This is a genomic window from Pseudomonas sp. GW460-12-10-14-TSB1 (genome assembly GCF_017349775.1).
In the GTDB taxonomy this organism is placed as follows: Bacteria; Pseudomonadota; Gammaproteobacteria; order Pseudomonadales; family Pseudomonadaceae; genus Aquipseudomonas; species Aquipseudomonas piscium.
The window spans coordinates 1-56684 of sequence record NZ_JACNAC010000041.1 but is presented as its reverse complement, the minus strand read 5'-3'; the positions used below and the strand labels follow the sequence as shown (position 1 = coordinate 56684).

The 56684-nt window shown below is 63.7% G+C and carries 52 protein-coding genes (1 of these 52 running past the window's edge); 20 read left to right on the top strand and 32 right to left on the bottom strand.

Going from position 1 to position 56684, the window contains the following annotated elements:
* Window positions 1–721 carry the end of a DNA polymerase II gene (locus J4D52_RS21570; RefSeq protein ID WP_173678556.1) on the top strand. 1640 nt of this gene lie to the left of the window's left edge, so only the last 721 of its 2361 coding nucleotides appear in the window; its start codon lies beyond the left edge, outside the window; the stop codon is at window positions 719–721.
* A gap of 53 nt (window positions 722–774) precedes the next feature.
* Here J4D52_RS21570 and J4D52_RS21565 read toward each other — a convergent pair whose 3' ends face one another.
* A complete protein-coding gene (locus J4D52_RS21565; protein ID WP_025809566.1) occupies window positions 775–1104 on the bottom strand; it encodes a DHCW motif cupin fold protein in 330 nt (109 codons plus the stop codon).
* 30 nt (window positions 1105–1134) lie between these two features.
* Entirely contained in the window at window positions 1135–1431 is a 297-nt protein-coding gene (locus tag J4D52_RS21560; protein ID WP_102677390.1) for a hypothetical protein, read from the bottom strand.
* Window positions 1432–1709: 278 nt separating this feature from the next.
* Here J4D52_RS21560 and J4D52_RS21555 point away from each other — a divergent pair, with 278 nt between their 5' ends.
* The 3 genes from J4D52_RS21555 (at window position 1710) to J4D52_RS21545 (ending at window position 6377) form a co-directional block, all read left to right on the top strand.
* Window positions 1710–3143: a serralysin family metalloprotease gene (locus J4D52_RS21555; RefSeq protein WP_102677391.1), complete on the top strand. Its 1434-nt coding sequence runs from the start codon at window positions 1710–1712 to the stop codon at window positions 3141–3143.
* Window positions 3144–3337: 194 nt separating this feature from the next.
* Window positions 3338–5032, top strand: coding sequence for a DUF2599 domain-containing protein (locus J4D52_RS21550; protein WP_102677392.1), 1695 nt, complete (start codon window positions 3338–3340; stop codon window positions 5030–5032).
* A 106-nt stretch (window positions 5033–5138) separates the two neighbouring features.
* On the top strand, window positions 5139–6377 hold the full coding sequence (locus J4D52_RS21545; protein WP_102677393.1) for a DUF2599 domain-containing protein: 1239 nt from the start codon (window positions 5139–5141) through the stop codon (window positions 6375–6377).
* 181 nt (window positions 6378–6558) lie between these two features.
* Here J4D52_RS21545 and J4D52_RS21540 read toward each other — a convergent pair whose 3' ends face one another.
* Both J4D52_RS21540 and J4D52_RS21535 read right to left on the bottom strand, forming a co-directional pair.
* Window positions 6559–8181: an MFS transporter gene (locus J4D52_RS21540; protein ID WP_102677394.1), complete on the bottom strand. Its 1623-nt coding sequence runs from the start codon at window positions 8179–8181 to the stop codon at window positions 6559–6561.
* Window positions 8182–8381: 200 nt separating this feature from the next.
* A complete protein-coding gene (locus J4D52_RS21535; RefSeq protein ID WP_102677395.1) occupies window positions 8382–10028 on the bottom strand; it encodes a GMC family oxidoreductase in 1647 nt (548 codons plus the stop codon).
* Between the two features lie 131 nt (window positions 10029–10159).
* On the opposite strand from J4D52_RS21535, the gene J4D52_RS21530 reads away from it, so the two are divergent.
* Window positions 10160–11059, top strand: coding sequence for a LysR family transcriptional regulator (locus J4D52_RS21530; RefSeq protein WP_102677396.1), 900 nt, complete (start codon window positions 10160–10162; stop codon window positions 11057–11059).
* A 120-nt stretch (window positions 11060–11179) separates the two neighbouring features.
* Here the strand turns inward: J4D52_RS21530 and J4D52_RS21525 are convergent, their stop codons facing one another.
* The 6 genes from J4D52_RS21525 to J4D52_RS21500 all read right to left on the bottom strand — a co-directional run bounded on the left by J4D52_RS21525 (window position 11180) and on the right by J4D52_RS21500 (window position 19692).
* Window positions 11180–13060 (bottom strand): DUF3857 domain-containing transglutaminase family protein, encoded by a 1881-nt coding sequence (locus tag J4D52_RS21525; protein WP_102677397.1) that lies wholly within the window; start codon window positions 13058–13060, stop codon window positions 11180–11182.
* Between the two features lie 374 nt (window positions 13061–13434).
* The gene (locus J4D52_RS21520; protein ID WP_102677398.1) at window positions 13435–13830 is read right to left on the bottom strand and encodes an SgcJ/EcaC family oxidoreductase; all 396 of its coding nucleotides are present in this window, start codon (window positions 13828–13830) and stop codon (window positions 13435–13437) included.
* A gap of 17 nt (window positions 13831–13847) precedes the next feature.
* A complete protein-coding gene (locus J4D52_RS21515) occupies window positions 13848–14951 on the bottom strand; it encodes a DNA alkylation repair protein (protein WP_102677399.1) in 1104 nt (367 codons plus the stop codon).
* A gap of 193 nt (window positions 14952–15144) precedes the next feature.
* A complete protein-coding gene (locus J4D52_RS21510; protein ID WP_102677400.1) occupies window positions 15145–16968 on the bottom strand; it encodes a monovalent cation:proton antiporter-2 (CPA2) family protein in 1824 nt (607 codons plus the stop codon).
* Window positions 16969–17118: 150 nt separating this feature from the next.
* Entirely contained in the window at window positions 17119–19071 is a 1953-nt protein-coding gene (locus J4D52_RS21505; protein ID WP_102677401.1) for a M48 family metallopeptidase, read from the bottom strand.
* A gap of 24 nt (window positions 19072–19095) precedes the next feature.
* Window positions 19096–19692, bottom strand: a complete 597-nt coding sequence (locus tag J4D52_RS21500) for a LemA family protein (RefSeq protein ID WP_102677402.1) — start codon at window positions 19690–19692, stop codon at window positions 19096–19098.
* A 279-nt stretch (window positions 19693–19971) separates the two neighbouring features.
* On the opposite strand from J4D52_RS21500, the gene J4D52_RS21495 reads away from it, so the two are divergent.
* The gene (locus tag J4D52_RS21495) at window positions 19972–21615 is read left to right on the top strand and encodes an AarF/ABC1/UbiB kinase family protein (protein WP_102677403.1); all 1644 of its coding nucleotides are present in this window, start codon (window positions 19972–19974) and stop codon (window positions 21613–21615) included.
* A 128-nt stretch (window positions 21616–21743) separates the two neighbouring features.
* Here the strand turns inward: J4D52_RS21495 and J4D52_RS21490 are convergent, their stop codons facing one another.
* Both J4D52_RS21490 and J4D52_RS21485 read right to left on the bottom strand, forming a co-directional pair.
* On the bottom strand, window positions 21744–22130 hold the full coding sequence (locus tag J4D52_RS21490) for a hypothetical protein (RefSeq protein ID WP_063429797.1): 387 nt from the start codon (window positions 22128–22130) through the stop codon (window positions 21744–21746).
* A complete protein-coding gene (locus tag J4D52_RS21485) occupies window positions 22114–23241 on the bottom strand; it encodes a polymorphic toxin type 44 domain-containing protein (RefSeq protein WP_063429799.1) in 1128 nt (375 codons plus the stop codon). The genes J4D52_RS21490 and J4D52_RS21485 overlap by 17 nt, the downstream gene beginning before the upstream one ends.
* A 247-nt stretch (window positions 23242–23488) precedes the next feature.
* Between J4D52_RS21485 and J4D52_RS21480 the strand changes: the two genes are divergently transcribed.
* Window positions 23489–23827: an FKBP-type peptidyl-prolyl cis-trans isomerase gene (locus tag J4D52_RS21480; RefSeq protein ID WP_025809541.1), complete on the top strand. Its 339-nt coding sequence runs from the start codon at window positions 23489–23491 to the stop codon at window positions 23825–23827.
* 142 nt (window positions 23828–23969) lie between these two features.
* Here J4D52_RS21480 and J4D52_RS21475 read toward each other — a convergent pair whose 3' ends face one another.
* The 3 genes from J4D52_RS21475 to J4D52_RS21465 all read right to left on the bottom strand — a co-directional run bounded on the left by J4D52_RS21475 (window position 23970) and on the right by J4D52_RS21465 (window position 26025).
* A complete protein-coding gene (locus J4D52_RS21475; RefSeq protein WP_081251623.1) occupies window positions 23970–24209 on the bottom strand; it encodes a pyocin S6 family toxin immunity protein in 240 nt (79 codons plus the stop codon).
* Window positions 24210–24519: 310 nt separating this feature from the next.
* Window positions 24520–24774, bottom strand: coding sequence for a bacteriocin immunity protein (locus J4D52_RS21470; RefSeq protein WP_025809537.1), 255 nt, complete (start codon window positions 24772–24774; stop codon window positions 24520–24522).
* Entirely contained in the window at window positions 24775–26025 is a 1251-nt protein-coding gene (locus J4D52_RS21465) for an S-type pyocin domain-containing protein (RefSeq protein ID WP_081251624.1), read from the bottom strand.
* Window positions 26026–26027: 2 nt separating this feature from the next.
* Between J4D52_RS21465 and J4D52_RS21460 the strand changes: the two genes are divergently transcribed.
* From J4D52_RS21460 to dmeF, 3 genes are all read left to right on the top strand, one after another.
* On the top strand, window positions 26028–26315 hold the full coding sequence (locus J4D52_RS21460) for an FKBP-type peptidyl-prolyl cis-trans isomerase (protein ID WP_081251625.1): 288 nt from the start codon (window positions 26028–26030) through the stop codon (window positions 26313–26315).
* 219 nt (window positions 26316–26534) lie between these two features.
* Window positions 26535–26807, top strand: coding sequence for a metal/formaldehyde-sensitive transcriptional repressor (locus J4D52_RS21455; RefSeq protein WP_102677404.1), 273 nt, complete (start codon window positions 26535–26537; stop codon window positions 26805–26807).
* A 14-nt stretch (window positions 26808–26821) separates the two neighbouring features.
* Entirely contained in the window at window positions 26822–27778 is a 957-nt protein-coding gene (dmeF, locus tag J4D52_RS21450) for a CDF family Co(II)/Ni(II) efflux transporter DmeF (protein WP_102677405.1), read from the top strand.
* 2 nt (window positions 27779–27780) lie between these two features.
* Here dmeF and J4D52_RS21445 read toward each other — a convergent pair whose 3' ends face one another.
* The 3 genes from J4D52_RS21445 to J4D52_RS21435 all read right to left on the bottom strand — a co-directional run bounded on the left by J4D52_RS21445 (window position 27781) and on the right by J4D52_RS21435 (window position 30336).
* The gene (locus J4D52_RS21445; protein ID WP_102677406.1) at window positions 27781–28755 is read right to left on the bottom strand and encodes an alpha/beta fold hydrolase; all 975 of its coding nucleotides are present in this window, start codon (window positions 28753–28755) and stop codon (window positions 27781–27783) included.
* Between the two features lie 91 nt (window positions 28756–28846).
* Entirely contained in the window at window positions 28847–29194 is a 348-nt protein-coding gene (locus tag J4D52_RS21440; protein ID WP_025809524.1) for an antibiotic biosynthesis monooxygenase, read from the bottom strand.
* The gene (locus tag J4D52_RS21435; RefSeq protein WP_102677407.1) at window positions 29194–30336 is read right to left on the bottom strand and encodes a cytochrome P450; all 1143 of its coding nucleotides are present in this window, start codon (window positions 30334–30336) and stop codon (window positions 29194–29196) included. Before J4D52_RS21435 ends, J4D52_RS21440 begins: the two co-directional genes overlap by 1 nt.
* A gap of 81 nt (window positions 30337–30417) precedes the next feature.
* Here J4D52_RS21435 and J4D52_RS21430 point away from each other — a divergent pair, with 81 nt between their 5' ends.
* Window positions 30418–31191, top strand: a complete 774-nt coding sequence (locus J4D52_RS21430) for a helix-turn-helix transcriptional regulator (protein WP_102677408.1) — start codon at window positions 30418–30420, stop codon at window positions 31189–31191.
* Between the two features lie 70 nt (window positions 31192–31261).
* On the top strand, window positions 31262–31759 hold the full coding sequence (locus J4D52_RS21425) for an AAA family ATPase (protein WP_102677409.1): 498 nt from the start codon (window positions 31262–31264) through the stop codon (window positions 31757–31759).
* A 312-nt stretch (window positions 31760–32071) separates the two neighbouring features.
* Here the strand turns inward: J4D52_RS21425 and J4D52_RS21420 are convergent, their stop codons facing one another.
* On the bottom strand, window positions 32072–32728 hold the full coding sequence (locus tag J4D52_RS21420; protein ID WP_146018006.1) for a hypothetical protein: 657 nt from the start codon (window positions 32726–32728) through the stop codon (window positions 32072–32074).
* 93 nt (window positions 32729–32821) lie between these two features.
* Between J4D52_RS21420 and J4D52_RS21415 the strand changes: the two genes are divergently transcribed.
* From J4D52_RS21415 to J4D52_RS21400, 4 genes are all read left to right on the top strand, one after another.
* Window positions 32822–34231 carry a circularly permuted type 2 ATP-grasp protein gene (locus J4D52_RS21415; RefSeq protein ID WP_009043313.1) on the top strand — a complete coding sequence of 470 codons (1410 nt, stop codon included), beginning with the start codon at window positions 32822–32824 and terminating at the stop codon, window positions 34229–34231.
* 3 nt (window positions 34232–34234) lie between these two features.
* Entirely contained in the window at window positions 34235–35185 is a 951-nt protein-coding gene (locus J4D52_RS21410; RefSeq protein WP_025809515.1) for an alpha-E domain-containing protein, read from the top strand.
* Window positions 35182–35979, top strand: a complete 798-nt coding sequence (locus J4D52_RS21405) for a transglutaminase family protein (RefSeq protein WP_102677410.1) — start codon at window positions 35182–35184, stop codon at window positions 35977–35979. Before J4D52_RS21410 ends, J4D52_RS21405 begins: the two co-directional genes overlap by 4 nt.
* A gap of 204 nt (window positions 35980–36183) precedes the next feature.
* A complete protein-coding gene (locus J4D52_RS21400; RefSeq protein WP_102677411.1) occupies window positions 36184–37068 on the top strand; it encodes an N-acetylmuramoyl-L-alanine amidase in 885 nt (294 codons plus the stop codon).
* 93 nt (window positions 37069–37161) lie between these two features.
* Here J4D52_RS21400 and J4D52_RS21395 read toward each other — a convergent pair whose 3' ends face one another.
* From J4D52_RS21395 to J4D52_RS21375, 5 genes are all read right to left on the bottom strand, one after another.
* Window positions 37162–38181, bottom strand: coding sequence for a branched-chain amino acid aminotransferase (locus J4D52_RS21395; protein ID WP_102677412.1), 1020 nt, complete (start codon window positions 38179–38181; stop codon window positions 37162–37164).
* Window positions 38182–38482: 301 nt separating this feature from the next.
* A complete protein-coding gene (lpdA, locus tag J4D52_RS21390; RefSeq protein ID WP_102677413.1) occupies window positions 38483–39874 on the bottom strand; it encodes a dihydrolipoyl dehydrogenase in 1392 nt (463 codons plus the stop codon).
* A 3-nt stretch (window positions 39875–39877) separates the two neighbouring features.
* Window positions 39878–41167 (bottom strand): dihydrolipoamide acetyltransferase family protein, encoded by a 1290-nt coding sequence (locus tag J4D52_RS21385; RefSeq protein ID WP_102677414.1) that lies wholly within the window; start codon window positions 41165–41167, stop codon window positions 39878–39880.
* Window positions 41168–42226, bottom strand: a complete 1059-nt coding sequence (locus tag J4D52_RS21380; protein ID WP_025809506.1) for an alpha-ketoacid dehydrogenase subunit beta — start codon at window positions 42224–42226, stop codon at window positions 41168–41170.
* A 1-nt stretch (window position 42227) separates the two neighbouring features.
* A complete protein-coding gene (locus tag J4D52_RS21375) occupies window positions 42228–43463 on the bottom strand; it encodes a 3-methyl-2-oxobutanoate dehydrogenase (2-methylpropanoyl-transferring) subunit alpha (RefSeq protein ID WP_009048409.1) in 1236 nt (411 codons plus the stop codon).
* Window positions 43464–43660: 197 nt separating this feature from the next.
* Here J4D52_RS21375 and bkdR point away from each other — a divergent pair, with 197 nt between their 5' ends.
* Entirely contained in the window at window positions 43661–44149 is a 489-nt protein-coding gene (bkdR, locus tag J4D52_RS21370; RefSeq protein ID WP_009048410.1) for a Bkd operon transcriptional regulator BkdR, read from the top strand.
* A gap of 181 nt (window positions 44150–44330) precedes the next feature.
* Here the strand turns inward: bkdR and J4D52_RS21365 are convergent, their stop codons facing one another.
* A complete protein-coding gene (locus J4D52_RS21365) occupies window positions 44331–45272 on the bottom strand; it encodes a polysaccharide deacetylase family protein (protein WP_025809504.1) in 942 nt (313 codons plus the stop codon).
* A 231-nt stretch (window positions 45273–45503) separates the two neighbouring features.
* A complete protein-coding gene (gene dapF, locus J4D52_RS21360; protein WP_025809503.1) occupies window positions 45504–46298 on the bottom strand; it encodes a diaminopimelate epimerase in 795 nt (264 codons plus the stop codon).
* Window positions 46299–46598: 300 nt separating this feature from the next.
* On the opposite strand from dapF, the gene J4D52_RS21355 reads away from it, so the two are divergent.
* Both J4D52_RS21355 and J4D52_RS21350 read left to right on the top strand, forming a co-directional pair.
* Entirely contained in the window at window positions 46599–48272 is a 1674-nt protein-coding gene (locus J4D52_RS21355; protein WP_102677415.1) for an MFS transporter, read from the top strand.
* Entirely contained in the window at window positions 48269–49414 is a 1146-nt protein-coding gene (locus tag J4D52_RS21350; protein ID WP_102677416.1) for an HlyD family secretion protein, read from the top strand. Before J4D52_RS21355 ends, J4D52_RS21350 begins: the two co-directional genes overlap by 4 nt.
* A gap of 120 nt (window positions 49415–49534) precedes the next feature.
* Here J4D52_RS21350 and copD read toward each other — a convergent pair whose 3' ends face one another.
* The 3 genes from copD to J4D52_RS21335 form a co-directional block, all read right to left on the bottom strand.
* On the bottom strand, window positions 49535–50398 hold the full coding sequence (gene copD, locus J4D52_RS21345) for a copper homeostasis membrane protein CopD (RefSeq protein ID WP_102677417.1): 864 nt from the start codon (window positions 50396–50398) through the stop codon (window positions 49535–49537).
* 3 nt (window positions 50399–50401) lie between these two features.
* A complete protein-coding gene (gene copC, locus J4D52_RS21340) occupies window positions 50402–50764 on the bottom strand; it encodes a copper homeostasis periplasmic binding protein CopC (protein ID WP_025809496.1) in 363 nt (120 codons plus the stop codon).
* Between the two features lie 93 nt (window positions 50765–50857).
* Window positions 50858–51298 (bottom strand): acetyltransferase, encoded by a 441-nt coding sequence (locus J4D52_RS21335; protein ID WP_102677418.1) that lies wholly within the window; start codon window positions 51296–51298, stop codon window positions 50858–50860.
* 239 nt (window positions 51299–51537) lie between these two features.
* Here J4D52_RS21335 and J4D52_RS21330 point away from each other — a divergent pair, with 239 nt between their 5' ends.
* Window positions 51538–52158: a TetR/AcrR family transcriptional regulator gene (locus J4D52_RS21330; RefSeq protein WP_007922198.1), complete on the top strand. Its 621-nt coding sequence runs from the start codon at window positions 51538–51540 to the stop codon at window positions 52156–52158.
* A gap of 137 nt (window positions 52159–52295) precedes the next feature.
* Here the strand turns inward: J4D52_RS21330 and preA are convergent, their stop codons facing one another.
* The 3 genes from preA to hydA all read right to left on the bottom strand — a co-directional run bounded on the left by preA (window position 52296) and on the right by hydA (window position 56589).
* Window positions 52296–53570, bottom strand: coding sequence for an NAD-dependent dihydropyrimidine dehydrogenase subunit PreA (gene preA / locus J4D52_RS21325; RefSeq protein ID WP_102677419.1), 1275 nt, complete (start codon window positions 53568–53570; stop codon window positions 52296–52298).
* Entirely contained in the window at window positions 53571–54938 is a 1368-nt protein-coding gene (locus tag J4D52_RS21320; protein ID WP_102677420.1) for an NAD(P)-dependent oxidoreductase, read from the bottom strand.
* 199 nt (window positions 54939–55137) lie between these two features.
* Complete coding sequence (gene hydA, locus J4D52_RS21315) at window positions 55138–56589, bottom strand: dihydropyrimidinase (protein ID WP_102677421.1); 1452 nt, start codon at window positions 56587–56589, stop codon at window positions 55138–55140.
* Between the last annotated feature and the right edge of the window lie 95 nt (window positions 56590–56684).

Sequence of the window (56684 nt, the reverse complement as noted above, 5' to 3'; positions counted from 1 at the left end):
CGACTCGACCTTCGTCTGGCTCGGCAGCGCCCACGCCGAGGCGGATGCCACGCGCATCGGCCGCGCCCTGGTGCAGCACGTCAACCAGTGGTGGCGCGATCACCTGCGCGATGAGTACGGCCTGGAAAGTGCCCTGGAGCTGCAGTTCGAAACCCACTTCAGCCGCTTCCTGATGCCGACCATCCGTGGCGCGGAGGAGGGCAGCAAGAAACGCTACGCCGGCCTGGTGACCCGCGCCGACGGCACCCAGGAGATGGTCTACAAGGGCCTGGAAGCGGTGCGCACCGACTGGTCGCCGCTGGCCCAGCAGTTCCAGCAGGAGCTGTACCAGCGGATCTTCCACCGCCAGCCGTACCAGGACTATGTGCGCGACTACGTGCGGCGTACCCTGGCCGGCGAGCTGGACGAGCAACTGGTGTACCGCAAGCGCCTGCGCCGCCAGTTGGACGATTACGAACGCAACGTGCCGCCCCATGTGCGCGCCGCGCGCCTGGCCGACGAATACAACCAGCAGCAGGGTCGGCCCCAGCGCTATCAGAACGGCGGCTGGATCAGCTACGTGATCACCCTGGCCGGCCCCGAACCCCTGGAAAACCGCACCGCGGCCATCGATTACGATCACTACGTGACCCGGCAATTGCAGCCGGTAGCGGATGCCATCCTGCCGTTCGTGCAGGATGATTTCAGCACCCTGGTGGGTGGGCAGATGGGGCTGTTCTGAAACAGCTGCCCTGAAGCGGCGGACGGGGGGCGCAACCCCGTCCGCCCAGTGGCTCAGTCAACCACGAACAACTTGGCGCCGACCGCGGTGAACGAGCGATGGGGTTCGGCGTTGTCCGCCACCTGGTAGCTCATGCCGGGCGTCAGCACGAACCGGCGGCCGTCTTCGAGTTCGGTGTGCAGCTCGCCTTCCAGGCAAAACAGGATATGCCCCTTGGAGCACCAGTGATCGGCCAGGTAGCCGGGGCTGTATTCGACCATCCGCGCGCGGATGGCGCCGAACTGCCGGGTGCGCCAGTAGGCGCTACCGGTTTCGCCGCGATGCTCGGTGGCTTCGATCTGTGACCAGTCGGTGGTGCCGAAGGGAATGCCTGCAATGTCCATTGAATGCCTGTCTGTCCGGGTTGAAGTGGCTCAGTCGTCGACCGAGGTGCAAATACCGCTGGCGCCTTGCTTGCCGGTATAGGTCACGACCACCGAATCGTCGTCCTCCACGCTGATGGTCACCGTGACGCCCGCGCCCGTGGCCTCGAAAAAACGTTCGTTGACCGTCTTGGTCTGGGCTTGCTTGCCGTTGATGAACACCGGCCCGCCCTGGTCCGCGCTGACCGGGATATTGCCCGGACAGTCGACGTTGAACGATGGGATGCCTTCGGCGTGGGCCGCACTGGCAACGATCGACAGGGCGCAGCTCAGGAGGATTTTTTTCATTGTGGACTCCTTCAGGAAGCAGACAGAAGCTCGGGTGTGGCAATGGTTCCGTTAGCGCTGAAGCTTAGCGTATGGCACGCCGAGGCAGGGGGTTGGCAGCGATTTTAATGAGGCGCGAAGTCGTCTGGGCATATTGTAGGACAATAAAAATCGTGGACGAGGCGCCGGCCTCTGTGTCAGTTTTTCCCCGCCTTGAATAGGGCGAGTGATAGGACGATCTCGCTAACAGGTCGCCGTGGTCTATCGGAAACTTTCAGCGTTGAACAAGGATGTAAATGATGTCAAAAGCCAAAGAAAATGCCGGTTTTTCGGCAGCTCCAGGCAGCGATGCCTACCAACTGATCACTGCCTTCAGCCACGCTTATGATCGTGGCGGCGCGGAGTTGGTGAACGGCAAGCCGTCGTACACCGCAGACCAGGCCGCCGACCAGATCCTGCGCAAGAACCTGTCCTGGCACGACCAGAACGGCGACGGCAAGGTCGAACTCAGCTACAGCTTCCTCACCCGCGAACCGGCCAACTACAACCCCAAGCTGGGTACCTTCAGCGAGTTCAGCGCGTTGCAGAAAGCCCAGGCGTTCCTGGCCCTGCAATCCTGGTCGGACGTGGCCAATGTGAGCTTCAACGAAGCGGCGAGCGGCGGTGACGGGCACCTGAGTTTCGGCAACTACAACGTCAGCACCGGCGGTGCGGCCTTCGCCTACCTGCCTTCGGGCAGCAGCTATGACGGCCAGTCCTGGTACCTGATCAACGATCAGTACCGGGTCAACGAGACCCCGGGCAACGGCAACTACGGCCGCCAGACCCTGACCCATGAAATCGGCCACAGCCTGGGCTTGTCCCATCCGGGCACCTACAACGCCGGCAACGGCAACCCGACCTACAACGATGCCACCTACGCCCAGGACACTCGCGGCTACAGCCTGATGAGCTACTGGAGCGAGAGCAACACCGGGCAGAACTTCAGTAAGGACGGCGGTGGCGCCTACGCTTCGGCGCCGTTGATGGACGACATCGTGGCGGTGCAGAAACTCTACGGCGCCAACCACGAGACCCGCGCCGACGACACCGTGTACGGTTTCAACTCCAACACCGGGCGTGACTTCTACAGCGCCAGCTCGGCAGCCTCCAAGCTGGTGTTCTCGGTGTGGGACGGCGGCGGCAACGACACCCTGGACTTCTCCGGCTTCACCCAGAACCAGAAGATCAACCTCAACGAAGGCTCGTTCTCCGACGTCGGCGGCCTGGTGGGCAACGTGTCCGTGGCCCATGGCGTGACCCTGGAAAACGCCATCGGCGGTTCGGGCAACGACCTGTTGATCGGCAACGCCGCGGCCAACCTCCTCGAAGGCGGTGCCGGCAACGACATCCTATATGGCGGCGGTGGTCGCGACACGCTGTGGGGCGGGGCAGGGGCGGACACCTTCGTGTTCGGCGAGGCTTCGGATTCGACCCTGACCGAACCCGACTGGATCATGGATTTCACCAGTGGCCAGGACAAGATCGACCTCAGCGGCCTGGCGCAGTTCGCCTCGGGGCAGGCGACCCTGAACTTCGTCAGCGGCTTCACCGGCCACGCCGGCGACGCGATCCTGACCTACTACGCCGAGACCGACCAGACCAGCCTGATGGTCGACCTCACCGGCCTGGGCGCGGTGGACTTCGCCGTGGGCACCATCGGCCAGGCGGCGACCACCGATATAGTGGCCTGATCGACAGCAACGGAAGCGGCGCGCAATGCGCCGCTTTTTTTTCAGAAGCACCGCCTCTCTCTCCAGCCTGTTGCCCAATCCCAAGTTGTGGTTTTTCTCCCAGGCCTTCGCGCGACATTTCTGGCAACATTTTTTCATCCTTGGTCTAGGCTGACTCCGAAAGCTCTCACCCGCACTGCGACAAGGAGGTCGCCATGCACCCAGCCGTTCGTTCGTCTTTTCTCCTGGCCTGGACCCTGCCCCTGGCATTTTGCGCGGTGGCCGCCCAGCCGCCGCTCGATCCGCTCGAGACCCTGAACCGCATCAACCGTAACTACAACACCCTCAAGGACGCCTGCCGGGAGCCCGACACCGGCGCCGCGCGCGGTCATTACTACTGCAGCGGCGTGACCTTGCGCATGGTCAACGACGGGCCGTTCAACCCCTGGGACTACAGCCCTTACGCGATCAAGATCGGTGCGACCTCCTACTCCTGGATCCGCAAGGACCTGAGCACCAAGATCCTCATCCACCCGGCCGGTTTCATCCTGCGCACGCCCACCGATGCGGCGGCCTTGAAGCTGCCGGTCAAGGAGCAGGGCTGGACCTGTATCTACGCCTTCGACGGCGGCACCGGGCCGGAACGCAAGTGGTACGGCTGCGGCTTCTTCGACAGCCGCGAACCGCCGCGCTCCGCCCAGAGCACCATGACCAACCGCAATGCCGCGCTGGCCTATGGCACCTGTTCGGAAGTCGGGGTCAGCACCGCCGAGCAGTGGACGCAGAAATACACCGGCTTGATGAAGGGGCCGATCCAGTACAGCCAGTGTTCCTGGAACGCGGAAAAACCCAGCGACTGGAACGCCATGATCCGGGTCCACGAATCGCGGGTGAACACCACCAACAAGGACCCCTTCGCCTACAGCGCCCAGGTCAACGAATTCATGCTCAAGAATGCCTCGGCGACCAACGATGGCAGCGAGAACATGAAGTACATCGACGCCTTCATCTACAACGTCAACAGCACGCAGAACTTCGCCACCCGCGGTGACCAGGCGCCGCCGAAACCGGAGAACGGCCTGAACAGCGCGCGCAACTTCCAGAAGAAACTCCAGGCCCAGGGCTACAGCGTGCCGATCCTGCGGCTGGACTTCACCAAGCCGGCGGAGCAGCGCTTCAGTTATGTCGCCGCCGACCAGGCGATCGACCTGACGGCCGCCGGTGGCGGGCAGCCCGCGCCGGTGACACCGGCGCCGCGCTATATCGCTGCGGCCACTTGGGTCGAGCGCTACGACCCCGGCAGCAAGAAAAACGAATGGACCCTCAACGTCACGCCCACCGCCCAGGGCAAGGCGATCCAGGCCAGCGACCAGGAGGCGTTGTACAAGGAGCTGTTCGAGCTGCGCGGCGCCGACAGCCAATGGCGCGACAATGAAAAGTCCCCGGGCAGCATGCGTCAGCAACTGAGCTGCCTGGTGCAGAACTACCCGGCCAAGACCGAGTGGAACCTGGAACCGTTCCGCCCCAACGTCACGCCCCAGGAAGCGGCCAAGGCCGGTTGCAATCCCGTGCCGGTGCAGGCGCCGCAGTACATCGCTTCCGCCGACTGGGTCAAGCGCTACGACCCCGGTACCCGCCAGGATGAATGGACCTTGAGCGTGGTGCCCACGGCGGCCGGGCGCGCCTTGCCCAACGAGCAGGCCGGGATGCTGTACGAACAGTTGTTTGCCCTCAAGGGGGCCGACAGCAACTGGCGCGACAATGAGAAATCCGCCGGCAGCATGCGCCAGCAATTGAGCTGCGTGCTGGTCAACTACCGCGGCAAGACGCCGTGGAATCTCGAGCCTTTCCGGCCGGCGCTGTCGGACAGCGAGACCCGCGCCGCGGGGTGCAATCCGGTCCCGCGTTGAGTGGCCGGCCGCTTGATTTTTTCGCCAGGCAGAAGGGAGGTGCAGTGACGCTCGGATGGATCGAAGAGTGCAGGTTGTGTTTTGGCTAATCAGGGAGATGCATGCCATGAAAAAAACTTTGAACAGGATTGTCCCGATACTCGTATTACCGTTGTTCTTGCACATGACATCGGCCAATGCCGAGTCCTGCGAGGAGACGCTGAAACAGGTCGAAAGCCTCTACAACAAAACTGTCGACAGTTGCGGGAAAGATCCGGCGTCGGACTGTTCGGGCCTGCTGATCAGGGGCACGCACCGCGCCGACCCGGCGAAGGGGCAGCAATGGGATGTCTGGAACCCCAGCCCGAAGGCCAGGGAACTGGGGACCTTTGCCGCGTCCTGGATGCGCGCCGACGGCATCAGCTATGAAGACCCGGGCATGAGCACCCAGAACGGCTACATCATCAAGCCGATCGACCTGGTGCGCGACCCTGAGACCCCGGTGCACGTCTACTGCGCGTTTCCCAACGACGCCTGGACCGACTTCCGGGATGACCGGGGCTGCGGCAACAACCGCAACACCAGCCAGACAGAGGCGGTATGCCAGGCCATGGCCCCGCCTATCAACAGCTCCAATGCCTGGGTCGCGCACTTCACCCGGTTCAACAACGACCGCAAGCAGGACCAGCTGCAATGTGGCTTCAACATGCGCAATCCCATGAGCAGCCAGGATCGGGTCAGCGCGTTTCAAAACTTCATGGGGGCCCGGCGAGTCATCAATCCCCGTGAGTTCCAGACCCAGACCGAGTTGCGCCTGGGTAATCCGAAAGATAACGAACTGCCGATCCTGGCGTTTTTCTACAGCGATCAACGGGGCTTGAGCGATGCGCTGGCCAATCAGCGCGACTACAAGAACAAGACCGGCAAGGACCGCAACATCGTCAAGATCGACTTTCCGCGGACGCCGGCCGGCAAGGCCAGCTTCTCGTGCATCCAGACCGCTCCTGCGCCCACGCAACAATTTTGCGACAAGTACATCGAGTCAAGTTCCTGGGTCCAACGCGACGATCCGAAGCTCGGGCCCAAGGCCTGGTCGCTCCAGGTAGTGCCCACCGCTTGCGGCCGGGCGATCAAGGACGACCAGACCGACAGGATGTTTGCCGAGTTGTACAACCAGCACAAAGACGATGAGCAATGGCGGCAATACAGCGTCAATGGTGGCTCGCTCCGCCGGCAATTGGTGTGTCACCTGGCGGCCAGCTATGACGGCAGGCCCGTCCGGAACAAGCCCGAGTGGAACCTTGAGCCGGCGCGGCCTTACGTCGACCAGGCCACGGCTGTAGCCCAGCGCTGCAATCCTTACTGAGGCTTTTTCGTTCGCAACGCAAACGGCCCGGATCTTCTGATCCGGGCCGTTCTCGTTTCCGGGCCCAGTGGACGGGGGCTGGAGGCCTGCGGTGGTCCTGGGATTGATCGCGAGCAAGCTCGCTCCTACAGGAAAATGTACAGGCCTTGCAGGAGCGAGCTTGCTCGCGAAATGCTCGACATCAGTTGTTGTCGATATCGACGTTGCGGGTTTCCCGCAGGCAGATCAGGCCGACAAGCAGGCTGACCCCGGTGATCACCACCGGGTACCACAGGCCGTAGAAGATATCGCCGGTGTACACCACCAGGGCGAAGGACACGGTGGGCAGGAAGCCACCGAACCAGCCGTTGCCGATGTGGTAGGGCAGGGACATGGAGGTGTAGCGGATGCGGGTCGGGAACAGCTCGACCATCAGCGCCGCCAGCGGGCCGTAGCACATGGCGGCGATCAGGATCAGGGCGACGATCAGCACCACCACCATGGTTTTGTTGACGTTCTGGGTGTCGGCCGATTGCGGGTAGCCGGCCAGGGTCACAGCGCCGCGCAGGGCCGCTTCGTCGAAGCCGTCGAGCTGCACTTCGCCGACGCTGACCTGCACCGGGCTGCCGGTTGGCGCGGCGACGCTGGTGTAGGGCAGGCCCTGCTTGACCAGGAAGGTCTTGACCTTGTCGCACGGGCTGTCGAAACGCGCCTTGCCCACCGGGTCGAACTGGAAGGTGCAGGTGGCGGGGTCGGCCAGCACGCTGATCGGCGCCTGGCGGCTGGCCTGGTCGATGGCCGGGTTGGCGTAGTGGGCCAGGGACTTGAAGATCGGGAAGTACAGCGCGGTGGCCAGCAACAGGCCGACCATCAGCACCGGCTTGCGGCCGATCTTGTCCGACAGCCAGCCGAAGAAGATGAAGAACGGCGCGCCGATCACCACGCTGATGATCAGCAGCATATTGGCCAGGGCCGGGTCCATCTTGAGGAACTGGGTGAGGAAGAACAGCACGTAGAACTGCGCGGCATAGAAGGTCACCGCTTGCCCGGCGTTGATGCTGAACAGGGCGATCAGCACCACCTTGAGGTTTTCCCATTTGCCGAAGGATTCGCGAATCGGCGCCTTGCTGGCCTTGCCTTCTTCTTTCATTTTCAGGAAGGCCGGCGACTCATGCAGGCTCAGGCGGATCCAGGTGGAAATGCCCAGCAGCACGATCGACAGCAGGAACGGCAGGCGCCAGCCCCAGACCTCGAACTGATCGCCGGTGAAGTAGCGGCAGCCCAGCACCACCAGCAGCGACAGCAGCAGGCCGAGGGTCGCGGTGGACTGGATCCAGCTGGTGTGGAAGCCGCGCTTGCCCTGGGGCGCGTGCTCGGCGACGTAGGTCGCGGCGCCACCGTATTCGCCGCCCAGGGCCAGGCCCTGGAGCATGCGCAGGGCGACCAGGATGATCGGCGCGGCGATGCCAATGCTCGAATAGGTCGGCAGCAGGCCCACGGCGAAGGTCGCCAGGCCCATGAGCACGATGGTGGCGAGGAAGGTGTACTTGCGCCCGATCATGTCCCCCAGGCGACCGAACACCAGGGCGCCGAACGGCCGCACCACGAACCCGGCGGCGAATGCCATCAGGGCGAAGATGAAAGCGGTGGTGTCGTTGACCCCGGCGAAGAACTGCTTGCTGATGACCGCCGCGAGGGCGCCGTAGAGGAAAAAGTCATACCACTCGAACACCGTCCCCAGGGACGAGGCGAAGATGACTTTCTGGCTTTCCTGGCTGGTGGGCGCGGCGACGGCCGCGTCCATCGATTGAGCATGTTCCGACATATCGATATCCCTCACAGTGATTGTTTTTGTTGTTCCACTGTCGGCGCCAGCGTGGCGTCGCTATCTGCATCTTGTCGCTGTCTTCTGCATCTGCCTTTTGTAGGAGCGAAGCTTGCTCGCGATAGGCCCTTGAGCTTTGCATCGCCCTGCAGGACGCCATCGCGAGCAAGAACTAGGCGTCCCCCTTGCTCCTACACGGATCAGGCGGGGGTGACGGTTTGTTTTTCGGCGGCAGCGCTCCTGGTCGAGGTGGCGAGAATCAGCTCGGCGGCTTTCTCGGCGATCATCAGCGTCGGCGAACAGGTATTGCCGGAGGTGATGTACGGCATGATCGAGGCATCGGCGATGCGCAGGCCGGGGATGCCATGCACCCGCAGTTCGGCATCGACCACTGCATCCGTGCCCTGGCCCATGCGGCAGGTGCCCACCGGATGGAAGATGGTGGTGCCGATGCGCGCGGCGGCTTCGTGCAGTTGTTCTTCGCTGCGCAACTCGGCCCCCGGCAAGTACTCCGTGGGCTTGAAGGCTTGCAGGGCCGGCGCGGCGACGATGCGCCGGGTCAGGCGAATGGCGTCGGCGGCGACCCGCAGGTCTTCCGGATGGCTCAGGTAGTTGGGCTGGATCAGCGGCGCCGCCTGCGGGTCGGCGGAACGGATTTCCACCCGGCCCCGGCTTTGCGGGCGCAGGTCGCAGACCGACGCGGTAAAGGCCGGGAAGGCGTGCAGCGGTTCGCCGAAACGTTCCAGCGACAGTGGCTGCACGTGGTATTCGAGATTGGCCGAAGTCTGTTCCGGCCCGGAACGGGCAAAGGCTCCCAGCTGGCTCGGGGCCATGGACAGCGGGCCGCTGCGGTCGTACAGGTAGCGCAGGCCCATGCCCAGCTTGCCCCATACACTGCCGGCGATCTGGTTCAGGGTACGGGCGTTTTCCAGCTTGTAGATCAGCCGCAGTTGCAGGTGGTCCTGCAGGTTGCCGCCGACCCCCGGCAGCTCGTGGGTGATGCCTATGCCTAAGCGTTGCAACAGGGCGGCGGGGCCGACTCCCGAACGTTGCAGGATACTCGGCGAGCCGATGGAGCCGGCGCTGAGGATGATTTCGCGACGGGCCTTGAAGGTCTGCGGCTGGCCCTGGTGCCGGGCGCTGACCGCGGCCGCGCGGCCGTTTTCCAGGAGCACGCGATCGACCTCCACACCTGTCAGCACGGTGAGGTTGGGCCGCTGGCGGATCGGCTTTAGAAAGGCCTTGGCGGCGTTCCAGCGCACCCCGGCTTTCTGGTTGACCTGGAAGTAGCCGCAGCCTTCGTTGTCGCCGCCGTTGAAGTCGTCGATGCTGGCGATGCCGCTCTGTTCGGCGGCGCTGCGGAAGGCATCGAGGATCGGCCATGACAGACGCTGGCGCTCGACCCGCCATTCGCCGGCGGCGCCGTGAAATTCCGAGTCGCCGGCAAAGTGGTTTTCGCTTTTGCGGAACAGCGGCAGCACGTCCTGCCAGTTCCAGCCGGGGTTGCCGTCGGCGGCCCAGCGCTGATAGTCGCCGGCCTGGCCGCGCATGTAGATCATGCCGTTGATCGACGAGCAGCCGCCCAGCACCTTGCCGCGCGGGTAGCTCAGGCTGCGGCCTTGCAGGCCGGGTTCGGCTTCGGTCTTGAAGCACCAGTCGGTGCGCGGGTTGCCGATGCAGAACAGGTAGCCGACGGGAATGTGAATCCAGGGGTAGTTGTCGCGGCCACCGGCTTCCAGCAGCAGGACGCGGTGGGCCGGGTTGGCGGACAACCGATTGGCCAGCAGGCAACCGGCGGGGCCGGCGCCGACCACTATGTAGTCGTATGGATCGAAGGCAGGCAGCATCCATGACCTCGCTTTATCGTTCTTGTTGGGCTCATCCTAGTTGTTAGCTTTCGTTAAAAGAATGTTAGTTTTTGCTCAGCCGCTGTGCGTTTTTAAACAGCGGCTTCCCCCGGCATCTGCAAGGAAGAGTCATGTTCGACTGGAACGACCTGCGGTTTTTTCTCGAGTTGCAACGCAGCGGTCGCTTGCTGACCGCGGCCCAGCGGCTGAAGACCACCCACGCCACGGTGGCCCGGCATATCGAGGCGATCGAGAAAAGCCTGGGCACCGCGCTGTTCGTCCAGCACGCCCAGGGCTATGAACTGACGCCGGCCGGGGAGGCCTTGCTCAAGCACGCCGAGGCCATGGAGAACGTGGCCTTGCTGGCCCAGGAGGAAATCACCCAGTCCACCGCGCCCCTGGGCAAGATCCGGGTGGGTGTCACCGAGGGCCTGGGCATCATGTTTCTCGCCAGCCGCCTGCGCGGCCTGTTCGAGCGCTACCCGGGGCTGGAAGTGGAGCTGGTGGCGGTTCCGCGTTTTGTCAGCATCCTCAACCGCGAGGCGGAAATCAGCATCCACCTGGAGCGGCCCAACGCCGACATGCTGGTGACCCGCAAGCTCACCGACTACCGCCTGGCCCTGTACGCCAGCCAGGCGTACCTGGACCGCGCGCCGCCGCTGCGCAGCCGCGAGGACCTGGGGCGGCATGCCTGGATCGACTATGTCGACGACCTGCTGTTCAGCCAGGAACTGAAGTTCCTCAACAGTTTCTGCCGCAACCCCAAGGTGGTGTTCCACAGCACCAGTGTGCTCGCCCAGCAACAGGCCGCGCGTTCCGGCCTGGGGATCGCCGTGCTGCCGTGCTACATGGCCGCCGGCGACCCGCAGCTGGTGCCCTTGCTGCCCGGCGAGAGCATCCAGCGCGCCTACTGGATCAGCACCCGGCGCGACCTGCACAAGTCAGTGCGCCTGCGGGTGGTGTGGGATTACCTGGTCGAATTGTGCGCGGCCGAGCAGGGCTTGTTGCTCGCGGAGACTCGTTTTTTGTAGGAGCGGCCGGTCGACGCTCGATTGCCCGCGATGAGCGCAAGAACAACGCGTTCATCCAGGTGATACGCGTCATCGTTGACGTTCATCGCGGGCAAGCCTCGCTCCTACAGGGGGCGCGGATCAGGTCTTTTTCGCTGCACCCTTGAGCTGGACCAACTGCCGCGCTTGCTCGGAGCAGTCCTTGGCCTGGCTGACCATGGCCTCGAACGGCGCGCTGATGATGTCCTCATGGCTCAGCCAGCGTTTTTTCTGGCTCAGGCGGTAGTGATAGCGGTACTCGCCCTTGACCCGTTCGCTGCGCAGGTCCATGTCGAACCAGGGCGAGCGCACGTTGCAGGCCTTGACGTCCTTGTCCAGCTGGGCGCCGGAGAGGGTGATGGTGTAGCGCAGGGTATTGGCGTCGCCGATGTACAGGTCTGCCAACTGGCCGTTGCGGCGGTAGTTGACCAGGAAGTCCCAGTCGCCCTCCAGGGCCGGACTCTTGTAGAAGTAGCTGCCGGAGATGTTTTCCAATGGCTTGAGGTCGGTCAGGGAAGCCTTGACCCGGTAGGTCCTGGGCGCGACGAAGGCGGTCGGCTCGCGGTCGATCTGGCAGTCGCGCAGTTCCCGGGTGAAACGTTCGCACAGGCTCTGGTCGTTGCTGGCGATGCCGCTCTGGTTGTCGGACACCATCAGCCGCATCAGCTCCATATGGCTGAATTCGATACGGGCGTTGACCCTGGCCTGGCCGGTGCGGTCGAAGTGTTCCTGCTTGTCCAGCACGATGCTGGTGTCCGGCGCTTCGAGGGGAATGTAGTCCTCGCGCACCTGGCCGTTGGCGTCGCTGACAAAGGCCCAGCGCTCCTGGATGTCCGGCATGCTGCGGCCCGGGTCGAATACCGGGTTGGTCGGGTCCAGCCACCACACTTTGCCGTCGACCTCGGCCCGCACTATGGCGTGGTTCGGTGCGTGGGTGCCGGGGATCAACAGCGGCGCGACGACGTTCTCGCGGCTGACCCAGGCCGTCTCGGCCTTGATCCCGCTGGCCTTGAGCATGGCGGCCAGGAGCACCGCCAGGTCCTTGCAGTCGCCATAGCCGCGCTGTTCGATCTGCTCCAGCTCGAAGGGCACGTAACCCCGTTCGGTGGCGCGCCAGTCGCCCAGGTAGCGGTAGTTGTCGTTGATGTGCTGCATCAACCCGGCGACTTTCGCGGCGGGCGAGAGCTCGCGCAAGGCGGCCACGGCCTTGGCGCTGGCCGCTGGCAGCGGCGTGGCGAGGATCTCTTGGTAACGCTGGGCCAGTGGGCCGAAATAGTCCTGTACCTCGGTGCTGCTGCCCAGCTCGACCCGCGGCACCCGCTGGATAAAGCCGATCGCGGGTTCATTGATGTAGTTGAGAAAGACCGGGGCCTTCTGCTCGATGGTGAGTTTTTTCCGGTCGCTGGAGGCGCTAAAGCGGTAGTCGTCCATCTGCTCGCTGCGCCAGATGATCGGGCGCGTGGCGCGGTAGGTGATCTTGAAGCTGTCCTGGCGCACCGGCTTGGGGCCGAACTGCAGCACCGAGTGGAACTGCCCCAGCAGCGGTTTGGCCGCGTAATGCTGCTGCACGGTGTAGCTGAGCCGGGTGCCGACCCGCAGGTTGGGGAAGGCCAGGGACGTCTGTTTTTCGCGCAGGAAACCCTGTTCCGGATTGGGCGCGGTGCGCGTATCGATCTGCGCCGGCGCCAGCGCCACGGGCTTGCCGCCCGGCTGGGTGAATTCGGCCTTGCGCAGTTCGAAGCCATCGGTCTCGGCGTAGCTGAAGTCGATGCGCGAAAGCATTTCCCGACCCGCCGGGGTGAGGATGGTGTAGTGCTGGGTGGTGGTGCAGTCGCTGCTGTGGTCTGCGTTGAACTGGCATTCCATCTCGGCGTCGGCGGCCAGGGCGGCTTCCGATTGCGGTTGATAGGCAGCCAGAGCTTGCCAGGAGAGCAGTCCGAGACCGGCGCAGATCAGGGGACGGTAAAGCGGAAAACGGTACATGAGCGCCTCGGGTGAATCATTGGAATCAGCCACCTCGCACAGGGTAAATCAGACGTGACAGGCGGGTGGCTAGCGGGGGAGGCGCCAAATGATAATTTATCGCAATACGGATTTACAGCATTGTCTGACAATTCGTGTTGGCTGAAAGGCTTGAGATAGAGCGGTTTCTTTGAATGGGGCGAGATTGTTGGACGGCTGGAGAGGGCGTCCGCGGCGCTGGGATTCTTCCGCGAAACAGGGTTTTCGTCCCCGCAGATATGGCTCAAAGCCATATCTGCAAGCTGAACGATTCCAGGCGGTTTTCCGTTGTTTTCGCAAGAAGTCGCTCGGCTGATTTTGCGAAACAATTTGTTACGAGATCGCCGCCCGCTGGCTCAGCCGTCGAGCAGGTCGGTGCCGTAGGAGTTGTCGATCACACAGCGCCAGGCGCCCGACGGCTCATGGCGAAAGACATAGGTGGCGCGCCGTTCCAGGGTGCTGGCGACCCCGTCCCGGTCCAGGGTGTCGAGCAGGGTGTGCATGATCACCAGCGCGGTGCCGGCGCCTTCGATGACCTGCATTGCGCCCTGCCTGACCAGCATGCTGTGGTTGAAGTGCTCGGCGATGGCCACGAACGCCCGGCGGATCTGTTCCTTGCCCCGGGCTTCCAGGCCCGGCTTGACCACCAGGGTGGCGTCCTCGGCGTAGAAATCCATCAGGCTGTCGAAGTCTTCGGCGGTGATGGCGCGGTCGGCGGCTTCGATCAGGGTTTTCAGCGGGTGGGCCTGCATGTTCGCTCCTTGCGGCTTCAGTTGTGGATATCGAACGCCGTGCTGCCCAGGCGCTCGCCGTTGACCAGGATATGCAGCACATGGCGCCCGGGATAGTGGCGGCGGGTGGTCAGTTCGCGGATGTGCTGGGCGCGGTCGAGCTGTTCCCGGGCCTTGGCGGCCAGGGTGAAGGCCTTGAGCTTGAACACCTTGGCGCTGGTGCCGCCCGAGGCCTTGACGTAGTCGATGGCGTAATCCACCACCAGGCGCTGGCTGGTGTCGGCGGTGGATTCCAGGGCAAAGGACAGGTTGATCCGCTCCCCCAGGCGAATCACCGCCGGCTCGACCCGCAGGCCATGCAGCGTCACCTGCGGCGCATGCCCGGCGCCGACGATCGCCAGCGCCCGGCGGTTGCCCTGCTTGATCAGGCTGCGCAGGGCGTGGCGGGCGATCCAGGCGGTGTGCGGGTTGTCCAGGGACCAGCCTTCGATCAATGCCAGCACCCAGTCGGGATGGTCCTTGGTGATGTCGTTGAGGTGATTGGCCACCGACTTGCGCACGTACAGGCTGGGGTCGGCCTTGAGGCGTTCGAGGATAGGCGCCGCCAGGGTCGGGTCGGCCTGGATCCGCTCCAGGCGGAACGACCAGGGCAGGCGCGGGCGGCTGCCTTCGCTGGCCAGGCGGCGCACATGCTCGTTGTCGTCCCGGGCCCAGTCCCGCATCACCGCCAGGGTGCGTGGCAGGTCGCTGGCGAGGAACGGGCGGATGGCGAACTCCGAGGAGCCGAAGGCGGTGAAATGCTTGAGCGCTTGCATCGAACGCTCGAAGGCGTGCCCGCCGTAGCTGGCCACATAGTGCGGCAGGAACATGCAGACGAAGCGGCTGTTCAGGCGCGGGGCGAGCTCGTACAGCCGGGCGAGGTTGGCGTCGTAATCCGCCGGCAGCACCGCCTGCAGGCTTTCGCTGACCCGCGCCAGGCGTTGCATCACCGACAGCTCGGCGAGGCCCTGTTTCGCGTGGGCGAGAAACCCTCGGTGGTCGAAGGCCGGGTACACCGCGAGCATTTCCCGGGCGATGTGTTCCAGGCGTTCGGTGTTGAAGATTTCCTTGAGGGCGGGGGCGCTGGGGCTGGCTGCGGTCATCGGCGTATCCATTCGGGACGGGGCGCCGAGCACTGTAGCGCAACTGACTGACAGATGATGTCAGGAGCACTTGGCCAGGCGTGAGCCCCTGTCATCCTTCATCGCGGGCAAGCCTCGCGCCTACAGAGTCCCGCTTCTGTAGGCGCGAGGCTTGCCCGCGAAAGGATTCTGGCCGCATCGCGCGGCCCGATATTCAACGCGGTGGCGGCAGCACTCCGTCGGCCTGCTCGTCCTGCTCATCCGCCTCGAACAGCCGCGCCAGTTCGGCCCGGGCTTCCTGGGCCGATTGCAGGATCTTGGCGTGGTCGTCGTAGATCGCGTGCTGGGCTTCGAGCACCTGTTCGTCGTGGGCGGTGAAGCGCTTGATCCGCGAGTCGGCCTGGGCCTGGGTCAGGCCCAGGCCGATCAGCGCCTTGCGGCTCATTTCCAGGCTCGAGTAGTAGGTTTCCCGCACCGCCTCGGCGCCCAGGTCCACCAGCTTGTGCACGTGCTGGCGGTTACGGGCGCGGGCGATGATCTTGATGTGCGGGTAGAGCTTGCGCACCACCGCCGCGGTGTTGATGTTGGTCTGCGGGTCGTCGGTGGCGATCACGAAATACTCCGCTTCGCCGACCTTGGCCGCCTTGAGGATTTCTGCGCGCATCGGGTCGCCGTAGAACACCGGCATGCCGCCGAAGCTGCGGGTCAGCTCGATGGTGTCGACCGAGGTGTCGAGGGCCACGAAAGGGATCTTCTGCGCCCGCAGGATCCGCGCGACGATCTGGCCCATCCGGCCCATGCCGGCGATCACCACCCGTGGCGCGTCGGTTTCGATCTCGCGGTATTCGGCGGGCATCTCCACGTGCTTCGCCTTGGGCTGCAAGAAGCGCGCGCAGGCCAGGAGCAGCAGCGGGGTCACGGCCATGGACAGGGTGATGGTCAGCACCAGCAGGTCATACAGGCGCGCCTCGAACAGGCCCTGGTCGCGGCCGATCTTGAACACCACGAAAGCGAATTCACCGCCGGCCGCCAGCACCACCCCCAGGCGCACCGCGCTCAAGCGCCCCAGGCCACCGGCCAGGCGCCCGACCACGAACAGCAGCGGCAGCTTGATGGCGATCAGCAGCAGGGTCAGGCCCAGCACCGCGATCGGCGCGCTGAACAACAGGCTGATATTGGCGCCCATGCCGACGCTGATGAAAAACAGCCCCAGCAGCAGGCCCTTGAAGGGTTCGATCTGCGCTTCCAGTTCGTGGCGGTATTCCGAGTCCGCCAGCAGCAGGCCGGCGAGGAAGGCGCCGAGGGCCATGGACACGCCGACCATGTCCATCAGCCAGGCGGTGCCGATCACCACCAGCAAGGCCGTGGCGGTGGACACCTCCGGCAGGCCGGTGCGCGCCACCACGCGGAACACCGGGCGCAACAGGTAGCGGCCGCCGATCACCACCACGGCGATGCTGCCCAGAATCTGCAAGCCATGGCGCAGGTCTTCAGCGCTGCTGGTGTTGTGGTCGACCCCGGCCAGTACCGGAACCATGGCGATCAACGGAATCGCCGCGATGTCCTGGAACAGCAGGATGGCGAAGGCCAGGCGCCCGTGGGGGCTGGTCAGCTCCTTGCGCTCGGCCAGGCTTTGCAGGCCGAAGGCGGTGGACGACAACGCCAGGCCCAGGCCCAGCACGATGGCGCTGTTCAGTGGCTGGCCAAACAGGAACAGGGCCACGCAGCCGATCACCACCCCGGTCAGCAGCACCTGGGCCAGGCCGACGCCGAACACCGATTTGCGCATCACCCACAAGCGTCGTGGCGACAGCTCCAGGCCGATGATGAACAGCAGCAACACCACCCCCAGCTCCGACACATGGCTGATGCTCTGCGGGTTGCCCACCAGCCCCAGCACCGCCGGGCCGATGATCACCCCGGCCAGCAGATAGCCAAGCACGGCCCCCAGCTGCAGGCGCTTGGCCAGGGGGACGGTCAGCACCGCCGCGAACAGAAACACGACAGCGGCTTGCAACAGGTTGCCTTCATGGGGCATGGGCTTACTCCTGGGAAAACGGGTATTGATTGACGCGCGGAAAACCATGGTTGCGCCTCAGGCAACGGCGGCAGCCATCGGTTCCCCGGGGGGAGAATAAAGCCTGCCCGGGCTGGCGTCAGCCGCGAGGCAGGGATAGATGGCCGTCGTTCAGAGCGTGGCGGTCTGGGGGGATGTTACAGGTGCCTGGGTGGATGCCGGTTGCGGGGCTGCGGGGGACAGCAGCGGCGGCATCGGGCAATCCAGCACATCGGCCACGGCGCGCATCAACTCGGCTTCGGCCACGGTGACCTGGCCGTCGTAGCAGACGCAGCGGGCCATGGCTTGCAGCAGCGTCGGCCGTTCCTCGGGCATCAGCTGGCGCAGGCGCACCAGGGCGGCATCCAGGTGTTCGAGGTCGACTTCCGTCGGTTGCGGCTGAGCGAAGGGCAGGCCGGTCCAGGCATGGGCCAATGCCAGCTGGGCCTGCTGCGCGGTCTTTTGCCCGGCGCTGGCCAGGGCGCCGAGCAGGACCGCCAGTTCTTCGCTGCGCTGGAACAGTCCCCATTTGTATTCGGGCGCCGGCAGGCCTTCGACATTGCGCTGCACGATGCGCAGCAGCGTCCACTCCAGCAGCTCGACCTGGTCGTCGGCGTCGATCAGTTGTCGCAGGTTGTCCATGAACGGCTTGCAGGCTTTCTTGTCCAGCTGCTGCAGGGCCGGTATCGACAGGTCGAGCAGCGGCAGGCGCAGGTTCGGGTCGAGGGCCGCCAGCTGTTTTTGCAGGGCTTGCAGGCAACCGAAGACCTCGGTGGGGCTGTTGGCCTCCAGCTGCGCGAGTTGCCGGCGGCGCATCGAATCATTGGTGGACAGCAGCAGGCCATAGATCAGCGCCTGGGCGCCGGTGGTGCTGTGGGCGCTGCGCTGGAGCGCCGGGTCGAGGCTGACCAGCGCCGCTTGTGCCGCCAGCAGATGTTGCGCGTTCGGGCTGCCGATGCTGGCAATCGACTGCTTGATCGCATTCAGGTCGAAGACCAGGGCGCTGGTCGCTTGCGATTGGCGGCTGAACACGCCGGAGCTGTCCAGCCCGGAGCGGGCGGGCTCGGCCGGCAGTTCGATGGCTTCGATGGTGGGCAAGCGGCCGTCCCAGCCGGGTTCCAGGCGCCGGATCCGCGCCGAAAGGGGCGGATGGGTCGCGGACTGGCCATAGACGGAGAGGGTGGCCCCTTCACTGAAATACAGGTGGCTGTATTCAGAGCTGAAGGCGCTGTCGAGCTTCGAGCTGGCGGCATAACCGCCGATTTTTTTCAGCGCGCCGACCAGACCGGCCGGGTTGCGGGTGAACTGCACCGCCGAGGCATCGGCGAGGAACTCGCGCTCGCGGCTGATGGCGCCCTTGATCATATTGCCGAAAAAGGTCCCGACCGAACCCAGCAGGATCAGCGCCAGGCCACTCCACATCGCCAGCCCGCCGACCCGATTCTGTGCCAGCCGGCCGGCCTGGTTGACCCCGTTGGCCATCGCCTCGCCGGTCAGGCCGATAACCAGGATGCCGTGGACAATCGCCACCAGCCGGGTGTTGAGGCGCATGTCGCCGTTGTAGATATGGCTGAACTCATGGGCAATCACCGCCTGCAGTTCCTCACGGTTGAACACCATGATGGCGCCGCGGGTGACCCCGATCACCGCTTCCTGTGGGGTAAAGCCGGCGGCGAATGCATTGATCCCGGCATCGGGCAGCACGTACACCTGCGGTACCGGCGTGCCCGAGGCCAGGGCCATTTCCTCGACCACATTGAGCAGCCGTTGTTCTTCCAGGCCGTCCGGGTGCAGGTTGATCAGCCGGCCACCCAGGCGCTTGGCGACCACCTTGCCGCCGGCTTTCAGTTCGGAGTGCTTGCCCATGCTGCTGCCGATCACCACCAGGAACACCACCGCGGCGATCATCGCGGTCAGCCGCCAGTCGAAGCTCGGCGACTGCTTCATCTCTTTGAGAAATTGCAGCCAGAGCAGGTTCAGCGCCAGGCTGGTGACAGTCACCAGGCACAGCACGGCCAGGATCATCAGCAGCACCAGGGTGCCGGTACGCCGTTTGGCCCGGGCCTGATGTTCAAAAAAATTCATCGGACCATCCATGGTGACAGGGGGTTAGAACGCGACCTTGGGGGCTTCCTGGATCAGGGCGCTGTCGGCGAATTGCAGCAGGCTGGCGTCGGCGCCATGGCCAAACAGGCCGGCCAGGATCACCGGCGGGAAACTCTGCTTGTAGCTGTTGTAGTTCATCACCGTGTCGTTGAAGGCCTGGCGGGCAAAGGATACTTTGTTTTCGGTGCTGGTCAGTTCTTCGCTCAGCTGTTGCATGTTCTGCGACGCCTTGAGGTCCGGGTAGGCCTCCATGCTCAGGTTCAGCCGGCCCATGGCGCTGGACAGCGCGCCTTCGGCTTGGCCCAGCTGCGCCATGTGCTGCGGGTTGCCGGGCTCGGCCGCGACGGCCTTGAGGCCCGCCAGCGCGGCGTTGCGCGCCGCGGTCACGGCTTCGAGGGTGTCGCGCTCGTGCTTGAGGTAAGCCTTGGCGGTTTCCACCAGGTTGGGGATCAGGTCGTAACGGCGCTTGAGCTGGACTTCGATCTGCGCGAAGGCGTTCTTGAAGCGGTTCCGGCGGGCCACCAGGCCGTTGTAGACGGTGATGACGTAGACCACCAGCAGGGCCAGAACGAGCAGAACCACAATAGTTGAAACAGCCATACGGATGTCCTTATCGGCGTGCGGATTTCAGGGGGGCGCCATGGTAACCGAATTTATCGCGGGCGCCGCCATGGGCAACCGCCGGCATGCGGTCTTCGGCAGCACCTAGAACGAGTCGGGGCGTGCAATCGGCGCTGCCGCGTTCTGAATGATTGCTGCTCGTTGTGGTCGGACCTTGCAGGTGCGTCGTCGGTCCCGGAGTTCCCGGCAGGCGCGCCACCCAACCTTGAGCCCGTCGGCCACGCCGCGGGCGTCACCTTGTGAAGGATCATCCCGACCATGCTCGAACCCACCTGGACGGCACTCAAACACCATAAGCGGGTGCATCAGATAGTCGCTGTCTTGGCGGCCTTCGGTGCCCAGGACGTGCTGCTGCGCCTGGGCCTGGGGCGCCTGCTGGGCGAGTCGCAGGCCAGCGCTGAAGCGCAGCCGCAGGACTCGACGCCGCAGCGGGTCCGCCTGGCCCTGGAGAAACTCGGGCCGACCTTTATCAAGCTCGGGCAGATCCTCGCCAGCCGCAGCGATATCCTGCCGCCGCACTGGATCAGCGAACTGGAGTCGTTGCACAGCAGCGCCGCGACCTTGCCCTGGAGCGAACTGGAAGACCAGGTGCGTGACGACCTGGGCTTTGAGCTGGACCAGGTGTTCGCCGAGTTCGACACCGAGCCGCTGGCGGCGGCCTCCATCGCCCAGGTTTATCGCGCGCGCCTGCTCAGTGGCGAGGCGGTGGTGGTCAAGGTGCAGCGCCCCGGTCTGCGGCGCAAGATGAGCGCCGACCTGCAACTGCTGGAAGGCGTGGCGATGCTGGTGGAAGAGAACGCCGCCCTGGCCCATTACCAGCCACGGCAGATGGTCCGGCAATTGGCCCGGGCGATGCTCGAAGAACTGGACTTCACCCAGGAAGGCCAGCACTGCGACAGGGTGGCGGCGAATTTCGTCGAGCATCCACAGATCGCCATTCCGCGTATCCACTGGCGGCACAGCAGCGAGCGCCTGCTGGTCCAGGAGTTCCTCCCCAGCCATACGCCGCTGGAGCGTCAGGCCCTGATCGAGCAGGGCCTGGACCCGAGCCTGCTGGCGCAGCGCGGGGCCCAGGCCTTTATCAAGATGCTGCTGGAAGACGGCCTGTTCCATGGCGACCCGCACCCCGGTAACCTGCGGGCGATGGACGACAACCGGGTCGGCTTCATCGACTTCGGCATGGTCGGGCGCCTCGACGAGCGCCGGCGCCTGGAGGTCATGGGCTTTATGCGGGCCATGACCGAGGGCAGTACCGAAGCGCTGGTGGCGGTGCTGATCGACTGGAGCGGCGAGCAGGTGCGCGACCTGTCCGCCATCGAACAGGCCGCCCGGGAGTTCATGGGGCGGCACGGCGGCAAGGCGCTGAACATGAGTGCGATGATCGAGGACTTCCTCGGCCTGATGCGCGCATACCAGCTGTTGCTGCCGGCCGACCTGCTGGTGCTGTTCAAGGCGCTGATCACCGCCGATGGCGTGCTCACCCGGCTCGACCCGCAACTGGACCTGGTGGCCACCGCGCGCCCGGCGATCCACAAGATGCTCAAGGACCAGTTCAGCTGGAAACTCGCTCGCCGCCTGGGCCTCGATGGCCTGGAACTGGGCCGTGGCGTCGCCGTCGAACTGCCGCAGTTGACCCGCCTGCTGATCAACCGCCTGAAACACGGCGTGCTCGACCTGCGCCTCGACATGCCGAGCGTCGAACGCCTGGAAAAATCCCTGCGCCTGGCCTCGACCCGCTTGTCCCTGGCCTTGCTGGTCAGCGCGCTGCTGATCGCCTTCGGCCCACAGATCGACGCGGCCGGGCCAGTCTGGCAGGGACTGTCGGTGGTGGCCTGGCTGGCGGGAGTGGCGACTTTGGGTGGGGTGCTGGCGTTTGTCTGGAGTTTGTTCTGGCGGTCTTGAGCAGGGGGAGCGGGGAGTGTCGGCGGTCTTTCCCGCTCCGCTAGGAAAACTCGATAAAGAATCCAGCATTCGGAAACACTCGGTTTTCTGACGGTGGAAGCCAGGGCTGGGAAATGTTGGCCTGTATCTCAGCTTGGAAAAGCCCCGCATTGCTCTATGTGGCTACTGTCGGTACGGCTATCAAGGTCCCCATCTGGCCCGATGTAGATATCCGTATCAGGCCATTTCGGTTTGACTCTGACGCAGTGCGATTTGCCACCGTTGTTCCAGTAGAAATCCATGAAAAACTTCTTATCGGGGAAGATATGACCGGGGCCTCCGGTTGCCTCGCCGGGGTAGATCTCGCCCTTGGATATGCTGTGCTGAACATTCAGGATGTAACCGAGTCGCCCTTGGCCTTTCTCCGAAAAATGGAAACTCACTTGCGGCGTGGCGAAGTACCAAAAGGCAACAGGTGCCAGCAATAGCACGAGCAACCAGTGCTTTATGTACCGGGATTTACCTTTTGCAGACATGGTCTTCAATACCGTCTCCCCAGTCCGTAGGTGGCACTGCCAACACTTCATCCATGATCATCTTCGCCGTAAGACCGCCATTTGGGTGCTGCCTGTAGAGCTTGATACCGATGCTGATTGATACCCTGTCGCCGATATCGTCCCATGCTCGCATTCCCTCTATGTCTGCCGACTGGTGAGGGCCTCGTCTTTCATTCCATTTCTGAACCTTGCGGATTGAGTCCGAAGCAATCTGTTCAATCCCTGCACCATCTAGCAGAACGCCTTCGCAAAGTCCTCCTGCCATCCCAACATACCCGTAGTGCACGTTTGACCAGATGTCATAGAAGTAATCGTATTTACCCTGTTTCTGCCAAGGACCACCGTATCGTTCACCAATCGTAACTTTATGATCCCATGGCCTATTTTGACCGACACGCTCTGCCCATAGGGCCATTGCAGCAGCCTTGTTCCCGAGTGCCAAAGCCTCAAAATTGGGCGGGGATAGTCGGGCATACCAAGGTAGCCTTTGAAATTTCGCATCCTCGGCGGCAGCATCAAAGCTGTTCAGTTTCCTCATCTTCACGACAGAGGGGTGATTGATATTGCGGTTTATTTCAGCGGCAATGTAGCTCGCAACCTCTTCCATCCTGTCAGGGTGAGTGCAAACGACAGGCTCAGCTTCTTCCTCTGGTTGTTTCGGAGCCGCATTAGGATCTACCAGAGCATTTGCAGCAACAGCCTTCTCTGTGAGGTTCGGATCAGCCAGCAGGGTAGCCATCTTCTCATCATCCACCGAGTCATCAGGCCGGAACGCACCGAGTGCTGCGAAGTTGATAATTGCCGCACCGGGTGCAGCTCCCATCACGAATCCGCCGAAGGTATCGCCCGAGCCGCTGATGATCGTTCCACCATGACTGGTCGGGCTGCCCAGGTGCGCCATGGGGCGGCCATTGATCAGGATCGAGGGAAAACCACTGGTGATGACCGCACCGCAGCCACAGGTATCGCCTACCCGGGCCGCCCCCATGGCGTTGATAGTCACATCGGCAGAGGCGCTGGCAATCGGTGTTGTGCCGTGCCCCGGCAGCGGGCAGAAATGCAGGTCACCCAGTCGAGCGGAAGAAATCATGCTGCGTCCTTGCATCGTGTACGAAAGATGACGCGAGGCTGCCCCAGGGCCGCGGGCTCGGTCTGTGGGACGATTCTTAAAAGATCAGGTCAGGAGTCGGGCGCCGACTCAGGGCATCAAGGATGGGGAAGGGGGCAGCCGGCAGTGCCCATCAAGAACAGGCAGCACAAGTCGCTGGCTCGAAAATTTGCTATTTTCCGCACCCTCGGCCGCCACTGTCGGCTGCCGCCAAGCAGAGAGTGAATGGATGAGCGACCAGTTGCAGGTGATCGATATCGAAGTGGGCGAGGGCAAGGCGGCGGTCAAGGGCGCCTTGATCACCACCCAGTACCGCGGTTTCCTGGAAGATGGCACGCCCTTCGATTCTTCCTGGGAGCGCGGCAAGCCGTTCCAGTGCGTGATCGGCACCGGGCGGGTGATCAAGGGCTGGGACCAGGGCCTGATGGGCATGCAGGTCGGCGGCAAGCGCAAGCTGCTGGTGCCGGCGCACCTGGGCTACGGCGAGCGCTCGATGGGCAAGATCCCGCCGAATTCCAACCTGGTGTTCGAGATCGAGCTGCTGGAAGTCCTGACTCGCGACGACTGATTTCGCCCATCGCCCAGGCCGGGGCTCTGCCTGGCCTGGGCGCGTTACGCGGGCTCCATCTTTACTTTCTGGTCTGAAAACTCACGCTCTTGTAAACCTGTATCGATTCTCTGGGGCGTGGGTGGGGCTAGAAAATATGTCCCTATGCTTCAACGCCAATGTACAGTTTCAAATCAGTTGGGAGTGGTTGCCCTATGATTTCTGATATTGCTGTTATTTGCCCATTGGTTAGCAGCCATTCGCCTTCCGCCATGGCGTTAAGGCTGGTATGGCCGAGAGTTTCTACAATTTGTTTGTTATAGGTACTGTCTACATCAAGCTCATACTTGAGCGAGTCATCTTCTGTGCTATTGAGCAAAAAACCAGTAATACACAAGTGCATAAACGCCTCTGTTTTTCTACTGTTCGACGTCCACACGAGCTTTTTTCGATGCGAAGATCAGAAGCGCTTAACCAGTGTATGAGCCTCAGTTCACACGGGTGAAGAGCGACGAGAAGTTTGCCGTCACACGTTGAAACTGAGCGATAAGATCACCCTGGCTTGACTGTCCGAGGCGATGTTGCCAAAACGCCCATGTCCAACGAATGCACATTCATCTGGTAGGTAAGAGACCTGATTCACACCGATAGCATGGGCTGAAAGCCTTGTATTACATGCCCTAGAGGTCGATTTCAGTGCGCCCCCCCCTGAATCAGTTCTTGAACCCCGGCAGACCATTGGCTGTGCGCCAGCTCTTCAGAATCTCTACGATTTCTTCTGCTGTGTTCTCGTCTTTGTTTTCAGGATAGAAAATCAAGTCTGAACCAGCAGGATGACCAATGATCTTTTTGAAATGAAAGATCAATTTGTCTTCTGTAGCTTCATCGTTGGAGCCGAATTTGATTTCATTAACGAAGTCGATGAATTCAGCTTCTGTGTAATCGGATAGCTTGCTCTTCAAGTCCATTTAATTATTCTCTCTGTGAGTTTCAACATGTCGTTTCGGTGTCATGACTGTAAGGTTATCCACGTTGTAAACCTCGCCACCGTTCTTGATGTATACAATATGGTGAATCTCAAAACGCATTCGCTCTCCTACATGCTCAGATTCTATTGCAATTGGTGCTTTGCCTTCTGAGATTTTCCTTTGATTATCTTTGCAGAACTGGCCCCGCAATACTGCGTCTTTCGAAACCTCAATCCAGAACGCTTTCCTGAAGTCGTCGAAGTCGTTGAAAGTCTGTCCCCGTAGCGCATCAGCAATCTGCGAAGGAATGGGCGAGCCTTCTCCCACGCCAGCACCAGCAAGCCATATGCCCGATATGGGTTGACCCTTGCCAGTGACGCCACCCGCATCATAGCGGGCACTAAGCATGATGTAGATTGGCTGTATGTCGGTACTGGGGAACCAGATAATCGCATCCTGGTACTCGGGTGGATGCTCAGGGTTCACCAGTACCTTGTTGGATTGTTCGGTGGGCGGATACACCCAAACAGACGGCAACTGTGGCGCGCCTTCCAGTGCAGGAATACCCAGTACACCGTCACCGCTTGCCGCTGGTGTCCAAGTGAGGCCGATCCCGTTGCCAATGTCGGCGATAAACTTCTCACCGTCCTTCCTGCCCTCAATGACTGGGACATTTTCCCAATCCGTCTTGCCGCCCGTGTAGAAGCCATAGGCGTTAACGGAGCCATCCGGCAAGGTCTTCACATTGACACGAACACGTGTGCGGCCTGTCTTGAGCATTGCGTACTGCTCATTCTTATAGAAGGCACTGTCAGGCGAAATGCTGGTGTTTGGAATCAGCAACGCAACAGTGCCCACTACAGCGCCAGTAGCAACAACACCTGATCCTTCCAGCAATGTGAGAGCCAATGACCCGCCAAGACGTTTGGCAATGGCACCGCCAGCGGCAGACCCGCCCACCAATTGGAGAGAGGAACCTTCCGCTGTGATTGCAGTTCCGGTAGCTAATACAGCCCATAGCCCGTAATCAGCCAGCTTCTCAACAGGCACAAATCCGGTGGGACTCTTGTGATCGATCACACCGTCAGGCAGGTTGCAGCTTTTGGCAAAGACACAACCCATGGTGGCGGGCTTGTCTTCTGCCTTTGGCGGCAGGTCCTTGTATTCCGCCCAGCGTTGGGCGCCAAGATCGACGGGCTCTACACCCTTGTTGCGATAGCCCTTCGGGGCGTTCGGTACGTAGCCACTCATCCGTGTTCGCGCCCACATTGTCCATAAAGAAAGCCCCCGTCAGAGGGGAGCGAAGAGCATTTGCAGTTGGCTTAGGGACGCTAGTGGATGCGGCTATGGAGGTCTGTAGGGACAATCTGAAAAATGGTGGCTGGGACCAGGGCCTGATGGGCATGCAGGTCGGCGGCAAGCGCAAGCTTTTGGTGCCGGCGCACCTGGGTTACGGCGAGCGGTCGATGGGCAAGATCCCGCCGAATTCCAACCTGGTGTTCGAGATCGAGTTGCTGGAAGTCCTGACTCGCGATGATTGATCCCGCGCACTGGCCAGGTCGGAGCGCTATCTGACCTGGCCACCTCCACTGCTTTTTCTCCGTAAGTCCCTCCTTGAAATCGTCTCTCTGTGCTTCTCCAGGCGGGGCTAGGTCGTGGGTGATCGACAGGCAGTGGCGGATGATTGGTGTCATCAAGCTCTTGCGCAGGCCTGCGGCATCGGCCAGGATGTGCGCCATATAGGTATAGGGGGTATAGGTATGTCGCACACGCACGCACAGAAAGACGATCTGCTCAAACGGGTCCGGCGCATCCTTGGCCAGGTGCAGGCGGTGGAGCGGGCCCTGGAGTCCGGCGCGGAGTGCGCCAAGACCCTGCACTTGGTGGCGGCCACCCGCGGCGCGATCAGCGGCCTGATGGGGGAAATCATCGAGGCCCATGCCCTGGAGCATGTGGCTCATCCCGAACTCAGCGATGAAGAACGGGCCAAGGGCGTGAGCGAACTGCTCGAAGCCATTCGCCGTTATTCCTGACCGGAGACCACCCCATGAGTCCGACCTTGCCAGCCGCAGGCTTGACCCACGACCACCACTTCCTCGGTGCCGCCCACGATGAAAATGCCCGGCGCACGCTGTGGGTAGTGGCGCTGACCTTCGTCATGATGATCGGCGAAATCGCCGCCGGTTATCTCACCGGCTCCATGGCCTTGCTCGCCGACGGTTTCCATATGGCGACCCACGCCGGGGCCCTGGGCATCGCGGCGGCGGCCTACGGATTCGCCCGGCGCAATGCCGACAATGCGCGCTTCAGTTTCGGCACTGGCAAGGTCGGCGACCTGGCCGGATTCGCCTCGGCGCTGATCCTCGGCCTGGTGGCCATCGGCATCGCCGGCGAGTCGCTGCTGCGGCTGTTGCAGCCAACCCAGGTGGCTTTCACCGAGGCGACCGTGATCGCCGTGGTCGGGCTGGGCGTGAACATTGTCAGCGCCTTGCTGCTTTCCGGCGGTCATGCCCATCACGGCCATGATCACGCTCATCAGCATGCTCATGAGCACCCGCATCCGCATTCACACGGGCATGGCCATCACCACGACAACAACCTGCGCTCGGCCTATGTCCATGTGCTGGCCGATGCCCTGACCTCGGTCCTGGCCATCGCCGCCTTGCTGGCGGGGCGTTATCTGGGATGGGTCTGGCTCGACCCGGTGATGGGTGTGGTTGGCGCGCTGGTCATCGGCCGCTGGGCCTATGGCTTGATGAAGTCCAGCGCGGCGGTGCTGCTCGACACTACGGACGAACACCTGGCCGGCGAGATTCGCCAGTCGGTGGAAGCCGCCGGCGATGCGCGCATCACCGATCTGCATGTGTGGCAGGTGGGCCCGCAGGCGCGGGCGGCGATCGTCAGCGTGGTGGCGGCTGCCGGCGTCAGCGCCGAGACCATCCGCCAGCGCCTGGCGCCGGTCCACGAACTGTCGCACCTCACCCTTGAATATCGCAGCCTGTAACGCTAGGCCCCTGTCTGCACCGCAGGCGGGCAGGGGTAGTTTCTCCCGAGAAAATCCAGCAACCGCAGATTGACCTCCTCGGCCTGCTCGCTCTGGATCCAGTGCCCGCAATCCGCCAGCCGATGCTGTTCCAGGCGTGACACCTTGCCGGGCATGCGCTCCATGGTGCGAGCTTCCAGTTGGCCCACCGGGTCGCGGTCGCCGATCATGAACAGGGTGGGTTGGTCCACCTGGCGTTCGCTCAGGTGTTCGGTCCGTTGCCAGTTGCGCTCGAAGTTGCGGTACCAGTTCAGGGCGCCGCGAAAACCTCGCCCCTCGAAGGTGCGCCGGTACACCGCGAAGTCCTCCGGCGTACACCAGGCGGGCGGTGCCTGGTGCGGCGGCATGCCCTCGAACAGCAGGGCCGACGGACTTTTTTCATCCAGCAGGTGTTCGCAGTCGTGCATGAAATGCAGCAGGCTGCGGTCGATGTCGGCGTCCAGTTCCCGCTCGGCGACGCCGGGCTTCTGGAAGTACAGGATGTAGTTGAAACGCTCGGCGAACAGCTCGGCCATGATCTCCACGGCCGGGCGTTTGGGGCGGCCGGCGAAAGGCACCGAGAGGGCCACCAGTGCCTTGACCCGCTGCGGCTCCAGCAGCGCCAGGTGCCAGGCGACCACGGCGCCCCAGTCGTGACCGACGATGCAGGCCTGCTGCTGACTCAGGGCGTCCATCGCTTGCTGGATATCGGCGCATAACGTCAGCACGTCATAGGCGGCTACATCCTCGGGGGCGCTGCTGTCGCCGTAGCCGCGCATCTGCGGGATCAGCACCCGGTAGCCGGCGGCCGTCAGCGGCGCTACCTGCCGGCGCCACGAATACCAGCACTCGGGAAAACCGTGCAGCAGCCACACCGGCGGTCCATCCAGCGGGCCGGCGGCATGCAGGTGCAACTCGATGCCATTGAGCTTCAGGGCATGTTGGGTGATCTGGCTCATGATCCTGTCCTCCGAGGTCCAGGCATGACCCTAGCAGAAGCCCAATGACCTTCTGACCACCATTCATTGGTCGAATAGGCGCCCAGCAGTTTTACCCGGCATGGGCCTGACGGCTGTCCGCCGGCGCCTGGTCGCGCTGGGTCAGCCCGTAGTCACGCGCCACTTCGGCGACCCGCAGCCGGTAGTCGGCGAACACCTGGGTCCGCCCCAGGGCCTGGGCCGTGCGATGGCGCTCCAGGGTGCGCCAGGCCTCGACCGCTTGCTCGTCGCGCCAGAACGACAGGGACAGCAGCTTGTCCGGCTCGCTCAGGCTCTGGAAACGCTCGATGGAAATGAAGCCGTCGATCTCCAGCAGCAGCGGTTTCAGCGCGGCGGCGAGGTCCAGGTAACGCTGGCGATGTTCCGGGTGCGGCAGGGCTTCGAATATCACGGCGATCATCAGTGCGACTCCGGCAGGGTGGTGAACAGAGGGATGCGTCCGTTGAGCGAGGGTTTGTAGGTCCAGGCGATGGGCTGGTCGAGGGTCGATTGCCGCAGCAGCGCACCGACCACCGCGCTGGCAATGGTCAGGGCCAGGGCCTGGCCGGGGCATTGGTGGCGGCCGCTGCCAAAGCTGAAACTGCGCCGGGCCTCACGTTCGAGCAGCAGGCGATCCGGCTCCGGGTTCAGTTGCGGGTCGCGGTTGGCCGAGGCCAGCAGCACCAGCACCACAGCGCCCGGCTCCAGCGTCACCCCGGCGATGCTGCAAGGGGCGGCGACGAAGCGCCGGGTGTTCTGCACCGGCGGGTCGTGACGCTGCACTTCGGCCATCAGGTCGGCGATCCGGTTGGGCGTCGCCCGCAGGTCCGCGAGTAACTGGCGATCGTTCAGCAGGGCGCAGAGGCTGTTGCCGATCAGCCCGGCGCTGGCCTCAAAGGTCTGGGACAACAGGCCGATCAGGTTGGCGATCAGGCTGTCGTGATCCTGCCTGCCGAAACCTTTGACGATCCGCTGCAAGAGCAGGCTGGCAGGCGCCCGATCGAGCAGAGCCTCGAAGTGTCGGGTCAAGTGTTCGGCTGCCTGGTGGGCAGCATCCCGTTGCGCCTGAGTGCTGGCCGGCGACAGGCCGGCGACAAAGTCCTGGGTCAGCCCGGCAATCTCTGGCAACTGGTGCGCGGCAAAGCCCAGCAGCCCGGCGACCACTGCCACCGGCAGGCGGAACTGGCCGTCATGCAGCCTGGCAGTGGTATCCCTTGGCAGGCCCAGCAGCAGGGCGGCGACCCGCTGCTCAATTTCCTCGGCATGCACCAGCTGCAGGCCCGGCTCGACCGCGGCCCGCGGGCAACGCTGGCGCTCGCCGTCGTTCATCCGCATCAGTTGGCCGAACACTTTGCCGGCGGCGCCGTCGACTATGGCTTGGGGCACCGGCTCGTGCGCGGGATGTACCCGGCACTCGGGATGGGCCAGCACCGCGGCCACCGCTGCGGCGCTGCTGGCCAGCCACATCCCCAGTCCGGGGTCGAAGGCCAGGCCGCCCCGGGCCCGCAGGCTGGTGTAGTAAGGGTAGGGATCGGCGTGGGTGACGGCAGTAATCGGGTCCATTATGGGCGGCCTTATTCGCGGGGGAGAAGTGTTGCTACTATCGGCAACCTGCGAGGGGCACGATTCGTTCGGGAGCGAAATATGAATGCACAGCAGCACGACAACGCCGTATCCCAGGTCGCCGCGGCCATTGCCGAGCCGGCGCGGACGAAAATGCTCTGCGCGCTGATGGACGGCCACGCGCGCACCAGCACCGAGCTGGCGGCGATCGCCGATGTCAGCGCCTCCACCGCCAGCGCGCACCTGGGCAAACTCAAGGAACTGGCCCTGGTGCGCCTGCATGTGCAGGGTCGCCATCGCTACTACAGCCTCGCCGACCCGCGCGTGGCCCAGGCCCTGGAAGCCCTGATGGTGATCGGCCGCAACGCCACGCCGGCGTTCAGCCCGCGTACCCCGGACCGCCTGCAGTTCGCCCGCACCTGCTACGACCATATGGCCGGCACCCTGGCGGTGCAGCTGCATGATCGCCTGCTCGACGCCGGCTGGTTGCAGCAACCGCAGGAGGGCGCCCAGGAGTACAGCCTGAGCCCTGCCGGCGAAGGTTTTTTTGCCGGATTGGGCATTAATGTGCAGGCTCTGGCGACCTTGCGCCGACGCTTTGCCTGCCCCTGCCTGGACTGGAGCATGCGCCGCCCGCATCTGGGTGGTGCGTTGGGGGCCGCGTTGTTGCAGGAAGCGATCCGGCGCAAATGGCTGACCCAGGACCTGGACAGCAGGGCGCTGGGGTTGACCACCCTGGGGCGCAAGGAGCTTGCCAGTCGGTTCGCCGTCCAGCTCGAAGAGCCGGACAGCCCGGCCCGGCGTGTCGGGAGCGCTGGCAAACCGGGTCGCCCGGCCGTTACCCAGGCTTTATAGGCCGGTCCACAACCCTATGGCTGGCGTTACCGTCAGCCTTCGAATGCCGTCCTGGCTTGGAGTTTTCAGCATGCTCATCGTCTTCAGTGGCCTGCCCGGCAGCGGCAAGACCACCATCGCCCGGGCCCTGGCCAGCCATCTGCGGGCCACCTATCTGCGCATCGACACTATCGAGCAGGCGTTGCGCAACGGCGGGTTGGCGGAGGTCGGCAAGGCCGGGTACGAAGTCGCCAATGCCCTGGCCCGCAGCAACCTCGCCCTGGGCAACCGGGTGGTGGCCGATTGCGTCAATCCGGTCGCCGAGAGCCGCCAGGCCTGGCAAGGCATAGCCAAGGCCGAGCAGAGTCCTTTGCTGAATGTCGAGGTGGTCTGCACCGACATCGCCGAGCATCGGCGCCGGGTGGAAAGCCGTGAGGCGGATGTGCCCGGCCTGCGTCCACCGAGCTGGCAGTCGGTGCTCGATCATGATTACCAGGCCTGGAGCAGCGAGCGCTTGAGGCTGGACAGCTCCCTGCTGTCGCCAGCCGGGGCGGTGCGGATCATCCTTGAACACCTGGACACCTTGTAGCACCTGACCCACCGCGGCGCCTGGATCGCCAGCAAGCTGGCTCCTACACGTTTTGCGGTGTGGGCGAGTAGCTATTTATCCGCGAATCCCTGTAGGAGCGAGCTTGCTCGCGATGGCGGCGTGTCTGATTCACCTTGGTGCCTGCATCGCGAGCAAGCTGCGCTCCTACAGGTTCTGTGGTGGGGGTAGGGCGGCGATAAATCCTGGTTGATTGCACTGAATCAATAAAAAGTGGAATGAAGAGTTCGGTGGATAACTTCGGCGAACGTTATTCCTTCGGGCGCGAACCGTGCACAGTCGGAAATGCCCGGTTCAATCCTGTCCGACACTTTTACAAACTAGCGCTGGCGAAAAGCTGAAATTGCGCCAATAGTTGGCGCTATTGGGTGTTTCGTTCGCCGTTGGTGCGTTTTCCGGACCGCTAATGGTGCGCTGTTCTTTCTCTCGGCAGGCCGCGTCAACTCTTGCTTTGTGCAAAGCGATAACAGCTGCTTTGCCAAAAATCCCCTTGTCAGGGCAAAAAAACCTTCCTCGACAGTTTCTGCACTTTTTTCGTTCGCGCCAGTGTTGTGCAAAGCCGTTCAGGCGGCCTTCCAGATAAAACGTTTCAGCGTCAACAGGGAGTGGAGCCCCCTGGCTGAATGAAAAGTGTCGCCAAAGTGTCATTTTTCCACCCTTGGGGACTTTATTCGCGGGGAGACGGGATTTGGGCACAGCGATTGCTAAAGCAGATAGACAGCCTTTGAATTCCAACGAAGTGTGCTGTTGAAGTTTCGGAAAACTTTCAGTTTGAAAGTTCACATTAAAACGAAAAAGGAGGTGACGAGTTCCACAACCAATGGACGTCATCGCGGGCGATCCATTGCCGAAAATCCATACGGGAAGTTTCGCCAAACGACTGGCGTCAATAAGTGGGGTATTTCCGCCGGCATCGAGTGGAATATTCAGGCCGCACAATGAGGTGCTCAACAGAACAGTTTCTATCGCTCAGCGTAAGGCCCGATTTATTGAAACAGAGAGTTTAAATAAAAAGCCGTTTAAACCACGGCGAGGAGTTGGGGTATGTCCCGTGCTTTTTTTAACGAAATGTATGATGCCAGTGGTGGCTGCCGCCCACATTACCAGGAGTTCGCCCGCTGGCTGGCGGACACCCCAGTGGAGCTGCTGGACCAGCGTCGGCGCGAAGCCGACCTGCTGTTCCACCGCGCTGGCATCACCTTCACGTTGTACGGTGACGAGCAAGGCACTGAACGGCTGATTCCCTTCGACATCATCCCGCGCAGCATCAAGGCCAGCGAATGGCGGAACGTCGAGCGCGGCTGCATCCAGCGGGTCCAGGCATTGAACATGTTCCTGGCCGATATCTACCACGGGCAACGCATTCTCAAGGAGGGCATCATCCCGGCCGAGCAGGTGCTGGCCAACGAGGGTTACCAGGTGGCGATGCGCGGCCTGGACCTGCATCGCAATATCTATTCGCACATCTCCGGCGTCGACCTGGTGCGTGACGGCGACGGCAGCTACTACGTGCTGGAAGACAACCTGCGCACCCCCAGCGGCGTCAGCTACATGCTCGAAGACCGCAAGATGATGATGCGCCTGTTCCCCGAACTCTTCGCTGCGCAACGGGTGGCGCCCATTGACCACTACCCGAACCTGCTGCTCGATACCCTGAAAAGCTCCAGCCCGCTGGACAACCCGACGGTGGTGGTGCTGACCCCGGGGCGTTTCAACAGCGCCTATTTCGAGCATGCGTTCCTGGCCCGGGAGATGGGCGTGGAACTGGTGGAGGGCGCCGACCTGTTCGTGCGCGACGACCGCGTGTTCATGCGCACCACCTCCGGCGCCCAGGCGGTGGACGTGATCTACCGTCGCCTCGACGACGCCTTCCTCGACCCCTTGTCGTTCAACCCCGATTCCATGCTCGGCGTGCCCGGGCTGATCGCCGCCTACCGTTCCGGCAACGTGGTGCTGGCCAACGCGGTGGGCACCGGGGTGGCGGACGACAAGTCGATCTATCCCTATGTCGACGAGATGATCCGCTTCTACCTGAGCGAGGAACCGATCCTGAAGAACGTGCCGACCTGGCAATGCCGCAAACCCGAGGAGCTGTCCCACGTACTGGCCAACCTGCCGGACCTGGTGGTCAAGGAAACCCAGGGCTCCGGCGGCTACGGCATGCTGGTGGGGCCGGCGGCCACGGCGGCGGAGATCGAAGACTTCCGCGCCCGGCTCAAGGCCCGCCCGGAAGCCTATATCGCCCAACCCACCCTGTGCCTGTCGACCTGCCCGACCTTTGTCGAGAACGGCATTGCGCCGCGGCATATCGACTTGCGCCCGTTCGTCCTGTCGGGCAGCGAAACCCGCCTGGTACCGGGCGGCCTGACCCGCGTGGCATTGCGCGAAGGTTCGCTGGTGGTGAACTCGTCGCAGGGCGGCGGCACCAAAGACACCTGGGTCGTGGAGGATTGACCGATGCTTTCAAGAACCGCTGCAGACCTCTACTGGATGTCCCGTTACCTGGAGCGCGCCGAGAACCTGGCGCGCATGCTCGAAGTCAGTTATTCGCTGTCGCTGATGCCCCAGGCGGGGCGCAGTGACGGCCATGCCGAGCTGGCGATGTCGCTGCTGGCCGCCGGCACCCTGGACGACTACAACCAGCGTTATGGCGAGCTGAACAGCGAACGCATGCTGCACTTCTTCGCCCTCGACGAAACCAACCCCGGCAGCATCTATTGCTGCCTGCGGGCGGCGCGGACCAACGCCCATGCGGTGCGCGGGCGCATCACCGCCGACATGTGGGAAAACATCAACGCTACCTGGCTGGAGATGCGCAACATCGCCAAGAGCGGACTGGGGCGCTACGGCATCAGCCATTTCTGCGAATGGGTCAAGGAGCGCTCACACCTGTTCCGTGGCGCGACCTCGGGCACCATCATGCGCAACGATGCCTATTGCTTCATTCGCCTGGGCACCTTTATCGAGCGGGCCGACAACACCCTGCGCCTGCTGGATGCACGCTACGAAATGTTCGGCGAGGAATCGGAGGAGGTCAGCGACAACTCGGCCCGTGGCTACTACCAGTGGAGCGCCTTGCTCCGTGCCCTGTCCTCGTTCGAGGCGTTCAACGAGATCTACCGCAACGCGCCGGGGGCCGAGCAGGTGTCCGAGATGCTGCTGTTGCGCGCCGACGTACCGCGTTCGCTGCACGCCTGCGTCGAGGAACTGGACCAGATCCTCGCCAGCCTGCCGGGCAACAACGGCCGTCCGGCCCAGCGCCTGGCCGCCGAGCTGAACGCACGCCTGCGCTACACCGGGATCGACGAGATCCTCGCGTCGGGGCTGCACCTGTGGCTGAGCGATTTCATCGCGCAGATCCGTCACCTGGGGCAGACCGTCCACGAATCCTATCTGGAGGTTGTATGAAACTTTCCATACGCCACGACACTACCTACAGCTACGCCGATGAAGTCTGCACCAGCATCCAGTTCCTGCGCCTGACACCGCAGAACAGCGAGCGCCAGCAGATCCTCGAATGGCACCTGGAACTGCCGCGCCTGGTGCGCAGCCAGCTCGACCCCTACGGCAATATCCTGCACGTGCTGACCATGGACGAGCCCCATGGCGCCCTGGTCCTGAGCGCCTATGGCCAGGTGGAAATCGACCAGGCCCGGGAGGTGGAACACGACAGCCAGTCGCCGCTGCCGTTCCTGCGCAGCAGCCCGCTGACCAAGGCCGACGCCGCCCTCAGCGCCTTCGCCGCGCAGCACTGCGGCACCCGGCGTGACCGCGCGGCGCTGATCGAGTTGATGCATGCCCTGGCCGCGCACATGGTCTACAGCCCGGGCGCGACCACGGTGGACACCACCGCGGCCGAGGCTTTCGCCGGCCGGGTCGGGGTCTGCCAGGACCACACCCATGCGTTCCTGGCTTGCGCCCGCGGCCTGGGGATTCCCGCGCGTTATGTCTCCGGCTACCTGTGCACCGAAGACGAAAGCCACCTGGCCAGCCACGCCTGGGCCGAGGCCTGGATCGACGACGGCTGGTACAGCTTCGACGTGACCAACCGCCTGGCCCGGCCGGAACGGCACCTGAAACTGGCGGTCGGCCTCGACTACCTCGACGCCTGCCCGGTGCGCGGCATGCGTCGCGGTGGTGGCGCCGAGCACATGCTGGCGCGAGTCCAGGTGAACTCGATGTTCCAGGTCCAGCACCAGTAGCGGTCTTTCCCGCGATCGGGCATGCCGGCTCCGGCATGCCCACCTCTTGAGCCAGGGAGCCCTGTGGCCCCTGCGCTTTTCTCAGCGCCTTTCAGACTTATCCTAAAGACAGCCTTTTATCCCGGTCCCTAGCATGCGCCGCTCCGCAGGCCTGCAAAGCAGCAGGCAGGCGCGGGAAAGGAAAGCAATGTTCAAGGGCAAGTCATGAAGAAATACACCACGGTCTTAAGCCTCTTGCTGGCGATGACCGGTTGTACCAGCAGCAATAAAGACACCTCCGAGGCAAGGCTCACGGAGAAAGAGGGCTACGTCCTTTCGAAAGGCGAGAGGGCGGTGGCGAAGAACCACCGGATCCGTTTCCTGGTCCTGCACTACACCGCGCTCGATCAGGAGAAGTCCTTCGAAACGCTGACGCGATCGGAACTGGTCAGCGCCAACTACCTGATTCCCGACCGGCCGAAGACCCACAAGGGCCTGCTGGTGGCCCATCAGTTGGTCGACGATCACGACCGGGCCTGGCATGCGGGGGTGAGCCAATGGAAAAACCGCAGCAACCTGAATGACACCTCGCTCGGTATCGAGATCGTCAACGCCGGTTGGGACCAGGACACGGGGCAGCCCCTGGGCATGCCCTACGGCGAGCGTCAGACCGAACTGCTGATCAGCCTGGCGCGAGACCTGATCGAAAAGTACGACATCCAGCCGACGGACATTGTCGGCCACTCGGATATCGCGCCGGGGCGCAAGATCGACCCGGGGCCGTTCTTTCCCTGGAAACGCCTGGCCGAAGCCGGCGTCGGCGCCTGGCCGGACGAGCCCACCATCGGCGACTACCAGGCCCGTTTCAGCGTCACGCCACCGAGCATGATGCAGGTGACCAAGGCCCTGCAAACCTATGGCTACGGTTATCTGGACCAAGGCCTGGAGGCCGTGGTGAAGGCGTTCCAGATGCGCTTCAACCAGGAGCATGTCAGTGGGGTGGTCGATATCAAGACCGCAGCCATCCTGTTTGCCCTGATCGACAAATATCACGGCGTAGAAAAGGCCCGGGATATTCTCCAGCCTGCGGAAGCTGCCGCGCTCGGCTAGGGGCGGTCGGTTCCGCCTGTATGGCGCCCCTATAAAAAAGCCCGCCGATCACCGAGGTGAAAGGCGGGCTTTTTCATTGGGGCGGGGGTCAGGTCAGACCTTGACGATCCAGCCCGCTGGCGCTTCGATGTCGCCGGTCTGTACGCCGGTCAGCTCTTTGTAGAGCTTCTGGGTGATCGGGCCGACTTCTTTTTCGCTGTAGAACACGTGCAGCTTGTCCTGGTACTCGATGCCGCCGATCGGCGTGATCACCGCGGCGGTACCGCAGGCGCCGGCTTCCTTGAAGTCCGACAGCTTGTCGATCAGCACGTCGCCTTCGATCACTTCCAGGCCCAGGCGGGTCTTGGCCAGTTCGATCAGCGACAGGCGGGTGATGCCTGGCAGTACCGACGGCGACTTCGGCGTGACGAATTTGTCGTCGTGGGTGATGCCGAAGAAGTTGGCCGAACCGACTTCCTCGATCTTCGAGTGGGTCAAAGGGTCCAGGTAGATGCAGTCGGCGAAGTGCTTCTTCTTGGCTTCCGAACCTGGCATCAGGCTGGCGGCGTAGTTGCCACCGACCTTGGCCGCTCCGGTGCCTTGTGGCGCCGCGCGGTCGTAGCTGGAGATCAGGAAGTTGTGCGGGGTCAGGCCGCCCTTGAAGTAGGCGCCGACCGGAATGGCGAAGATCGAGAAGATGAACTCGGGGGCGGTGCGCACGCCGATGTTGTCACCCACGCCGATCACGAACGGGCGCAGGTACAGCGCGCCGCCGGTGCCGTAAGGCGGGATGAAGCGCTCGTTGGCGCGAACCACTTCCTGACAGGCGGCAACAAATTGCTCGGTGGACACCTGCGGCATCAGCAGGCGCGCGCAGCTGCGCTGCATGCGGGCGGCGTTCTGGTCCGGGCGGAACAGGTTGATCGAACCGTCCTTGCAGCGGTAGGCCTTCAGGCCTTCGAAGCACTGCTGGCCATAGTGAAGGGCGGTGGAGCCTTCGCTGATGTGCAGCACGTTATCTTCGGTCAGGGTGCCTTTGTCCCACTCGCTGTTACGCCAGTGCGACAGATAGCGCTTGTCTGTCTTGATGTAGTCAAAACCCAGCTTGTCCCAATTGATGCTTTCGTTACCCATGACACCCTCTATCGCTTAACAACCGTCGCAACGGCTCAAGGCTTCTGACGTTTTTTGGATGGGCACAACAATACTGCATTCCGGGGGGCCACCGCATCCCGGGCGATGGGAGGGGAAGCAAAAAAACTTAGCCTGCTCATGAACCCTCCTGTCGTCATGTGGATCGAGCCCCAAAGGCCGCGGCGAGCTGTTTCTGTAGGAGCGAAGCTTGCTCGCGATGGCGCCGGCACGGACGGCTCGATTTCCCCGCCGTGCTCATTGGCCCTATCGCGGGCAAGCCTCGTTCCTACAGACCCGGTGTTTACAGATGCAAGGCGTGGCCCAGGGCGCGCAATGCCGCTTCCTGCACCGCCTCGCCCAGGGTCGGATGGGCGTGGATGGTGCCGGCGATATCTTCCAGGCGTGCGCCCATTTCCAGGGACTGGCCGAAAGCCGTGGACAGCTCGGACACGCCGACGCCCACCGCCTGCCAGCCAACAATCAGGTGATTGTCACGGCGTGCCACCACCCGCACGAAACCGTTTTTCGATTCCAGGGTCATGGCGCGGCCGTTGGCGGCGAACGGGAAGCTCGACACGATGCAATCCAGGCCGGCGGCCTTGGCCTCGTCCGGGGTCTTGCCGACCACCACCAGTTCCGGGTCGGTGAAGCACACCGCGGCAATGGCTGTCGGGTTGAACTCCCGGTGCTGGCCGGCGATCAGCTCGGCGACCATCTCGCCCTGGGCCATGGCCCGGTGCGCGAGCATCGGTTCGCCGGCGAGGTCGCCGATGGCCCAGACATTGCGCATGCTGGTCTGGCAACGCTGGTCGATGCGGATGGCCGAGCCGTTCATGTCCAGGTTCAGCGCTTCGAGGTTCCAGCCCTGGGTGTTCGGCTTGCGGCCGACCGCCACCAGCACCTGGTCGGTTTCCAGCTTCAGGCTGTCGCCGTTCGGGTCGCGCACTTGCAGGCTGTGGGTCGCGGCATCGAAGCCTTCGACGCTGTGCTTGAGGTAGAGCTTGATCCCCAGTTGTTTCACCGATTCGAGCACCGGTTGGGTCAGCTCGGCGTCATAGGCCGGCAGGATGCGCTCCTGGGCCTCGACCACGCTGACTTCGGCGCCGAGCTTGCGGTAGGCGATGCCCAGCTCCAGGCCGATATAACCGCCACCGACCACGATCAAGCGCTTGGGCAGGGCCTTGGGCGCCAGGGCTTCGGTGGAGGAGATGATCGGCCCGCCAATCGGCAGCATCGGCAGGTTGACGCTTTTCGAACCGCTGGCCAGCAGCAGGTGCTCGCACTGGATGCGGGTGTCGGCGCCTTCGATTTCCACGGTCTTGCCGTCGATGACCTTGGCCCAGCCATGGATCACCTGGACCTTGTGCTTTCTCAGCAGGGCGGCGACGCCGGTGGTCAGGCGGTCGACGATGCCGTCTTTCCATTCCACGCTCTTGCCGATGTCCAGGGTCGGCGCCGAGACATTGATGCCCAGGGCCGAGCCCTGGCTGTGATGGCGGGTCTGCTGGAATTGTTCGGCGACATGGATCAGCGCCTTGGACGGGATGCAGCCGATGTTCAGGCAGGTACCGCCCAATGCCTGGCCTTCCACCAGAATGGTCGAGATGCCCAGCTGGCCGGCGCGGATCGCCGCCACATAACCGCCAGGGCCACCGCCGATGATCAGCAAGGTAGTGTTCAGAGTTTGTTGCATGAGTTACTCCAGAAACAGACTGGCGGGTTGTTCGAGCAGGCCGCGAATGGCCTGGATGAAGAGCGCCGCGTCCATGCCGTCGACCACCCGGTGATCGAAGGAGCTGGAGAGGTTCATCATCTTGCGGACCACGATCTGGCCTTTGATCACCATCGGCCGTTCGACGATCTTGTTCACCCCGACGATCGCCACTTCCGGCAGGTTCAGCACCGGCGTGCTGACGATGCCGCCCAGGGCGCCGAGGCTGGTCAGGGTGATGGTCGAGCCGGACAGTTCGTCGCGGGCCGCCTTGCCGCTGCGCGCGGCTGTAGCCAGGCGTGAGATTTCCGCGGCGCTGTCCCACAGGCTGCGGGCTTCGGCGTGCTTGACCACCGGCACCATCAGGCCGACGTCGCTTTGCGTGGCCACCCCGACATGCACCGCGCCATGGCGGGTGATGACCTGGGCTTCGTCGTCGTAACGCGCGTTGATCTGCGGGAAGTCACGCAGGGCCACGACCAGGGCCCGCACCAGGAACGGCAGTAGGGTCAGCTTGCCGCGGGTGGCGCCGTGTTTTTCATTGAGGTGCGCGCGCAGTTCTTCCACGGCGGTGACGTCGATTTCCTCGACATAACTGAAGTGGGCGGCACGCTGGGTGGCTTCCTGCATGCGCTGGGCGATCTTGCGGCGCATGCCGATCACCGGGATCTGCTCTTCGTCGTGACGCTGGGCATAACCGGACGGCGCCGAGCCGCTGCGTGCGCTCTGGGTGCCCTGGGCCAGGTAGGCGTCCAGGTCTTCGTGGAGGATGCGTCCGGCCGGGCCGCTGCCCTGCACCAGGCGCAGCTGGATGCCCAGGTCCAGCGCATGCTTGCGCACGGCCGGGGAGGCCAGCGGGCGCTCGTCGGCGTCGCGGGCCACCGGCGCTTGTGGCGCGGGGTGGCACGCGGCGACGGGTTTGCTTTCCAGCACTGGCGCGGCTTCGACCTTGGGTGCCACCACCAGCGGTGCTGCTTCTTTAATAGGGGCAGGTTCCTTGACCAGCTGATCGGACGCCTTGAGGTTGCCGGCGCCTTCGACCTCGATGCTGATCAATATACTGCCCACCGCCATCACTTCGCCGGGCTGGCCGCCCAGGGAGATGACCTTGCCGTGCACCGGGGAGGGGATATCCACCATGGCCTTGTCGGTCATGACGTCGGCCAGCACCTGGTCCTCGACCACCAGGTCGCCGACCTTGACGTGCCACTGCGCCAGTTCTACTTCTGCGATGCCTTCGCCGATGTCCGGCATCTTGATAACGTGCGTGCCCATTCAGACCTCCATGACCCGTTGCAAAGCCGCGCCCACTCGGGACGGGCCAGGGAAATACGCCCACTCCTGCGCGTGCGGGTAGGGGGTGTCCCAGCCGGTCACGCGTTCGATAGGCGCTTCCAGGTGGTGGAAGCAGTGTTCTTGCACCAGCGACACCAGCTCGGCGCCGAACCCGCAGGTGCGGGTGGCTTCGTGGACCACCACGCAGCGGCCGGTCTTCTTCACCGACTTGACGATGGTCTCCAGGTCCAGCGGCCACAGGCTGCGCAGGTCGATGACCTCGGCGTCGATCCCGGTTTCCTCGGCGGCCACTTGCGAGACATACACCGTGGTGCCGTAGGTCAGCACGGTGACGTCCTTGCCCGGGCGAGCGATGGCAGCGACGTCCAGCGGCACCTTGTAGTAGCCGTCCGGCACCTGGGCCGACGGGTGTTTCGACCAGGGGGTTACCGGGCGGTCGTGGTGGCCGTCGAACGGGCCGTTGTACAGGCGCTTGGGCTCGAGGAAGATCACCGGGTCATCGTTTTCGATGGAGGCGATCAGCAGGCCCTTGGCGTCGTAGGGATTGGACGGCATCACGGTGCGCAGGCCGCAGACCTGGGTGAACACCGCCTCGATGCTCTGGCTGTGGGTCTGGCCGCCGTAGATGCCGCCGCCGCAGGGCATGCGCATGGTCAGCGGCGCGGTGAACTGGCCGGCGGAGCGATAACGCAGGCGCGCCGCTTCGGAAATGATCTGGTCCGTGGCCGGGTAGACGTAGTCGGCGAACTGGATTTCTGCCACCGGGCGCAGGCCGTAGGCGCCCATGCCGACGGCGACGCCGACGATGCCGCTTTCCGAGATCGGGGCGTCGAACACCCGCGAGGTGCCGTACTTGGTCTGCAGGCCCTCGGTGCAACGGAACACGCCGCCGAAATAACCGACGTCCTGGCCGAACACCACCACGTTGTCGTCACGCTCTAGCATCACATCCATGGCCGAGCGCAGGGCCTGGATCATGGTCATGGTGGTCGTGGTCATGGCGGTTTCCAACTGGATATTGTTGTTGTGGTCGTTCATGTCAGATTCCCAGTTGCTGGCGTTGGCGCTTGAGGTGCTCGGGCATTTCCTTGTACACGTCCTCGAACATGGTCGCGGCGCTGGGGATCTGCCCGCCGGCGAGGGTGCCGTACTGCTCGGCCTGTTTCTGCGCGGCGATGACTTCGGCTTCCAGTTCGGCGCTGACCGCGGCGTGTTCCTCTTCGGACCACTGGCCGATCTTGATCAGGTGCTGCTTGAGGCGGGCGATCGGGTCGCCGAGGGGGAAGTGGCTCCAGTCGTCGGCCGGGCGATACTTGGACGGGTCGTCGGAAGTGGAGTGCGGGCCGGCGCGGTAGGTGACCCATTCGATCAGGGTCGGGCCGAGGTTGCGCCGGGCGCGTTCGGCGGCCCAGCGGGACGCGGCGTAGACCGCGATGAAGTCGTTGCCGTCCACCCGCAGCGAGGCGATGCCGCAACCCACGCCGCGTCCGGCGAAGGTGGTGGCTTCACCGCCGGCGATGGCCTGGAAGGTGGAGATCGCCCACTGGTTGTTGACCACGTTGAGGATCACCGGCGCGCGGTACACGTGGGCGAAGGTCAGGGCGGTGTGGAAGTCCGACTCGGCGGTGGCGCCGTCGCCGATCCAGGCCGAGGCGATCTTGGTATCGCCCTTGATCGCCGAGGCCATGCCCCAGCCCACGCCCTGCACGAACTGGGTGGCCAGGTTGCCGGAGATGGTGAAGAAACCGGCTTCTTTCACCGAGTACATGATCGGCAACTGGCGCCCCTTGAGCGGATCGCGCTCGTTGGACAACAGCTGGCAGATCATGTCCACCAGCGGCACGTCGCGGGCCATCAGGATGCTTTGCTGGCGGTAGGTGGGGAAGCACATGTCGTCGATGTTCAACGCCAGGGCCTGGGCGCTGCCGATGGCTTCCTCGCCGAGGCTCTGCATGTAGAACGACATCTTCTTCTGGCGCTGGGCGACCACCATGCGGTTGTCGAAGATCCGCGTCTTGAGCATGGCGCGCATGCCCTGGCGCAGCACCTCGCTGGGCACCTCTTCGGCCCATTCGCCCAGGGCATTGCCCTGGTCGTCGAGCACGCGAATCAGGCCACGGGCCAGGTCGGCGGTGTCAGCGGGTTCTACATCGATTGGGGGTTTGCGCACCGTGCCAGCGTCGGTCAGACGCAGGTAGGAGAAGTCGGTTTTGCAACCGGGACGGCCTGAGGGTTCGGGCACGTGCAGGCGCAGCGGTTCGTACGCTTGGGTCATGGCTTGTCTACGCTCGATCTTGTGAATTTCTTGTAGTGGGCGCGCTTAGCTGACAGTCATTCTTTGGGTAAAAGAAATCTTGTCCTACAACAATCATAGGCCGGGCCAAGGAGAATATTTATCTCTGTTTCGTTGCGCTAAAGATGATTTGCAGATAAAAAAACTGCATAAACATAAAAAACAGGTTGATTTGTCTCATGCGCAAACTGGACCGTACCGACATCGGCATTCTCAACAGCCTCCAGGAGAATGCTCGCATCACCAACGCCGACCTCGCCCGTTCGGTGAACCTTTCGCCCACCCCGTGTTTCAACCGCGTGCGCGCCATGGAGGAGTTGGGGCTGATCCGCGAGCAGGTGACCCTGCTGGATGCCGACCTGCTGGGGCTGCACGTCAATGTGTTCATTCACGTCAGCCTGGAGAAGCAGGTGGAAGAGGCGCTGCAGCATTTCGAAGAGGCGATCGCCGACCGTCCGGAAGTCATGGAGTGCTACCTGATGGCGGGCGATCCGGACTACTTGATCCGCGTGCTGGTGCCGACCATCCAGGCCTTGGAGCGCTTCATGATGGACTTCCTGACCAAGGTGCCCGGCGTGGCCAACATCCGTTCCAGCTTCGCCCTCAAGCAGGTGCGCTACAAGACTGCGCTGCCGTTGCCGGCCAATGGGTTGACGCTGGGGAATTGAGCTTCATTGAAGGCGTGCAGGGCAGGACCGGCCTCATCGCGGGCAATCGAGCGTCGACCGGCCGCTCCTACAGAAGCACGCGATCTTCTTCTGTAGGAGCGAGGCTTGCCCGCGATAACCATCGACGGGCCGCCGCCGCTCGCGGATCGACCCACCGACCACCCGCCCAACGCATAACGCCTCAGTCGTTATACGCCGTCTCGCTGTTATCGATCAGCGGGTTGTTCTCCGTCAGCACGATCTGCGCGATCCGGTCCTTGCGCATAAAGCTGACCTTCGGGTGGGACTGGGCGTAGCGGATAAAACGCTCCACCGCTTCGACCATCGCCGGCGTGCCGCCGATACGGTCGTGCAAGCTCACCGACATCATCCGCCGCCGGCTCGCGCCTTCGGCGTACAGGCGATCGAACTCCAGCACCAACTGCTGATAGAACTGCTCGGCGGAGAAGTGCCGGCCCTCGATCAGCACGATGTCGTTGTTGCGCAGGGTGTAGGGCACCACGGCGAATTTCTTGCCGCGCACCAGGGTGACAAAAGGTTCGTCACGGCTGACGTCATCGATGTGGTAGGTGAAATTCAGCTCCTGCAACACCTTCAGGGTGTTGGGGCTGCGCCGCAGCCAGTTGGCGTTGTAGCCGACCGAGCGCTGGCCGGTGAGCTTCCGCACCGCGTCCACGCCATCGCCGATGAATTGTTTTTCCTGGGCGTAGCTCATGTTGTAAGAGTCGGCCCAACGCATGCCGTGGGCCGCCACCTCATGGCCGCGCTCGGCGATGGCCTTGACCAGCTCCGGGTGTTTCAGCGCGGCTTCACCGACCACATGGGAAGTGACCTTGATGCCGGTGCGGTCCCATAGGTCGAGCAGGCGCCACAGGCCTTCCTTGTGGCCGTAGTCGAACCAGGTGTTGGCCGGCAGGTCGGGGTAGCCCTTGGGCAGCGGGCTTGCGGAAAACGGGCTTTCGGCGCCCTCCGGCTGGCCGCCGGTCTCGAACTGCATGGAAAACGACAGCACCAGTTGCGAGCCGTCCGGCCAAGGGCGCTCCTGGGCGAACGCCAGGGCCGGCGCCAGCAGGCTGAGGGCGAGCAGGCGCTTGAACCAGCGCGAGTTTTTGTGGGGGGACATGGTGGCACTCCTTGAGGAAAAAGTGCCCATAGGCTGGCATCAGGTTTTTGCTTGAAAAATCCCCTCGAAACCAGATCACCTTTAAAGAAAATTTACCAATCGAGCACGGGATTGCCTGGACTGGCCTAATCGCGGGCAATCGAGCGTCGACCGGCCGCTCCTACAGAAGCGATGCGCACTCCGTAGGAGCGAGGCTTGCCCGCGATAGGGCCCTCCCAGACGCCGCCCATCTTAGAGCGTTCCGCTGAACACCCGCTCCACCACACCGGCCAGCCGCACCTTGCCCTGACCGTCCCAACTGACGGTGACCGGGCCACCGTCGCACAGCACTCGGACCGGGCTGTCCAGCAAGCCGCGGCGTATGCCGTTGACCGCCGCGCCGCAGGAGCACGAGCCGGAACCCAAAGGAATGGCGCCGTTGCGTTCCCAGATGCGCAGGCGAATGGTCTGGCGGTCGATGACCTGGACGAAATGCACATTGGTCTTCTGTGGGAACAGCGGATGCGCCTCGATCTGCGGGCCCAGGGTCGCCACATCGATGGCTTGCAGGTCCTCGACGAAAAAGGTGCAGTGCGGGTTGCCCATGCTGCACGCCGCCGGCTCGCCGGGCAGGGGCAGGGCCAGGCTGTCGAGCGCCGTCGCCAGCGGAATCTCCTGCCAGGCGAACTGCGGCATACCCATCTCCACCGACACCGACTGATCGTCCAGGCGCATGCAGTGCTGGATGCCGCGGACGGTTTTCACCCGCACCGAGTTTTCGCCGCTTTCGCGCATCAGCAGGTCGGCCGCGCCCCGGGTCGCGCTGCCACAGGTGCTCAGGCTGGAACCATCGGCATTCCAGAAGGTCAGTTGCGCCGCCGTCTCGGGGCAATGGCTGAGCACCACCAGCTGATTGAAACCCACGCCACGATGGCGGTCGCCCAGGGATCTGGCCAGCTCCTCGGTGATCGGGTTGTCGCGCCCACGGGCATCGACCAGCATGAAGTCGTCGCCATTGGCATGCAGCTTCTGAAAGGACAGGGGCATTGCGGGGCTCCGCGGGAGGCACAGGTGACGGCCGATTCTAGGGGGCGCGCAGCGGCAATGATAGGCAGGGCCTGTGGCGGATTTGCGTCAGCGCCACGGGTATTTCGTCCGGCGGCCGGCAGTGGGGTGAAAAAATCCTCCGCGGCGTGATTGGCTTTGCATAAAGTTCGTCAATCGAGCCCGGCAGTTTGCCTGGATCCCAAGGTTTTCCGGCACACTGCCGGGCACCCCGGAACAACTCTGGATCGTCCGCCACTCGGGCGGACATGGAACAAGGTCAGCGAATGGCAAGGTCAATGAATGGATAGCTACGCCCCGCGCAACTGGCAACCCCACGAAAAGCCCAGCTTGCCCGGCTCCCCCTCGACGCCGCTGCACCCCAGCCACAAGCGCCTGGCCTATGCCCTGGTCGGTCTACTGGTGGCGATCACCGGCGGCCTCGGCAACTCCCTGGTGGTCGCCAACCTGCAGTATCTGCAAGGGGCGCTGGGCGCGACCACGGCGGAAATGGCCTGGCTGCCGGCGGCCTACGTGATGACCAACGTGTCGATGAACCTGCTGCTGGTGAAGTTTCGCCAGCAGTTCGGCCTGCGTGCCTTTACCGAAGTGTTCCTGGTGCTCTATGCGCTGGTGACCTTCGGCCACCTGTTCGTCAACGACCTGAGTTCGGCTATCGCCGTGCGCGCGGCCCACGGCATGGTCGGCGCGGCCCTGAGTTCCCTGGGCCTGTACTACATGGTCCAGGCGTTCCCGGCCAAGTGGCGGATGAAGGCCCTGGTGCTCGGGTTGGGCGCCTCGCAACTGGCCTTGCCCCTGGCCCGGCTGTTTTCCGAAGACCTGCTGCAGATCGCCGAATGGCGCGGCCTGTACCTGTTCGAGCTGGGGCTGGCGCTGGCCTCCCTGGGCTGCGTGTTCCTGCTCAAGCTGCCGCCCGGCGACCGTTTCCGCACCTTCGAGAAACTCGACTTCCTGACCTTCGCCATCCTCGCCAGCGGCGTCGCGCTGCTGTGCGCGGTACTGTCCCTGGGGCGCATCGACTGGTGGCTGGAGGCGCCGTGGATCGGTATCGCTTCGGCCGGCTCCATCGTGCTGATCCTCGCCGGCCTGGCCATCGAACATAACCGCAGCAACCCGATGCTGATGACTCGCTGGCTGGGCAGCGGGGCGGCGATCCGCCTGGCCCTGGCAGTGATCCTGATCCGCATGGTGCTGTCCGAGCAGTCCACCGGCGCCGTGGGCTTTCTCCAGGCGCTGAACATGAGCAGCCAGCAGATGCGCCTGCTGTATGGGGTGATGCTGCTGGGCAGTATCGCGGGTCTCGCCACCAGTGCCCTGACCATCAACCCGGCGCACCTGCTGATGCCGCTGGTCATCTCCCTGGCGCTGATGGCCGTGGGTTCGGTGATGGACAGCTTCTCCAGTAACCTCACGCGCCCGGCCAACATGTATTTCAGCCAGTTCCTGCTGGCCTTCGGCGGGACCTTCTTTCTCGGCCCGACCATGGTCCTGGGCACGCGCAACGTGCTGACCAACCCGCGCAACCTGGTGAGCTTCTCGGTGCTGTTCGGCATCTGCCAGAACCTCGGCGGGCTGATCGGCTCGGCGCTGCTGGGGACCTTCCAGATCGTCCGCGAGAAATACCATTCCAGCCATATCGTCGAGCAACTGGTGATGATGGACCCGCGGGTGCTGGGCCGGGTGCAGAGCGGCGGGGCGGCGGTCGGCAGGGTGATCGCCGACCCGCAGGCCCGCGAGCTGCAAGGCATCCGCAGCCTGGCCAGCGCCGCCACCCGCGAAGCCAACGTGCTGGCCTACAACGATGTGTTCATGCTGATCGCGGTGATCGCCGTGCTGACCATGATCTGGATCTTCATTCGCAGCCTGTGGCTGATGAGCACGACCAAGGCGGTCGCGCCCGCAACCTCAACCCCAGCCACGACTCCCGTCCAACCCAGCGGTGCCATTTCTTCATGACCGAACCGACCATCACCACCACCAACGCCATTGCCTCGACGCCGGAAGGCAGCGCGCCGCCCTCGATGCCGATCACCGAGCCGCGTTCGCTGCGGGTGCGAATCATCTCGTCCCTGGGGTTCGCCGCGATCGCCATCAGCGGCGTGCTGGTCGTGCTCTATGCCTGGCAGTTGCCGCCGTTCAGCAGCGCCATCGAAAGCACCGAGAACGCCCTGATGCGGGGCCAGGTGACGATCATCGGGCCGCAGCTCAGCGGTTATGTGTTCGAGGTGCCGGTGCAGGACTTCCAGTTCGTCAAGGCCGGCGACCTGCTGGTGCGCCTCGACGACCGCATCTACAAGCAGCGCCTGGAGCAGTCCCTGGCCCAGCTGGCGTCGCAGAAGGCGGCCCTGGCCAATGTGGTGCAGCAACGCAACAGCGCCGAAGCCACCATCAAGCTGCGCCAGGCGGCGCTGGCCGACAGCCAGGCCCAGGCGCGCAAGAGTGCCGCCGACCTGCGGCGCAACCAGGAGCTGATCGACGACGGTTCGGTGTCCCAGCGTGACCTGGACGTGACCCGCGCCGCCAACGCCCAGACCCTCGCCGCGGTGGCCCAGGCCCAGGCGCAGCTGGACATTGCCCGCCAGGACCTGCAGACGGTGATCGTCAATCGCGGCTCGCTGGAGGCCGCGGTGGCCAACGCCGAGGCGGCGGTGCAACTGGCGCGGATCGACCTGTCCAATACCCGGGTCACCGCGCCGCGGGATGGCCAGCTGGGGCAGATCGGCGTGCGCCTGGGGGCTTACGTCAACTCCGGGGCGCAGCTGATGTCGCTGGTGCCGAACCAGCTCTGGGTGATCGCCAACATGAAGGAAACCCAGATGGACAACATCCGCGTCGGCCAGCCCGCGAGCTTCACCGTCGATGCGCTCAACCACCGCAAATTCCACGGCCATGTGCAGCGCATCTCGCCGGCCACCGGCTCGGAGTTCGCGTTGTTGCAGGCCGACAACGCCACCGGCAACTTCGTCAAGATCGCCCAGCGGATACCGGTGCGCATCACCGTCGACCCCGACCAGGCAGAAAGCGAGCGCCTGCGCCCGGGGATGTCGGTGGTGGTGAGTATCGATACGGCTGGGAAGGGGGATGAGCACATCGAGTGATGTGCTCCCCTTGTAGGAGCGAGGCTTGCCCGCGATGAGGCCCGCCCGGCCAATACAGATCCGGAGCTGGCGTCAGATTCAAGATCCTATCGCGGGCAAGCCTCGCTCCTACAGATGCGCTCAGGCGGCGATCAGTGGCGGCAGGGTGCCGAGCAGGGACACGGCCGCCACCGCGGCGATCCCCAGCAACCATTCCAGCAGCACGCTACGGCGCAGGGTGCCCAGGCGTTGCTGGCAGTCCTCGATCCGCAGGCGGTTGAACAGGGCCAGGGCGAACATGCCGCACACCAGCAGCACCTTGATCAGCAGGATCAGGGCAAAGCCGGACAGCAGCGGCGTCGGCCACAACTGCCCGGTCAGGACCCGCACATTGATCAGCCCGCTGAGGGTCAACCCGGCCACCAGCCCATAACCGACCCCACTGAAACGCCGCAACAGCTGGCCCAGCGGCAGGCCGTCCGCTTGCCGCAGAATCATCAGCAGCACCAGCAAACCGCCGAGCCACAGGCTGACGCAGCCCAGGTGGACGATCTGGTTGAGGATCAGCAACCGACCGCCGAGGCCGTCGAGCATGGCGCCGTGGCCCACGGGGGCGAGGGTGGCCAGCAGCAGGGCGGCGAGGATCAGCCGTAGCGTCAGCCACTCACTCAGGCGAGTCAGCAGCAACACCACCAGCGCGCCATTGAGCAGCAGATGCCAGCTCCATACCTGGCCAAAAAAGGTGTTGCACAGCACCAGCTGCAAGGTCGCCGGATCCAGGGCCGCGGCGCCGCTGCCGGCCATGCTGGCGGTGATCAGCAGCAACCAGCAGACGCCCGTGGCCAGGGCGATCCCGGCCAGCCAGCGGCCGAGTCGGGTCAGGTTGCGATCCAGTGCGGCAAAGGGCTCGCGCCCCAACAGCAGGGGCCTGAACACCCAGGCCCCGAACAGCAGCAGGACTGCCGCGAAATGCACGAAGCGGCAGAGCACCAACAGGGTCGACATCGGTTACTGGCCGACCTTGAAGCTGTAGCTGCCTTCGCTCGTGTGGGTATCGACCGACACCGCGTGCCACTCGACCTTGTAGGCGCCCGCCGCCAGCGGCGCCGCCGGAGTCACGATCAGGGTCTTTTTGTCCGCGCCTTCGGTGGCCAGGGCTTTGACGGCGACCGCCGCGCCATCCTTGCTCAGGCTGACTTTGGTGAAGGTCGCCTCGACGCCTTCGGAGAACACCAGGCGCAGTTCGCTCGGCGCGCTCACCGTGCTGTCGGCGGCCGGGACCTGGCTTTGCAGGTGAGCATGGGCGAAGGCCGAGGAAGCGGCGACGAGAGAGGCCAGCAGGGCGCTGGCGGTCAGGAGTTTTTTCAGCATGGGAAATACCTGTTCAATGAGTGTCGGGTAGTCGCTGTGCCGATGAGTATAAGGACCACGGCAGGGTCGCTGGATGAAACATCGGCGCGCTGTTCAAGGGGTTTTCAGGCGCATATGAATGATCGGGAACGGCCGACCCTGGCCATCGGTTTCCGAGCGGCCGATGTCTTCGAAACCGTAGTGCCGATAAAAACCATGGGCCTGGGGGTTCTGTTCGTTGACGTCGACACTGAGCCGTGGATGGCGGCTGCGCACGTGGTCCAGCAGTTGTCGGCCGACTCCCTGGCCACGGCGGGCCGGTTCGATAAACAGCATTTCCACCTTTTCGCCGGCGCTGGCGATAAAGCCGGCCGGGGTGCCGTCGTCATCCACCAGCAGCCAGACCTCGAGGGCCGGCAGGTAGGTGTCGCGCACCAGGGGGTAGAGCAGTTGGATATCGTCTTCGCTAATAACGTCGTGGGTGGCCCGCACCGAGCGGTCCCACAGGGCGGCTAGCTGCGGATCGTCCGCGGGCCAGCGTTTTCGAATGTGCATGAGCATGATCCATGGCGGCGTTGCAGGATGGCCGAAACCCTCAGGGTTCGGCGGCGAAAGTCCTGCCTGCATGTCCGTGTCGCGAATCAACGCCTGGACGGAACACTTCAGGTGCCTGGGAATAAGGCGGGAAGGATCCTAACCAATCGTTTTGGCCGGGGAAAGCCAGGTACAGGAAGTTTCGTTTTTGTACGAGGGCCAATGGTAGTCTTGCAGCAGACTGTTTGCAGGGAGCCCATATGGGCAATCACAAGATCGAGATCCGTCGCAGCAACGTCGAGAAGATCCTCCTGGCGGCGGAAAAGGTGTTCGCCGAAAAAGGCTTCAGCGGCACCGCCATGGCCGATATCGCCGCCGAGGTGCAATTGCCGCGCTCCAACCTGCATTACTACTTCAGCACCAAGAGCGAGCTGTACAGTGCGGTGCTGCTGGAGCTGCTGGAGCTGTGGAAGCAGGACGCCCTGTGCTTCGAGATGTTCGACGACCCGCGGGTGGTGCTCAGCAGCTACATCCGCGCCAAGATGAACCATTCTCGCAGCCGGCCCTATGGCTCGAAAGTCTGGGCCAACGAAATCATCCACGGCGCGCCGACCCTGGGCGAGGCTCTGGACGCCAGCCTGTACGACTGGGCGAAGATGAAGGAAGCGAAGATCCGCCAGTGGGTCGAAGACCAACGCATCCTGCCGGTGGAGCCGTCGAGCCTGCTGTACATGATCTGGGCCTCGACCCAGCACTACGCCGACTTCGATCACCAGATCATGATCATCAACGAGCACCAGCCGCTGTCGGACATGCAGTTCGAAAAGGCGGTGCAGACCGTGACCAGCGTGATTTTGCGCGGGATTGGGTTGGAGCCCTAGGCGTCCCTGATATCGCTATCGCGGGCAAGCCTCGCCCCTACAGAAGAAGACCGCACGCTTCTGTAGGAGCGTGGCTTGCCCGCGATGACGTCAGTCCAGTCAATGAGTGTTATCCGGCGAATCCTCTAACCATCCAGTCACACCGCCTCGCGATACGGATTGCGCGGATCATGCTGCCAGTCGAGGAACGGCTTGCCGGTGTCCTGGGGCACCATCTCGATGCAGTCCTGTACCGGGCAGGTGATCTGGCACAGGTTGCAGCCCACGCATTCGGCGTCGATCACCTCGTACTTATGCGTGCCGTCGGCCTGCCTGAGGCTGGCGATGGCCTGGTGCGAGGTGTCTTCGCAGGCGATATGGCAGCGGCCGCAGCCGATGCAGGCGTCCTGGTCGATCTTGGCGATCACCTGATAGTTGATATCCAGGTACTTCCAGTCGGTGGTGTTGCCCACGGCCTTGCCGGAAAACTGCTGCAGGCTGCTGTAGCCCTGGCTGTCCATCCACCGCGACAGGCCGTCCTTCATCTCCTCGACAATACGGAAACCATGAAGCATCGCCGCCGTGCACACCTGCACCGCGCCGCAGCCCAGGGCGACGAATTCCGCGGCGTCGCGCCAGCTGCCGATGCCGCCGATACCGCAGATCGGCAGGCCCTGGGTCTGCGGGTCGCGGGCGATCTCGGCCACCATGTTCAGTGCGATCGGCTTGACCGCCGAGCCGCAGTAGCCGCCGTGGGTGCTCTGGCTGCCGACCATGGGGTTGGCGACCATGCGCTCCAGATCGACGCTGGTGATCGAGTTGATGGTGTTGATCAGCGACACCGCGTCGGCGCCGCCGCGGTGGGCCGCGCGGGCGGCCATGCGGATGTCGGTGATGTTCGGCGTCAGCTTGACGATCACCGGCAGCGAGCAATAAGTCTTGCACCAGCGGGTGACCTGTTCCACGTACTCCGGCACCTGGCCGACCGCCGCGCCCATGCCGCGCTCCGGCATGCCGTGGGGGCAGCCGAAGTTCAGCTCGATGCCGTCGGCGCCGGTGGCTTCCACCAGCGGCAGGATGTTTTTCCACGACTCCTCGACGCAGGGCACCATCAGCGACACGATCAGCGCGCGGTCCGGCCAGTCCTTCTTGACCTGGGTGATTTCCTTGAGGTTGATCTCCAGGGAACGGTCGGTGATCAGTTCGATATTGTTGATGCCCAGCACTTCGCGGTTGGCGCCGAAGTGCGCCGAGTAGCGTGACGACACGTTGACCGCCGCCGGGTCCTCGCCCAGGGTTTTCCAGACCACACCGCCCCAGCCGGCCTCGAAGGCGCGGACCACGTTGTAGGCCTTGTCGGTGGGCGGCGCGGAGGCCAGCCAGAACGGGTTGGGGGCCTTGATACCGGCGAACACAATCGAGAGATCGGCCATTTACGCAGCCTCCACGTTGAGCATGAGTTGGGCATGCATGGCTTCGGCGGCCCGCTTGCCGTGTTGCACCGCCTGGACGGTGAGGTCCTGGCCGAGGCTGACGCAGTCGCCGCCGGCATACACCCCGGGGATGCTGGTGCGCAGTTGTTCGTCGACCTCGATGCGCTCGCCGGCGCGCTTGAGCTCGCGAGCCAGTGGGTCGCCCAGCGCGGCGCCGTCGAACGCCTGGCCGATGGCCTTGAAGATCGCGTCGGCGGCCAGCTCGAAGGTTTCCCCGGTGGTTTGCAGGCGGCCTTCCACCAGGCGGGTGCGGGCGAAGCGCATGCCGCGCACCTGGCCCTGGGCATCCAGCAACACTTCCTCAGGCGCGGCCCAGGTCAGCAGGCGCACCTGATTGGCCTTGGCGATGTCCTGTTCGTGTTTGGTCGCGCCCATGTCCTCGACGCCGCGGCGGTATACCAGGTTCACATCGCGGGCGCCGAGGCGGGCCATCTGCACCGCCATGTCGATCGCCGTGTTGCCGGCGCCGAGGACGATGCAGTGGTCGGCCAGGGGCAACTGAGTGAGGTCATTGGCCTGGCGCAGCTCACGAATGTACTCAGTGGCAGCCAGCAGGCCGGGGGCGTCCTCATGGGGCAGGCCCAGCTGTTTGCTGGCGGCCAGGCCGAGGCCGAGGAACACCGCGTCGAACTGCTGGTGCAGTTCGGTGAGGCTCAGGTTGTCGCCGAGTTTCTGCCCGTGGCGGATCTCGATACCGCCGATTTGCAACAGGAAATCCAGCTCCTTCTGGGCGAAGTCGTCCACCAGTTTGTACTTGGCGATCCCGTATTCATTGAGGCCGCCGGCTTTTTCCCTGGCCTCGAAAATCACCACCTCATGGCCGTGCATGGCGCAGCGGTGGGCGCACGATAGCCCCGCCGGCCCGGCGCCGACCACGGCGATGCGCTTGCCGGTGGCGGCAGCGCGCTGGAACGGATGCTGGCTGAAGTGCGCGTTGTCCACCGCGTAACGCTGCAACAGGCCGATCAGCACCGGCGCACATTCCTGGGCGTTGTTGCGCACGCAGGCCTGCTGGCACAGGATCTCCGTCGGGCACACCCGGGCGCAGCTGCCGCCGAGGATATTGGCCGAGAGAATCTTCTGCGCCGCGCCTTGCACGTTGTCGGTGTGGATATGGCGGATGAACGAGGGAATGTCGATCTCGCTGGGGCAGGCGTTGACGCACGGCGCGTCGTAGCAATACAGGCAGCGCGAGGCTTCCAGGTGCGCCTGGCGGTCGTTGAGCGGCGGTGCCAGGTCGCTGAAATGGCCGGCGAGGGTGGCGCCATCCTCCTGGGGATGGGGCAAGTGGTTCAGGGTCTTGATCACGGTTCAGGCCTCAGGGTTTTTTGTCGATTGCCTCTGACGGGCATTGTTTTCACATCCACTCGAACGCTGTAGCCGCTGCCGAGCAACGCGAGGCTGCGATCGGCTGCGCAGCAGGCGCAGGATCTTGAGATCGCTGAAGGCCTTCGGCCTTATCGCAGCCTGCGGCAGCGGCTACAGGTATCCGGTTTATGGGCTTGGCTCAGCGTTTGACGGCCGTCGGCTTGTGCGCCTCGGCGCGCTTGCTCAGCAGGTCGAACACCGCCGGATAGGCCGGGCGCTCGACATAACGACCCGCGCCGCGTTCGGCGCGCAGGTCACCGTCGGCCCAGACCAGCTTGCCCTGGCTGATGGTGTGGCTGGGCACGCCGCGCACGGTCTTGCCTTCGAAGATGTTGAAGTCCACCTGCTGGTGGTGGGTCTTGGCCGAGATGGTCCGTGTGCCTTGCGGGTCCCAGAGCACCAGGTCGGCATCGGCGCCGACGCGGATCGCGCCCTTGCGTGGGTAGAGGTTGAAGATCTTCGCCGCGTTGGTGGAAGTCAGGGCGACGAAGTCCTGCATCGACAGGCGTCCGCTGTTCACCCCCTCGTCCCAGAGCACGGCCATGCGGTCTTCGATGCCGGCGGTGCCGTTGGGGATCTTGCTGAAATCGTCGCGGCCGGCGGCTTTCTGCTCGGCGCAGAAGCAGCAGTGGTCGGTGGCGGTGGTGTGCAGGTTGCCCGATTGCAGGCCGTGCCACAGCGCGTCCTGATGCCCGCGGGGGCGGAAGGGCGGGCTCATCACGTAGCCGGCGGCGGTCTGCCAGTCCGGGTGGCGGTACACGCTGTCGTCCAGCAGCAGGTGCCCGGCCAGCACTTCGCCGTACACCGGCTGGCCTTTGCCGCGGGCGTAGGTGATTTCGTCCAGGGCCTCTTTGGTCGAGACGTGCACCAGGTACAGCGGCGTGCCGAGGGTTTCGGCAATGCGGATCGCCCGGCTGGCGGCTTCGCCTTCGACCTGGGAAGGGCGCGACAGCGGGTGCGCTTCCGGCCCGGTGATGCCCTGGGCCAGCAGCTTGCGTTGCAGGTGGTAGACCAGCTCGCCGTTCTCCGCGTGCACGGTCGGTACGGCGCCGAGTTCCAGGCAGCGCTCGAAGCTCGCCACCAGGGTGTCGTCGGCGGCCATGATCGCGTTCTTGTAGGCCATGAAATGCTTGAAGCTGTTGACCCCGTGCTGGCTCACCAGCTCGGCCATTTCCTCGCGCACCTGCTCGCTCCACCAGGTGATGGCGACGTGGAAGCCGTAGTCCGATGCCGACTTCTCGGCCCAGCCGCGCCACTGGTGAAAGGCCTCCAGCAGGGACTGCTGCGGGTTGGGAATCACGAAGTCGATGATCGAGGTGGTGCCGCCCGCCAGGCCCGCCGCGGTGCCGCTGAAGAAGTCTTCGCTGGCCACGGTGCCCATGAAGGGCAATTGCATATGGGTATGAGGATCGATGCCACCGGGCATCAGGTATTGGCCACTGCCATCGAGCACTTCGCAGCCTGCAGGGTTATCCAAATTGTTGTCCAGATTCTGGCCGATGGCCTTGATCACGCCGTCGGCGCACAACACATCGGCCTTATAACTTTCATCATGGGTAATAAGGGTGGCGCCACGGATCAACAGAGACATTCCGAGTTCCTCGCAGGCATGACCGGCTTATGCCGGTTCTAGTGTTCTTGTAATAAACATGCTGCGGAATTTTTATTCCTGTCAGCGGTGTCAGG

Coding starts and splice junctions, on each gene's coding strand:
- J4D52_RS21565 (WP_025809566.1), bottom strand. CDS start 1,104: ATGGACATTGCAGGCATTCCCTTCGGCACCACCGACTGGTCACAGATC.
- J4D52_RS21560 (WP_102677390.1), bottom strand. CDS start 1,431: ATGAAAAAAATCCTCCTGAGCTGCGCCCTGTCGATCGTTGCCAGTGCG.
- J4D52_RS21555 (WP_102677391.1), top strand. CDS start 1,710: ATGTCAAAAGCCAAAGAAAATGCCGGTTTTTCGGCAGCTCCAGGCAGC.
- J4D52_RS21550 (WP_102677392.1), top strand. CDS start 3,338: ATGCACCCAGCCGTTCGTTCGTCTTTTCTCCTGGCCTGGACCCTGCCC.
- J4D52_RS21545 (WP_102677393.1), top strand. CDS start 5,139: ATGAAAAAAACTTTGAACAGGATTGTCCCGATACTCGTATTACCGTTG.
- J4D52_RS21540 (WP_102677394.1), bottom strand. CDS start 8,181: ATGTCGGAACATGCTCAATCGATGGACGCGGCCGTCGCCGCGCCCACC.
- J4D52_RS21535 (WP_102677395.1), bottom strand. CDS start 10,028: ATGCTGCCTGCCTTCGATCCATACGACTACATAGTGGTCGGCGCCGGC.
- J4D52_RS21530 (WP_102677396.1), top strand. CDS start 10,160: ATGTTCGACTGGAACGACCTGCGGTTTTTTCTCGAGTTGCAACGCAGC.
- J4D52_RS21525 (WP_102677397.1), bottom strand. CDS start 13,060: ATGTACCGTTTTCCGCTTTACCGTCCCCTGATCTGCGCCGGTCTCGGA.
- J4D52_RS21520 (WP_102677398.1), bottom strand. CDS start 13,830: ATGCAGGCCCACCCGCTGAAAACCCTGATCGAAGCCGCCGACCGCGCC.
- J4D52_RS21515 (WP_102677399.1), bottom strand. CDS start 14,951: ATGACCGCAGCCAGCCCCAGCGCCCCCGCCCTCAAGGAAATCTTCAAC.
- J4D52_RS21510 (WP_102677400.1), bottom strand. CDS start 16,968: ATGCCCCATGAAGGCAACCTGTTGCAAGCCGCTGTCGTGTTTCTGTTC.
- J4D52_RS21505 (WP_102677401.1), bottom strand. CDS start 19,071: ATGAATTTTTTTGAACATCAGGCCCGGGCCAAACGGCGTACCGGCACC.
- J4D52_RS21500 (WP_102677402.1), bottom strand. CDS start 19,692: ATGGCTGTTTCAACTATTGTGGTTCTGCTCGTTCTGGCCCTGCTGGTG.
- J4D52_RS21495 (WP_102677403.1), top strand. CDS start 19,972: ATGCTCGAACCCACCTGGACGGCACTCAAACACCATAAGCGGGTGCAT.
- J4D52_RS21490 (WP_063429797.1), bottom strand. CDS start 22,130: ATGTCTGCAAAAGGTAAATCCCGGTACATAAAGCACTGGTTGCTCGTG.
- J4D52_RS21485 (WP_063429799.1), bottom strand. CDS start 23,241: ATGATTTCTTCCGCTCGACTGGGTGACCTGCATTTCTGCCCGCTGCCG.
- J4D52_RS21480 (WP_025809541.1), top strand. CDS start 23,489: ATGAGCGACCAGTTGCAGGTGATCGATATCGAAGTGGGCGAGGGCAAG.
- J4D52_RS21475 (WP_081251623.1), bottom strand. CDS start 24,209: ATGCACTTGTGTATTACTGGTTTTTTGCTCAATAGCACAGAAGATGAC.
- J4D52_RS21470 (WP_025809537.1), bottom strand. CDS start 24,774: ATGGACTTGAAGAGCAAGCTATCCGATTACACAGAAGCTGAATTCATC.
- J4D52_RS21465 (WP_081251624.1), bottom strand. CDS start 26,025: ATGAGTGGCTACGTACCGAACGCCCCGAAGGGCTATCGCAACAAGGGT.
- J4D52_RS21455 (WP_102677404.1), top strand. CDS start 26,535: ATGTCGCACACGCACGCACAGAAAGACGATCTGCTCAAACGGGTCCGG.
- dmeF (WP_102677405.1), top strand. CDS start 26,822: ATGAGTCCGACCTTGCCAGCCGCAGGCTTGACCCACGACCACCACTTC.
- J4D52_RS21445 (WP_102677406.1), bottom strand. CDS start 28,755: ATGAGCCAGATCACCCAACATGCCCTGAAGCTCAATGGCATCGAGTTG.
- J4D52_RS21440 (WP_025809524.1), bottom strand. CDS start 29,194: ATGATCGCCGTGATATTCGAAGCCCTGCCGCACCCGGAACATCGCCAG.
- J4D52_RS21435 (WP_102677407.1), bottom strand. CDS start 30,336: ATGGACCCGATTACTGCCGTCACCCACGCCGATCCCTACCCTTACTAC.
- J4D52_RS21430 (WP_102677408.1), top strand. CDS start 30,418: ATGAATGCACAGCAGCACGACAACGCCGTATCCCAGGTCGCCGCGGCC.
- J4D52_RS21425 (WP_102677409.1), top strand. CDS start 31,262: ATGCTCATCGTCTTCAGTGGCCTGCCCGGCAGCGGCAAGACCACCATC.
- J4D52_RS21415 (WP_009043313.1), top strand. CDS start 32,822: ATGTCCCGTGCTTTTTTTAACGAAATGTATGATGCCAGTGGTGGCTGC.
- J4D52_RS21410 (WP_025809515.1), top strand. CDS start 34,235: ATGCTTTCAAGAACCGCTGCAGACCTCTACTGGATGTCCCGTTACCTG.
- J4D52_RS21405 (WP_102677410.1), top strand. CDS start 35,182: ATGAAACTTTCCATACGCCACGACACTACCTACAGCTACGCCGATGAA.
- J4D52_RS21400 (WP_102677411.1), top strand. CDS start 36,184: ATGAAGAAATACACCACGGTCTTAAGCCTCTTGCTGGCGATGACCGGT.
- J4D52_RS21395 (WP_102677412.1), bottom strand. CDS start 38,181: ATGGGTAACGAAAGCATCAATTGGGACAAGCTGGGTTTTGACTACATC.
- lpdA (WP_102677413.1), bottom strand. CDS start 39,874: ATGCAACAAACTCTGAACACTACCTTGCTGATCATCGGCGGTGGCCCT.
- J4D52_RS21385 (WP_102677414.1), bottom strand. CDS start 41,167: ATGGGCACGCACGTTATCAAGATGCCGGACATCGGCGAAGGCATCGCA.
- J4D52_RS21380 (WP_025809506.1), bottom strand. CDS start 42,226: ATGAACGACCACAACAACAATATCCAGTTGGAAACCGCCATGACCACG.
- J4D52_RS21375 (WP_009048409.1), bottom strand. CDS start 43,463: ATGACCCAAGCGTACGAACCGCTGCGCCTGCACGTGCCCGAACCCTCA.
- bkdR (WP_009048410.1), top strand. CDS start 43,661: ATGCGCAAACTGGACCGTACCGACATCGGCATTCTCAACAGCCTCCAG.
- J4D52_RS21365 (WP_025809504.1), bottom strand. CDS start 45,272: ATGTCCCCCCACAAAAACTCGCGCTGGTTCAAGCGCCTGCTCGCCCTC.
- dapF (WP_025809503.1), bottom strand. CDS start 46,298: ATGCCCCTGTCCTTTCAGAAGCTGCATGCCAATGGCGACGACTTCATG.
- J4D52_RS21355 (WP_102677415.1), top strand. CDS start 46,599: ATGGATAGCTACGCCCCGCGCAACTGGCAACCCCACGAAAAGCCCAGC.
- J4D52_RS21350 (WP_102677416.1), top strand. CDS start 48,269: ATGACCGAACCGACCATCACCACCACCAACGCCATTGCCTCGACGCCG.
- copD (WP_102677417.1), bottom strand. CDS start 50,398: ATGTCGACCCTGTTGGTGCTCTGCCGCTTCGTGCATTTCGCGGCAGTC.
- copC (WP_025809496.1), bottom strand. CDS start 50,764: ATGCTGAAAAAACTCCTGACCGCCAGCGCCCTGCTGGCCTCTCTCGTC.
- J4D52_RS21335 (WP_102677418.1), bottom strand. CDS start 51,298: ATGCACATTCGAAAACGCTGGCCCGCGGACGATCCGCAGCTAGCCGCC.
- J4D52_RS21330 (WP_007922198.1), top strand. CDS start 51,538: ATGGGCAATCACAAGATCGAGATCCGTCGCAGCAACGTCGAGAAGATC.
- preA (WP_102677419.1), bottom strand. CDS start 53,570: ATGGCCGATCTCTCGATTGTGTTCGCCGGTATCAAGGCCCCCAACCCG.
- hydA (WP_102677421.1), bottom strand. CDS start 56,589: ATGTCTCTGTTGATCCGTGGCGCCACCCTTATTACCCATGATGAAAGT.